This is a genomic window from Amycolatopsis sp. NPDC051102, from assembly GCF_040682815.1.
Classification (GTDB): Bacteria; Actinomycetota; Actinomycetes; order Mycobacteriales; family Pseudonocardiaceae; genus Amycolatopsis.
The window spans coordinates 81704-138843 of the sequence record NZ_JBFBBT010000024.1 but is presented as its reverse complement, the minus strand read 5'-3'; the positions used below and the strand labels follow the sequence as shown (position 1 = coordinate 138843).

Below are 57140 nucleotides of genomic sequence, written 5' to 3'. Positions count from 1 at the left end.
GTGGGCCCCCCGCGCCACCCCCGCCCACTTGTTGTTGGGGGTGCCCCCCGTGGTGGTGGTTTTGGGTAAGGCGAGTTCTAACTCGCCTTACCACTCACGACCGGGTGTGGTGCCGCTGGTGGTGACGGCCGCTACTGCCGGTTCGCTGGCCGCTCAGGCCGGGCGGCTGGCGGAGGTCGGCGACGTTTCCCTGGCGGACATGGCCGGGACGCTGGTGTCCGGCCGCGCGGTGCTCAGCGAGCGCGCGGTCGTCGTGGCCGGTTCTCAAGAGGAAGCCGTGACCGGGCTGCAGGCGGTGGCCCGCGGTGAGAGTGCGCCTGGCGTGCTCACCGGCCGCGGTTCGGGTGCCCCGGGCAAGGTCGTCTGGGTGTTCCCCGGGCAGGGGACGCAGTGGGCCGGGATGGGCCGGGAACTCCTCGACGCCTCGCCGGTGTTCGCCGCGCGGATCGCCGAGTGCGAGACCGCGCTCGGGCGCTGGGTCGACTGGTCGCTGACCGACGTCCTGCGCGGCGACGCCGACCTCCTGGACCGGGTCGACGTCGTGCAGCCGGCGAGCTTCGCCGTGATGGTCGGGCTCGCCGCGGTGTGGGCCTCGCTCGGCGTCGAACCCGAGGCCGTCGTGGGGCACTCGCAGGGTGAGATCGCGGCCGCGTGCGTGTCCGGGGCGCTGTCGCTGGACGACGCGGCGAAGGTGGTCGCGTTGCGCAGCCAGGCGATCGCCGCCCAGCTGGCCGGGCGCGGCGGGATGGCGTCGGTGGCGTTGAGCGAAGAAGACGCGACCGCGCGGATCGAGCCGTGGGCGGGCCGCGTGGAGGTCGCCGCGGTCAACGGGCTGCGGTCGGTGGTGATCGCCGGCGACGCCGAAGCACTGGACGAGGCCCTCGACGCGCTCGACGACCAGGGCGTCCGGATCCGGCGGGTGGCCGTGGACTACGCGTCCCACACCCGGCACGTCGAAGCCGCCCGCGACGCACTGGCCGAAATGCTGGGCGGGATCCGCGCGCAAGTTCCGGAAGTGCCGTTCTACTCGACCGTCACCGGCGAGTGGGTGGAAGACGCCGGCGTCCTCGACGGCGGCTACTGGTACCGCAACCTCCGCCGTCAGGTGCGCTTCGGCCCGGCGGTGGCCGAGCTGGCCGAGCAGGGCCACCGGGTGTTCGTCGAGGTCAGCGCGCACCCCGTGCTGGTCCAGCCGATCAACGAGCTCGTCGACGGCGCCGAAGCCGTGGTGACGGGTTCGCTGCGGCGCGAGGACGGCGGCCTCCGGCGCCTGCTGGCCTCGGCGGCCGAGCTGTTCGTGCGCGGCGTGACCGTGGACTGGACCGGCGTGCTGCCGCCCTTCCGGCGGGCCGAGCTGCCGACGTACGCCTTCGACCACCAGCACTACTGGCTGCGGATGGGCGATTCGGCGACCGACGCCGTGTCGCTCGGCCTGGCCGGCGCCGACCACCCGCTGCTCGGCGCGGTCGTGCCGCTGCCGCAGTCCGACGGGCTGGTCTTCACCTCCCGGCTGTCGCTGCAGTCGCACCCGTGGCTGGCCGGGCACGCGATCGGCGGGGTCGTGCTCATCCCGGGCACGGTCTACGTCGACCTCGCGCTGCGCGCCGGCGACGAGCTCGGCTTCGGCGTGCTGGAAGAGCTCGTGATCGAGGCACCGCTGGTGCTGGCCGAACGCGGCGGGGTCCGCGTGCAGGTCGCGGTGAGCGGGCCGAACGAAACGGGCTCGCGCGCGGTGGACGTCTTCTCCATGCGCGAAGACGGTGACGAATGGACCCGGCACGCCACCGGTCTCCTGGGCGCGTCGGCGTCCCGGGAACCGGCCCGGGGCTTCGACTTCGCCGCCTGGCCGCCCGCCGGGGCCGAGCCGATCGACGTCGAAAACTTCTACAGCGACCTCACCGAGCGCGGGTACGCCTACAGCGGCGCGTTCCAGGGCATGCGGGCGGTGTGGCGGCGCGGTGACGAGGTTTTCGCCGAGGTCGCCCTGCCCGACGACCACCGCGAGGACGCCGGCAAGTTCGGCCTCCACCCGGCGTTGCTGGACGCGGCCCTGCACACGAACGCCTTCGCCAACCCCGGCGACGAGCGCAGCGTGCTGCCGTTCGCGTGGAACGGCCTGGTCCTGCACGCCGTCGGGGCGTCGGCGCTGCGGGTGCGGGTCGCGCCGGGCGGCCCGGACGCGCTGACGTTCCAGGCCGCCGACGAGACCGGCGGCCTGGTCGTCACCATGGACTCGCTGGTGTCCCGCGAGGTGTCCACCGAGCAGCTGGAGACGGCCGCGGGCGAAGAGCGCGACTCGCTGTTCCAGGTCGACTGGGTTGAGCTGCCCGCACCCGAAAGCGTGGCCGCGGACCACGTCGAGGTCCTCGAAGCCTTCGGCGAGGACGCGCCCCTGGAGCTGACCAGCCGGGTGCTGGCAGGCGTGCAGACCTGGCTCGACGGCGCGGCCGACGAAGCCCGGCTGGTCGTGGTGACCCGCGGCGCCGTCCGCGAGGTGACCGACCCGGCCGGTGCCGCGGTGTGGGGCCTGGTGCGGGCCGCGCAGGCGGAGAACCCGGGCCGGATCATCCTGGTCGACACCGACGGCGACGTGCCCCTGGGTGCCGTGCTGGCCACCGGTGAACCGCAGATCGCCGTGCGTGACAATACTTTCTCGGTCCCGCGGCTGGCCCGCGCGGCCGGCCAGGTGCCGGACGCGCCCGCGGTGTTCAGTCCGGACGGGACGGTGCTGCTCACCGGCGGCACCGGCTCGCTCGGTGGCCTGGTGGCCCAGCACTTGGTCGCCCGGCACGGCGTCCGGCGGCTGGTGCTCGCCAGCCGTCGCGGGGTGGCCGCCGAACACCTCCTCACCGAGTTGACCGGACAGGGCGCGGACGTGTCCGTCGTGGCCTGCGACGTCTCCGACCGCGACCAGGTGGCCGCGCTGCTGGCCGAGCACCGCCCGACCGGCGTCGTGCACCTCGCGGGCCTGCTCGACGACGGCGTCATCGGGGCACTGACCCGGGAGCGGCTGGCCGGGGTGTTCGCACCCAAGGTCGACGCCGTCCAGCACCTCGACGAGCTCACGCGGGACAGCGACCTCGACGCCTTCGTCGTGTTCTCGTCCGCGGCCGCGCTGATGGGCTCGGCCGGCCAGGGCAACTACGCGGCGGCCAACGCCTTCCTCGACGGCCTGATGGCCCGCCGCCGGGCGGCGGGCCTGCCGGGCGTCTCGCTGGCCTGGGGCCTGTGGGAGCAGGCCGACGGCCTGACCGCCCACCTCAGCGCCACCGACCAGGCGCGGATGAGCCGCGGCGGCGTGCTGGCCATGACCCCCGCCGAGGCACTGGACATCTTCGACATCGGGCTGGCCGCCGAGCAGCCGCTGCTCGTCCCGATCAAGCTCGACCTGAAGACCCTGCGCAGCGGTGGGGAGGTCCCGCACCTGCTGCGCGGCATGGTCCGCGCGAGCCGCCGTGTCGCGCGGTCCGCCGCCGCGAGTGGCGGCGGCCTGGTCCACAAGCTCGCCGGCAAGCCCGTCGAGGAGCAGGAAGCCGTCCTGCTCGGCATCATCCAGAGCGAGGCGGCCGCGGTGCTCGGCTTCGCCGCGCCCGAGCTGGCCCAGGGCACCAAGGGGTTCAGCGACCTCGGCTTCGACTCGCTGACGGCGGTCGAGCTGCGGAACCGGCTGAGCGCGGCCACCGGCGTCAAGCTGCCCGCGACGCTCGTCTTCGACTACCCGACGCCGGTCGCGCTCGCCCGGCACCTCCGCGAGGAACTGGGCGAGACGGTCGCGGGTGCGCCTGCCGCGCCGGTCGCGGCCGCCGTGGACGCGGGTGAGCCGATCGCCATCGTCGGCATGGCCTGCCGCCTGCCGGGCGGGGTCATGAACCCCGACGACCTGTGGCGGATGGTCGCCGAAGGCCGCGACGGGATGTCGGCCTTCCCCGAAGACCGCGGCTGGGACCTCGAGGGCCTGTTCGACGCCGACCCGGAACGCCCGGGCACGGCGTACATCCGCCAGGGTGGCTTCCTGCACGAAGCCGCGCTGTTCGACCCGGGCTTCTTCGGCATCTCGCCGCGCGAAGCCCTGGCCATGGATCCGCAGCAGCGCCTGCTGCTCGAAGCCTCCTGGGAAGCCCTGGAGCGCGCGGGCATCGACCCGACGAAGGCCCGCGGCGACGCCGTCGGCGTCTTCTCCGGCGTCTCCATCCACGACTACCTCGAGTCACTGAGCAACATGCCCGCGGAACTCGAAGGGTTCGTCACCACGGCCACCGCGGGCAGCGTCGCGTCGGGCCGTGTGTCCTACACCTTCGGCTTCGAGGGCCCGGCGGTCACCGTCGACACGGCGTGCTCGTCGTCCCTGGTCGCGATTCACCTGGCCGCGCAGGCACTTCGGCAGGGCGAGTGCACGATGGCCCTGGCCGGCGGCGTCGCCGTGATGGGCTCGCCGATCGGCGTCATCGGCATGTCGCGGCAGCGCGGCATGGCCGAGGACGGCCGGGTCAAGGCGTTCGCGGACGGTGCTGACGGCACTGTGCTGTCCGAGGGCGTCGGCATCGTCGTCCTCGAACGGCTGTCGGTGGCCCGCGAACGCGGGCACAAGGTGCTCGCCGTGCTGCGCGGCAGCGCGGTCAACCAGGACGGCGCGTCCAACGGCCTCACTGCGCCCAACGGGCCGTCGCAGCAGCGGGTGATCCGCAGCGCGCTGGCCGGCGCCGGGCTGCAACCGTCCGATGTGGACGTCGTGGAGGCGCACGGCACCGGGACCGCGCTGGGCGACCCCATCGAGGCCCAGGCCCTCCTGGCCACCTACGGCAAGAATCGCGAGACGCCGTTGTGGCTGGGGTCGCTGAAGTCGAACATCGGCCACACGCAGGCGGCCGCGGGGGTCGCCGCCGTCATCAAGATGGTCCAGGCGCTGCGGCACGACGCCCTGCCGCCGACCCTCCACGTGCAGGAGCCCACCAAACAGGTGGACTGGTCCGCGGGCGCGGTCGAGCTGCTGACCGAGGGCCGCGAGTGGGCGCGCAACGGCCACCCGCGCCGGGCCGGCGTCTCGTCGTTCGGCATCAGCGGCACCAACGCGCACCTGATCCTCGAAGAGGCGCCCACCGACGACGCTCCCGAGGCGGACGTGCCCGACGGCGTGGTGCCGGTCGTGGTCTCCGCGCGCAGCGCCGGATCCCTGGCGGGGCAGGCCGCACGGCTGGCGGAATTCCTCGACGAGGACGTCTCGCTGACCCGCGTGGCGGGTGCCCTGCTGTCGACCCGCGCGACGCTGACCGACCGGGCCGTCGTCGTGGCGGGCTCGGCCGAGGAGGCCCGGGCGGGACTGTCCGCGCTGGCCCGCGGCGAGACCGCGAGCGGGCTGGTGACCGGTATCGCCGGGATGCCGGGCAAGACCGTCTGGGTGTTCCCCGGCCAGGGGACGCAGTGGGCCGGCATGGGCCGGGAGCTCCTGGAAGCGTCGCCGGTGTTCGCCGAGCGGATCGAGGAATGCGCGGCCGCGTTGGAGCCGTGGATCGACTGGTCGCTGCTGGACGTCCTTCGCGGCGAAGGCGATCTGGATCGGGTCGACGTGCTGCAGCCGGCGTGTTTCGCGGTGATGGTGGGGCTGGCCGCCGTCTGGGCCTCGGTCGGCGTCGTGCCGGACGCGGTCCTGGGCCACTCCCAGGGCGAGATCGCCGCCGCCTGTGTGTCGGGCGCACTGTCCCTTGAGGACGCCGCCAAGGTGGTGGCGCTGCGGAGCCAGGCGATCGCGGCGGAGCTGTCCGGCCGCGGCGGCATGGCGTCGGTTCAGCTGAGCCACGACGAAGTGGCCGCCCGGCTCGCGCCGTGGGCGGGCCGCGTCGAGATCGCCGCCGTCAACGGCCCGGCCTCGGTCGTGATCGCCGGTGACGCCGAAGCGCTCACCGAGGCCGTCGAAGCCTTCGGCGGACGGCGGGTGGCGGTGGACTACGCGTCCCACACCCGGCACGTCGAAGACATCCGCGACACCCTCGCCGAGACCCTGGCCGGGATCACCGCGCTGGCGCCGGTGGTGCCGTTCTACTCGACCGTCACCGGTGAGTGGATCACCGAAGCCGGGGTCGTCGACGGCGGGTACTGGTACCGGAACCTGCGCAACCAGGTCGGCTTCGGCCCGGCCGTGGAAGCACTGATCGAGCAGGGCCACGGCGTGTTCGTCGAGGTCAGCGCCCATCCGGTGCTGGTGCAGCCGATCAGCGAGCTCACCGACGCCGTCGTCACCGGAACGCTGCGGCGGCAGGACGGCGGCCCGCGGCGGCTGCTGACGTCGATGGCCGAGCTGTTCGTCCGGGGCGTCCCGGTCGACTGGGCCACGATGGCGCCGCCCGCACGCGTCGAACTGCCGACGTACGCCTTCGACCACCAGCACTTCTGGCTCAGCCCGCCCGCCGCGGCCGACGCGCCTGCCCTGGGGCTGGCCGGCGCCGGCCACCCGCTGCTGGGCGCGGTCCTGCCGCTGCCGCAGTCCGGCGGCCTGGTCCTGACCTCGCGGCTGTCCGTGCGGACGCACCCGTGGCTCGCCGACGGCGTCCCGAGCGCCACCCTGGTCGAGCTGGCCGTGCGGGCCGGTGACGAGGCCGGGTGCCCGGTCCTCGCCGACTTGACCGTCGAAAAGCTGCTGGTGCTGCCGGAGAGCGGTGGCCTGCGCGTCCAGGTGATCGTGAGCGACGAGCGCACCGTCCAGGTGTATTCGCAGCGCGAAGGCGACGAGGACTGGATCCGGAACGCCACCGGGCACCTGTCCGCCACGGCTCCGGCGCACGAGTCCTTCGACTTCACCGCCTGGCCGCCCGCCGGAGCTCAGCAGGTCGACGGCCTCTGGCGGCGCGGCGGCGAGATCTTCGCCGAGGTCACCGTGCCGGAGGACACCGGCGCGTTCGGCATCCACCCCTTGCTGCTGGACGCGGCCGTGCGTCCGGTCCTCACGGACGAGGAGCAGCCGGCGGAGTGGCACGGCCTGGTCCTGCACGCTGCGGGCGCCTCAGCGCTGCGGGTGCGGCTGGTGCCCGGCGGTGCCATCCAGGCGGCGGACGAAACCGGCGGCCTGGTCCTCACGGCCGATTCGATGGTGGCTCGCGAGCTTTCGGCCGGGCAGACCCGCTCCGGATCGCTGTACCGGGTCGACTGGACCGAAGTGTCCATTGCGGACAGTGCGGTCCCGGAGCAGGTCGAGGTGGTCGAAGCCGTCGGCGGGGCGCCCCTGGACCTGACTGCCCGGGTGCTGGAAGTCGTGCAGACGTTCCTCGCCGACGCGGCGGAGGAAGCCCGGCTGGTGGTGGTGACCCGCGGCGCCGTCCGCGACGTGACCGATCCCGCCGGTGGCGCGGTGTGGGGCCTGGTGCGGGCCGCTCAGGCGGAGAACCCCGACCGGATCGTGCTGCTCGACACCGACGGCGAGGTGCCGCTCGGCGCGGTCCTCGCTTCCGGCGAGCCCCAGGTCGCGGTGCGCGGCGGGAAGGTCTTCGTGCCCCGCCTCACTCGCGCGGAGCGCAGCGGCGGCGCCGTGTTCCGCCCGGACGGGACGGTCCTGATCTCGGGCGCCGGTGCGCTCGGCGCCCTGGTGGCCCGGCGCCTGGTGGAGCGGCACGGCGTGCGGAAGCTGGTGCTGGCTTCGCGGCGCGGCCGGGACGCCGAAGGCGTGGCGGACCTGATCGCCGAGCTGGCCGCCGAGGTGTCCGTGGTGGCTTGTGACGTCTCCGACCGCGCCCAGGTGGCGGCCCTGCTCGACGAGCACCGGCCCACCGCCGTCGTGCACACCGCCGGCGTCATCGACGCGGGCGTCATCGGGACGCTCGACCGCGAGCGGCTGGCCAGGGTGTTCGCGCCGAAGGTCGATGCGGCCCGGCACCTGGACGAACTCACCCGGGACCGGGAGCTCGACGCTTTCGTCGTCTATTCCTCGGTGTCCGCGGTGTTCATGGGCGCGGGCAGCGGCAGTTACGCCGCGGCGAACGCCTTCCTGGACGGCTTGATGGCGAATCGCCGGGCGGCGGGCCTGCCGGGCCTGTCGCTGGCGTGGGGCCTGTGGGAGCAGAGCACCGGCATGGCGGCCGGCACCGACGAGGCCACCCGGGCCCGGATGAGCCGCCGCGGCGGCCTGCAGATCATGACGCAGGCCGAGGGCATGGACCTGTTCGACGCCGCCCTCGGCTCGAGCGAGCCGCTGCTGGTGCCCGCGAAGCTGGACCTCCGCGCGGGCGGAGCCGTCCCGCCCATGCTGCGCGGCCTGGTCCGGGCCGGCCGGGCGCAGGCCCGCACCGCGTCCACTGTGGACGGCGGGCTGGCCGGGCGGCTGGCCGGGCTGGCCCCGGCGGACCAGCTCACCCTGCTCCTGGACCTCGTCCGGGCGCAGGTGGCGGCCGTGCTCGGGCACGCCGACGCGAGCGCGGTCCGCGTCGACACGGCGTTCAAGGACGCCGGCTTCGACTCGCTGACCGCGGTCGAGCTGCGCAACCGGATGCGGACCGCCACCGGGCTGAAGCTGCCCGCGACGCTGGTCTTCGACTACCCGAGCCCCCAGGCCCTCGCCCGGCACCTGCGTGAGGAACTCGGTGGCGCGGCCGAGACGCCGGTGACCACGGCGGCCGCGAAGGCCGATCTCGACGAGCCGATCGCCATCGTCGGCATGGCGTGCCGCCTGCCCGGCGGGGTCGCCGGCCCCGAGGACCTGTGGCGGCTGGTCGCCGAGGGCCGGGACGCCGTCTCGGGCTTCCCCGAGGACCGCGGCTGGGACCTGGAGAAGATCTACGACCCCGACCCGGCACGCCCGGGCAAGACCTACACGCGCCACGGCGGCTTCCTGCACGAGGCGGCCCTCTTCGACGCGGGCTTCTTCGGGATCTCGCCGCGCGAGGCCGTCGCCATGGACCCGCAGCAGCGGCTGCTGCTGGAGACGTCCTGGGAAGCCATGGAAGACGCCGGCGTCGACCCCCTTTCGCTGAAGGGCAACGACGTCGGGGTGTTCACCGGCATGTTCGGCCAGGGCTACGTGGCCCCCGGCGACAGCGTCGTCACGCCGGAATTGGAGGGCTTCGCGGGCACCGGCGGGTCGTCGAGCGTGGCGTCCGGCCGCGTCTCGTACGTGTTCGGGTTCGAGGGCCCGGCGGTGACGATCGACTCGGCGTGCTCGTCTTCGCTGGTCGCGATGCACCTCGCCGCCCAGTCGCTGCGGCAGGGCGAGTGCTCGATGGCGCTGGCCGGCGGCGCGACCGTGATGGCGAACCCCGGCGCGTTCGTGGAGTTCTCCCGCCAGCGCGGCCTCGCCGTCGACGGCCGCTGCAAGGCGTTCGCCGCCGCGGCGGACGGCACCGGCTGGGCAGAAGGTGTCGGCGTGGTCGTCCTGGAGCGGCTGTCGGTGGCGCGCGAACGCGGCCACCGCATCCTGGCCGTCCTGCGCGGCAGTGCGGTCAACCAGGACGGTGCGTCCAACGGCCTCACCGCGCCGAACGGGCCCTCGCAGCAGCGGGTGATCCGCCGGGCGCTGGTGAGCGCCGGGCTGGCACCGTCCGATGTGGACGTCGTCGAAGCGCACGGCACCGGGACCACCCTGGGCGACCCGATCGAGGCGCAGGCCCTGATCGCCACCTACGGCAAGGACCGCGAGACGCCGCTGTGGCTCGGCTCGCTGAAGTCGAACATCGGCCACGCCCAGGCGGCCGCGGGCGTCGCGGGCGTGATCAAGATGGTCCAGGCGCTGCGGCACGAAGTCCTGCCGCCGACCCTGCACGTCGACCAGCCGACGCCCGAGGTGGACTGGTCCGCCGGTGCGGTCGAACTGCTGACCGAAGCCCGCGAGTGGCCGCGCAACGGCCGCCCGCGCCGGGCCGGGGTGTCCGCGTTCGGCGTCTCCGGCACGAACGCGCACCTGATCCTGGAGGAAGCCCCCGAAGACCTCGTGAGTGGAAAGGCGAGTTCTAACTCGCCTTTCCACTCACGACAGTCCGTGGTGCCGGTCGTGGTGTCCGCGCGGAGCACGGCCTCGCTGGCCGGGCAGGCTGGGCGGCTGGCTGATGTTGTCGCGGCGGACGCCCCGCTGGCGGGTGTGGCCCGGGCGCTGGTGACGAACCGGGCCGCGCTGACCGAACGCGCGGTGGTCGTCGCGGGTTCCCGCGAAGAAGCCGTGACGCACCTGGAAGCGCTGGCCCGCGGCGAAGACTCGGCCGCGGTGGTCACCGGCCGGGCCGGGGCGCCGGGCAAGGTCGTGTGGGTGTTCCCCGGCCAGGGCTCGCAGTGGGCCGGGATGGGCCGGGAGCTCCTGGACGCCTCGCCGGTGTTCGCCGAGCGGGTCGCCGAGTGCGCGGCCGCGCTGGACCCGTGGGTCGATTGGTCGCTGCTCGACGTGCTGCGCGGGGAAGCCGATCTGCTGGACCGGGTCGACGTGCTGCAGCCCGCGTGTTTCGCGGTGATGGTCGGGCTGGCCGCGGTGTGGCAGTCCGCGGGGGTGCGCCCGGACGCGGTGGTCGGGCATTCGCAGGGCGAGATCGCCGCGGCGTGTGTGTCGGGTGCGTTGTCGCTGCCGGACGCGGCCAAGGTCGTCGCGTTGCGCAGCCAGGCGATCGCCACCCGGCTGGCCGGCCGCGGCGGCATGGCCTCGGTCGCGTTGAGCGAAGCGGACGCGGCCGAGCGGCTGGCGCAGTGGGCGGACCGCGTCCAGGTGGCCGCGGTCAACAGCCCGACGTCCGTGGTGATCGCCGGGGAAGCCCGGGCGCTCGACGAGGTCGTCGACGCCTGGACGGCCGAAGGTGTCCGCGTCCGGCGGGTGGCCGTGGACTACGGCTCCCACACCAACCAGGTCGAAGCCATCGAGGAGCTCTTGGCCGAAACCCTGGCCGGCATCGAGGCGCACGCGCCGGCGGTCCCGTTCTTCTCCACGCTCACCGGTGACTGGATCACCGACGCCGGGGTCGTCGACGGCGGCTACTGGTACCGGAACCTGCGCAACCAGGTCGGGTTCGGCCCGGCGGTGGCGGAGCTCGTCCGCCAGGGCCACGGCGTGTTCGTCGAGGTCAGCGCGCACCCGGTGCTGGTCCAGCCGCTCAGCGAAATCAGCGACGACGCGGTGGTGACCGGGTCGCTGCGGCGCGACGACGGTGGCCTGCGCCGCCTGCTGACGTCGATGGCCGAGCTGTTCGTGCGCGGTGTCCCGCTCGACTGGACGGCGGTCCTGCCGCAGGCGAGCCGGGTCGACCTGCCGAAGTACGCCTTCGACCACCGGCACTACTGGCTCCGGCCCGCCGAGACCGCGACCGACGCGGCCTCGCTGGGCCAGGCGGCGGCCGACCACCCGCTGCTGGGCGCGGTCGTCGAGCTGCCGCAGTCCGACGGCCTGGTCTTCACCTCGCGGCTGTCGGTGCGGACGCACCCGTGGCTCGCCGGCCACGCGGTCGGCGGCGTGGTCATCCTCCCCGGTTCCGGGCTGGCCGAGCTGGCCGTGCGGGCCGGCGACGAGGCCGGCTGCACCACGCTCGACGAGCTGGTCATCGAGGCCCCGCTGGTCGTGCCCGCCCAGGGTGGCGTCCGCGTCCAGGTCGCGTTGAGCGGCCCGGACGAGACCGGCGCGCGCACGGTGAACGTCTACTCCCGGCGCGACGGCGGCACCGGACCGTGGACGCGGCACGCCACCGGCCTGCTGTCGACGGCGCTCGCCCCGGACACCGGCTTCGACTTCCACGCCTGGCCGCCCGCGGGCGCCGAGCGCGTCGACGTCGAGACGTTCTACACCGACCTGGCCGAACGCGGTTACGGCTACGGGCCGGCGTTCCAGGGTCTTCGCGCGGTGTGGCGGCGGGACGACGAGATCTTCGCCGAAGCCGCCCTTCCCGAGGACCTGGGCAAGGACGCGGGCCGCTTCGGCGTCCACCCGGCCCTGCTCGACGCGGCCCTGCAGGCCGCGACCGTCGGCGGCGGGGACGAGCCCGGCGAGCCGGTGCTCGCCTTCGCGTGGAACGGCCTGGTCCTGCACGCCGCGGGGGCCTCGGCCCTGCGGGTCCGGCTCGCGCCGAGCGGCCCGGACGCGCTGTCCGTGGCCGCCGCCGACGAGACCGGCGGGCTGGTCCTGACCATGGAATCGCTGGTGTCCCGGCCGGTTTCGGCCGGACAGCTGGGCGCCGCGGCCGACGCGGGCCACGACGCGATGTTCCGCGTCGACTGGACCGAACTGCCTTCGGTATCCCTGGCGGAGAAGCCGGCCTGGGCGCAGGTGGACACCGCCGACGACGTCGTAGCCCTGGCGGAGAAGGCCGACGCACCACCGGTGGTGGTCTGGGAAGCCACGGGCGACACGGCGCTGGCCGTCAGCTCCCGGGCCCTCGAGATCGTGCAGGTCTGGCTGGCCGCGGCCGCGCTCGAGGAGTCACGGCTGGTCGTGACGACCCGCGGGGCGGTGCCCGCCGGGGGCGACCAGGCGGTGACCGACCCGGCCGCGGCCGCGGTGTGGGGCCTGGTGCGCTCCGCCCAGGCCGAGCACCCGGACCGGATCGTCCTGCTGGACACCGACGGCGAGGTTCCGCTGGGTGCGGTGCTGGCCTCCGGTGAACCGCAGCTCGCAGTGCGCGGCACGGCGTTGTTCGTGCCTCGCCTGGCCCGCGCCACCCGGCTGTCGGACGCGCCCGCGGTGTTCGGCCCCGACGGGACGGTCCTCGTCTCGGGTGCCGGCTCGCTGGGCACGCTGGTGGCCCGGCACCTGGTGACGCGGCACGGCGTGCGCCGGCTGGTGCTCGCCAGCCGGCGCGGTCCGGACGCCGAGGGCGTCGCCGACCTGGTCGCGGAACTGGCCGAGGCGGACGTGTCCGTGGTCGCCTGTGACGTCTCCGACCGCGACCAGGTGGCCGCGCTGATCGAGTCCGTACCCGACCTGACCGGCGTGGTGCACACCGCCGGTGTCTTCGAGGACGGCGTGATCGACGCGCTGAGCCCGGAGCAGCTGGCGAACGTGTACGCGGCGAAGGTCGACGCGGTCCGCCACCTCGACGAACTCACCCGCGACCGCGAACTCGGCGCGTTCGTGGTGTTCTCGTCCGTCGCCGGGGTCATGGGCGGCGGTGGCCAGGGCCCGTACGCGGCGGCGAACGCCTTCCTGGACGCGGCGATGGCGAACCGCCGGGCCGCCGGCCTGCCGGGCCTCTCGCTGGCTTGGGGCCTCTGGGAACGCAGCGCCGGCATGGCCGCCCACCTCAGCGAGATCGACCACGCGCGGGCGAGCCGCAACGGCGTGCTCGAACTGACCCGGGCCGAGGGCCTGGACCTGTTCGACCTCGCGCTGCGGACCGACGAATCCCTGCTCGTGCCGATCAAGCTCGACCTGGCGGCGATGCGCTCGGGCCCGGTCGGCGTCCTGTTCCGCGGTCTGGTCCGGCCGAGCCGGACCCAGGCGCGCAAGGCGTCCACTGTGGACACCGGGCTGGCCGCGCGGCTGGCCGGGCTCGCCCCGGCCGACCGGGAGGAACTGCTCGTCGACCTGGTCCGCGGGCAGGTCGCGGTCGTGCTCGGCTACGACGGGCCCGAGGCGGTGCGTCCGGACACGGCGTTCAAGGACACCGGCTTCGACTCGCTGACGTCGGTGGAACTGCGCAACCGGCTGCGCGAAGCGACCGGGCTGAAACTGCCCGCCACGCTCGTCTTCGACTACCCGAACCCGCTCGCGGTGGCCCGTTACCTGGGCGCGCGGCTGGTCCCGGAAAGCAACGGGAACGGGCACAACGGGAACAGGCACGACCGGCTGCGGCTGGTGCCGGTCGTGGCCGAGGACGCGGGCGAGGAGCGGTCGATCGCCGACCTGGGCGTCGACGACCTCGTGCAACTGGCTTTCGGCGACGAGTGATTGGGGCAAGTGGTGAGTGCGTCGTATGAAAAGGTCGTCGAGGCGCTGCGGAAGTCGCTCGAAGAGGTCGGCACGCTGAAGAAGCGGAACCGCCGCCTGGAAGGCGCGTCCCGCGAGCCGATCGCCATCGTCGGCATGGCCTGCCGGCTGCCGGGCGGCATCGACGGCCCCGCGGACCTGTGGCGGCTGGTGTCCGAAGGCGGCGACGCGGTCTCGGGCTTCCCCACCGACCGCGGCTGGGACCTGGACAACCTGTTCGACCCGGACCCGGACCACCCGGGCACCTCGTACGTCAGCCAGGGCGGCTTCGTGCACGACGCGGGGCTGTTCGACGCGGGGTTCTTCGGGATCTCGCCGCGGGAAGCCCTCGCGATGGACCCGCAGCAGCGGCTGCTGCTGGAGACTTCGTGGGAAGCGTTCGAGAACGCCGCCGTCGACCCGACGTCGCTGAAGGGCGCCGACGTCGGCGTGTTCGTCGGCGCGGCCCCGCAGGGGTACGGGTCCGGGCCGATCGGGCCGGAGATGCAGAGCTTCGCCGGGACCGGGGTGGCGTCGAGCGTCGCTTCTGGCCGGCTGTCCTACGTCTTCGGGTTCGAGGGACCCGCGGTCACGATCGACACGGCGTGCTCGTCGTCGCTGGTGACGATGCACCTGGCCGCGCAGGCCCTGCGGCAGGGCGACTGCTCGATGGCCCTCGCCGGCGGGGCGATGGTCATGTCGAGCACCAACTCCTTCGTCGTGTTCTCGCGGCAGCGGGGCCTGGCGGCGGACGGCCGCTGCAAGGCGTTCGCGGACGCCGCGGACGGGATGGGCATGGCCGAGGGCGTCGGCCTGGTGGTCCTCGAACGGCTTTCGGTGGCGCGCGAGCGCGGCCACCGGATCCTGGCCGTGTTGCGCGGCAGTGCCGTGAACCAGGACGGTGCGTCGAACGGCCTGACCGCGCCGAACGGGCCCTCGCAGCAGCGCGTGATCCACAGCGCGCTCGCGAACGCCGGCCTGGAACCGTCCGATGTGGACGTCGTGGAGGGCCACGGCACCGGCACCGCGCTGGGCGACCCGATCGAGGCGCAGGCCCTGCTGGCCACCTACGGCCAGGAGCGGGAGACGCCGTTGTGGCTGGGGTCGCTGAAGTCGAACATCGGCCACGCGCAGGCGGCCGCCGGTGTCGCCAGCGTGATCAAGGTCGTGCAGGCGTTGCGGCACGGCGTCCTGCCGGCCACCCTGCACGTCGACGCGCCCAGCTCGGCGGTGGACTGGACCGAGGGCGCGGTCGAACTGCTGACGAGCGCGCGGGACTGGCCGCGGACGGACCGGCCGCGCCGGGCCGGCGTGTCGTCGTTCGGCGTCAGCGGGACGAACGCCCACCTGATCATCGAAGAGGCGCCCGAGGAACCGGCCCGCGAAGCCGTGTCCGACGGCCTGGTGCCGCTCGTGGTGTCGGCCCGCAGCACCGGTTCCCTGGCCGGGCAGGCGGCTCGGCTGGCCGGGTTCCTGCGGGAGTCCGGGACCCCGCTCGCGGCGGTGGCCGGCGCGTCGGTCACGGGCCGGGCGGTCCTGGACGAGCGGGCCGTCGTGGTAGCGGACTCCCGGGAAGAAGCCGTGACGGCCTTGGAGGCGCTGGCCCGCGGGGAGGACACGGCCGCGGTGGTCACCGGCCGCGCGGCCGCGCCGCGCAAGGTCGTGTGGGTGTTCCCGGGCCAGGGGACGCAGTGGGCCGGCATGGGCCGCGAGCTCCTCGCGGCGTCGCCGGTGTTCGCCGAGCGGATCGAGGAGTGCGCGGCCGCGCTGGACCCGTGGATCGATTGGTCGCTGCTGGCGGTGCTGAACGGCGAAACGGACCTGCTCGACCGCGTCGACGTGCTGCAGCCCGCGTGTTTCGCGGTGATGGTCGGGCTGGCCGCCGTGTGGGAAGCCGCCGGTGTCCGCCCGAGCGCCGTCGTCGGGCACTCCCAGGGCGAGATCGCCGCGGCCTGCGTGTCGGGCGCACTGTCCCTTGAGGACGCCGCGAAGGTGGTCGCGTTGCGCAGCCAGGCCATCGCGGCGCGGCTGTCCGGCCGGGGCGGGATGGCGTCGGTCGCGTTGAGCGAAGAAGAGGCAGCCGCCCGGCTGACGCTCTGGGACGGCCGGGTCGAGGTGGCCGCGGTCAACGGGCCCGCCTCCGTCGTGATCGCCGGGGACGCCCAGGCGCTGAACGAATGCCTGGAGGTGCTGGCCGGTGACGGCGTCCGGGTCCGCCAGGTCGCGGTGGACTACGCCTCGCACACCCGGCACGTCGAGGACATCGAGGACACCCTCGCCGAGACACTGGCCGGGATCGCCGCGCAGGCGCCTTCGGTGCCGTTCCACTCGACCGTCACCGGTGAGCTGGTTTCCGAAGCCGGCGTGCTCGACGGCGGGTACTGGTACCGCAACCTGCGCAACCAGGTCCGGTTCGGCCCGGCCGTCGCCGCCCTGATCGAGCAGGGCCACGGCGTGTTCGTCGAGGTCAGCGCGCACCCGGTGCTGGTGCAGCCGATCAGCGAGGTCACCGACGCGGTCGTCACCGGCACCCTGCGGCGCGACGACGGCGGTCCGCGGCGGCTGCTGCGGTCGATGGCCGAGCTGTTCGTCCGCGGGGTGGCCGTGGACTGGACCCCGCTGCTGCCGGCCGGCGCCGCGGCCGCGCGGGTCGACCTGCCGACCTACGCCTTCGACCACCAGCACTACTGGCTGCCCTCCACCGAGTCGGTGTCCGACGCGACGGCGCTGGGCCAGGCGAAGGCGGACCACCCGCTGCTGAGCGCGGCGGTGCGGCTGCCGCAGTCGGACGGCCTGGTGTTCACGTCGCTGCTGTCGCTGCGGTCGCACCCGTGGCTGGCCGACCACGCGATCGGCGGGGTGGTGCTCTTCCCGGGCACCGGCCTGGTGGAGCTGGCCGTGCGGGCCGGCGACGAGGTCGGCTGCCCGGTGCTGGAGGAGCTCGCGACGCAGACCCCGGTCGTCGTGCCCGGCCACGGCGGGGTGCGGATCCAGGTCGCGGTCGGCGGTCCGGGCGAGAACGGTTCCCGCACGGTCGAGATCTACTCCCAGCCGGAGGACGGCGGGGAGGTGTGGACCCGGCACGCCACCGGCGTCCTGTCCGCGACACCGGTGAAGGCCGCCGGGTTCGACTTCACCGCGTGGCCGCCGTCGGACGCACAGCCGGTCGAGATCGGGGACTTCTACGACGGCCTGATCGAACGCGGGTACGCGTACGGGCCGGCGTTCCAAGGTGTGCGGGCGGTGTGGCAGCGCGGGGAAGAGGTCTTCGCCGAAGTCGGTCTGCCCGAAGAACTGCGGGCGGACGCCGCCGCGTACGGCCTCCACCCCGCGTTGCTGGACGCCGCCCTGCAGACCGGAACCATCGCGGCCGCCGCGTCCGGGGAACCCGGCCGGTCGGTGATGCCGTTCGCGTGGACCGGGCTCGCGCTGCACGCCGTGGGCGCGCCGGCGCTGCGGGTCCGGCTCGTCGCGGGCCCGGAGTCGATGACCGTCGAGGCCGCCGACGAAACCGGCGGCCCGGTACTGTCGATGGATTCGCTGGTGCTGCGGGAGGTGTCCACCGGACAGCCGGCGGCGCACGCCGGTTCGCTGTACGAGGTCGTCTGGACGGAACTGCCGCCGGTCGCCGCCGGGCCGTCGCCGTCGTGGGTGGCGGTGGCCACCGCCGGCGACGTGACGGCCCTGACCGACGTCCCCGCGGCCGCGGTGCTGGCGGCCTCCGGCGAGGGCGACGCGCTGACGCTGACTTCGCGGGTCCTGGCGGTCGTGCAGGCGTGGCTGGCGGCCGAGCTGGACGAGTCCCGGCTGGTCGTCGTCACGCGGGGCGCGATGCCCGCCGGCGACGGCGTGGTGACCGACCCGGCCGCGTCCGCGGTGTGGGGCCTGGTCCGGGCCGCGCAGACCGAGAACCCGGACCGGATCGTGCTGCTGGACCTCGATCCCGCGGCCGGCGACGGCCCGGAAACCGTGCTGGGCGCGGTGCTGGCGACCGGCGAGCCGCAGATCGCCGTCCGCGGGACGACGTACTCCGTGCCCCGCCTCGCGCGGGTCGCCGTCCCGGCGGCGGACCTGCCGGCCGGGTTCGGTCCCGACACGACGGTGCTCGTTTCGGGCGGCGGGACGCTGGGCGCGCTCGCGGCCCGCCACCTGGCCGCCCGGCACGGCGTGCGCCGGCTGGTGCTGGCCAGCCGCCGGGGCCGGGAGGCCGGCGGGGTGGCGGAGCTGGTCGCCGAGCTCGCCGGGCTGGGCGCCGAGGTGTCGGTGGTCGCCTGCGACGTGTCCGACCGGGAACAGACGGCGAGCCTGCTCAAGGAGTTCCGCCCGACGGCCGTCGTCCACACGGCGGGTGTGTTCGACGCCGGCGTCGTCGGGGCGCTGACCCCGGAGAAGCTGGCCAAGGTGTTCGCGCCGAAGGTCGACGCCGCCACGAACCTGGACGAGCTGACCCGGGACCTCGACCTCGACGCGTTCGTCGTCTACTCGTCCGCCTCGTCGGTCTTCATGGGCGCGGGCAGCGGCGGTTACGCGGCGGCGAACGCGTTCCTGGACGGCCTGATGGCCCAGCGGCGGGCGGCGGGGCTGCCGGGCCAGTCGCTGGCCTGGGGACCGTGGCAGCAGCTCACCGGCATGGCGGACACCATCGACGACCTCACGCTGAGCCGGATGAGCCGGCGCGAGGGCCGCGGCGGCGTCGGCGGGCTCGGCGCCGAGGACGGCATGGAGCTGTTCGACGCCGCCCTCGTGTCGGGCCGGGCCTTGCTCGTGCCGGTCGAGCTGGACCTGCGGGAAGTGCGGGCCGACGCGGCTTCGGGGACCTCGGTGCCGCCGCTGCTGCGCGGGCTGGTCCGGGTGGGCCGGCAGCAGGCCAAGGCGGCGGCCGGCGGCGACGACGGACTCGCCGGCCGGCTGGCCAAGCTTGCCCCGGCCCAGCAGGAGGCGCTGCTCCTGGACGTCGTGCGCACCCAGGTCGCGGTCGTGCTCGGGCACGCCGGCGCGAGCGCCGTCCGGGCCGACACGGCGTTCAAGGACTCCGGGTTCGACTCGCTGACGTCGGTGGAACTGCGCAACCGGCTGCGTGACGCGACCGGCCTGAAGCTGCCCGCGACGCTGGTGTTCGACCACCCGACCCCGCAGGCCCTCGCCCGGTTCCTGCGCGACGAGCTCGCCGTCGGCGAGGTGTCCGCCACCGACTCGGTGCTGGCCGGGCTCGCCGGGCTGGACGCGGTCATCGGAACGGCCGACGCGGCGGCGCGGGACCGGATCACCGTGCGCCTGCGGGAGCTGCTGACCGCGGCGGAGACGGCGGGCAGCGACCCGGGCACACCCGACGAGGACCTCGACACCGCCAGCGACGAGGAGCTGTTCGCGCTCGTCGACGGGCTCAACTGACCGACAGCTTCCAGGGAGGAAGAGTTCAGTGGCTGATGAGACGCAACTCCGCGATTACCTCAAACGCGCGATCGCGGACGCCCGCGACGCCCGCAAGCGGCTGCGCGAGGTCGAGGACGACGCCCGGGAGCCGATCGCCATCGTCTCCATGGCGTGCCGGTACCCCGGCGGCGTGTCCTCGCCCGAACAGCTGTGGCAGCTCGTGGCCGACGGCGTCGACGCCGTTGCCGACTTCCCGGCCGACCGGGGCTGGGACCTGGACAGCCTGTTCGACTCGGACCCCGACCGCGCGGGGACGTCGTACACCAGCCAGGGCGGGTTCCTCCAGGGCGCGGGGCTGTTCGACGCGGGGTTGTTCGGCATCTCGCCGCGCGAGGCCCTCACCATGGATCCGCAGCAACGGCTGCTGCTGGAGACGTCCTGGGAGGCCCTGGAGCGAGCGGGCGCGGATCCGTTTTCCCTGAAGGGCTCGTCGGTCGGGGTGTTCTCCGGCCTGTCCACCCAGGGCTACGGCGCCGGCGGCGGCGTGGTTCCGCCCGAGGCGGAGGGCTTCGCGGGCACGGGCGCGGCGACCTGCATCGCGTCCGGCCGGGTGTCGTACACCTTCGGGTTCGAGGGCCCGGCCGTCACGATCGACACCGGGTGCTCGTCGTCGCTGGTGGCGATGCACCTCGCCGTGCAGGCACTGCGGCAGGGCGACTGCTCGATGGCGCTGGCCGGCGGCGCGATGGTGATGGCGACGCCCGGCTCGTTCCGGTCGTTCTCGCGGCAGCGGGCGCTGGCCGCGGACGGCCGCTGTAAGGCGTACGCCGAGGGCGCGGACGGCACCGGCCTGGCCGAAGGCGTCGGCGTGGTCGTGCTGGAGCGGCTGTCGGTGGCCCGCGAACGCGGGCACCGGGTGCTGGCGGTGATCCGCGGCAGCGCGGTGAACCAGGACGGCGCGTCGAACGGCCTGACCGCCCCGAGCGGCCCGGCGCAGCAGCGGGTGATCCGCAGCGCGCTGGCGAACGCCGGGCTGGCACCGTCCGAAGTGGACGTTGTGGAAGGCCACGGCACGGGGACCGCGCTGGGCGACCCGATCGAGGCGAACGCGTTGCTGGCCACCTACGGGAAGGACCGCGACCCGGCGAAGCCGTTGTGGCTCGGGTCGCTGAAGTCGAACATCGGCCACACGCAGGCGGCGGCCGGCGTCGGCGGCGTGATCAAGATGGTGCAGGCCCTGCGGCACGGCGTGCTGCCCCCGACGCTGCACGCGGACGACCCCACCAAGGAGGTGGACTGGTCGGCGGGCGCGGTCGAGCTGCTGACCGAGGCCCGGCCGTGGCCGGTGGACGGCCGCCCGCGCCGGGCCGCGATCTCGTCGTTCGGAATCAGCGGGACGAACGCCCACCTCATCCTGGAAGAGGTGGCCGAGGAGCCCGCCGCGGCCGAGCCCGCGACCGAGGGGCTCGTGCCGCTGGTGGTTTCGGCGCGCACCACGACGTCCCTGTCCGAACAGGCCGGACGGCTCGCCACGTTCCTCGAGCAGGCCGAGGTGCCGCTCGCGGAGGTGGCCGGTGCGCTGGCGGCGGGCCGGGCGGTGCTGGACAAGCGAGGCGTGGTGGTCGCGGGCGACCGCGAAGAGGCGATCGCGGGCCTGCGGGAAATCGCGGCGGGTCAAGGTGTTTCGGGTGACGGCGCCCGCGACGGCGGGGTCGTCTTCGTGTTCCCCGGGCAGGGCACCCAGTGGGTCGGGATGGGCCGGGAGCTGCTCGCGGAGTCGCCCGTGTTCGCGGCCCGGATGGCCGAGTGCGACAAGGAGATCGCGGCGCTGACCGGCTGGTCCGTGCTCGACGTCCTGCGGGCCGACCAGGGCCTCGAGCGCATCGAGGTCCTGCAGCCGGTGCTGTTCGCGGTGATGGTGTCGCTGGCCGCGGTGTGGGAAGCGGCCGGCGTCCGGCCGGACGCGGTGGTCGGCCACTCGCAGGGCGAGGTCGCGGCCGCGCACATCGCGGGCGTGCTGAGCCTGGCCGACGCCGTGCGCGTGGTCGTGCTGCGCAGCGACCTGTTCGCGCGGCGGCTGGTCGGCCACGGCGCGATCGCGTCCGTGGCGCTGTCCGCCGACGACGTCCGGGACCGGCTCGCCGGGCACCCCGGGTTGAGCGTCGCCGGGCGCAACGGCCCGGGCGCATGCACCGTCGCGGGCGACGACGAGTCGCTGCAACGGTTCCTGGCCGAGTGCGCGGCCGCCGACGTGCGGGCGCGGATCGTGCCCAGCACGGTCGGCTCGCACACCGCGCAGGTGGAGCCGCTGCGGGACGAGCTGCTGGACCTGCTGAAGGACGTCCGGCCCGAGCCGGGCACGGTGCCGTTCTACTCGACCGTCAAACCCGGTGTGCTCGACGGCGAACGCCTGGAAGCGACGTACTGGTACGAAAACTGCCGGCAGATGGTGGACCTGCACGGGGCGGTCGACGCGCTCCTGGACGACGGGCACCGGTTCTTCGTCGAGGTCAGCCCGCACCCGGTGATGGTGCAGCCGATCACCGGCATCGTCGACGACGCCGGCGTGGACGCCGTGGTCGGCGGGTCGGTCCGGCGGCAGGACGGCGGCCTGCGGCGGCTGCTGACGTCGACGGCGGAGCTGTTCGTCCGCGGCGTCGCGGTGGACTGGCGCGGGATGCTGCCGGCCGTCCCGCCGGGCCGGGTGGCCCTGCCGACGTACGCGTTCGACCAGGAGCACTACTGGCTGCAGCCCGCCGACGCGGACACCGACGCCGCGTCGCTGGGCCAGGCGGCGGCCGAGCACCCGATGCTGGGCGCGGTCGTGTCGCTGCCGCGGTCCGAGGAAATCGTGTTCACCTCACGGCTTTCGGTGCGGACGCACCCGTGGCTGGCCGGCCACGCGATCGGCGGCGCCGCGAGTGTCCCCGGCAGTGGCCTGGTCGAGCTGGCCGTCCGCGCCGGGGACGAGGCCGGCTGCTCGGTCCTCGAAGAACTGACGATCGAGACGCCGCTGGGCGTGCCCGAGACGGGCGGTGTCCGGGTCCAGGTCGTGCTGGGCGCGCCGGACGAGCGCGGCGCCCGGACCGTCGAGGTGTACTCCCTCGGCGACGACGACGCGGACGGGTGGACCCGGCACGCCACCGGCACCCTGTCCGCGACGCCGGTGGCGGCCGCGGACTTCGACTTCACCGCGTGGCCGCCGCAGGGTGCGCAGCCGGTCGAGCTGGACCCCGGCCTGTTCTACGACGACCTGGCCGAGCGCGGATTCGGCTACGGGCCGGCGTTCCAGGGCCTGCGTGCGGTGTGGCGGCGCGGGGACGAAGTCTTCGCCGAGCTCGCGCTGCCCGAGGACCTGCGAGACGACGCAGCCGCTTTCGGTGTTCACCCGGCACTGCTGGACGCGGCCCTGCACCCGGCGATGCTGACCGACGACGGCGACCTGGACGACGACGGACTGCGGCAGCCGCTCGGCTGGCGCGGCCTGGTGCTGCACGCCGCGGGTGCTTCGGCGTTGCGCGTGCGGCTGGCGCCGGGCCCGGACGGCGTCTCGCTGGAGGCGGCGGACGGGACTGGTGCCCCGGTGCTGTCGGTGGACGAGCTGGAGCTGCGGCCGGTGTCCGGTGAGCGTCTCCCGGCGGCTCCGGCCCGCGCGGGCTCGCTGTTCGAGGTGGCCTGGACCCCGCTGTCCGCGCCCGCCGGATTGCCCGCCCCGCTGTGGGTGGAGGTGGCCGGCGCGGATCAGGTGACGGCGTTCGCCGAAGACGTGCCGCCGGGTGCGGTGGCGGTCCTCGAAGCCGTCGGCGGCGAGGGCGCGACCGCCGTGCTGGAGCTGACCAGCCGGGTGCTGGCCGTCGTGCAGGCGTGGCTGGCCGCCCCGGACGCGGACTCGCGGCTGGTCGTGGTGACCCGCGGCGCGGTGGCCGCCGGCGGCGAGGCCGTGACGGACCCGGTGGCGTCGGCGGTCTGGGGTCTGGTGCGGGCGGCCCAGTCCGAGAACCCGGACCGGATCGTGCTGCTGGACCTCGATTCCGCGGTGGCCGAAGGACTGGAGGCGGTACTGGGTGGCGTGCTGATGACCGGGGAGCCGCAGATCGCGGTGCGCGAGGGAACCCTGTCCGTGCCGCGGCTGGCCCGGGCCGGCGAGCCGTCGGCGGCCCCCGCGGTGTTCGGCCCGGACGGGACCGTGCTCGTGTCCGGCGCCGGGACGCTGGGCGGCCTGGTGGCCCGGCACCTCGTCGAACGGCACGGCGTGCGGCACCTCGTGCTGGCCAGTCGTCGAGGGCTGGACGCCGAAGGCGCGAAGGACCTCGTCGCCGACCTCACCGCCCTGGGCGCCGACGTCTCGATGGCGGCCTGCGACGTGTCCCACCGGGACCAGGTGGCGGCGCTGCTGGCCGCCGTGCCGGCCGAGCACCCCCTGACCGGCGTGGTGCACACCGCCGGTGTGCTGGACGACGGCGTGATCGGGACGCTGACCGAGGACAAGCTGGCCCGCGTGTTCGCCCCGAAGGTCGACGCCGTGCGGCACCTGGACGAGCTGACCCGGGGGATGGACCTCGGCGCGTTCGTCGTGTACTCGTCCGCCTCGGGCGTGCTGGGCGCCGCCGGCCAGGGCAACTACGCGGCGGCGAACGCGTTCCTGGACGGCCTGATGGCGAGCCGTCAGGCGGCCGGCCTCCCGGGTGTCTCGCTGGCCTGGGGGCTGTGGGAGCTGGCGACCGAGATGATCGCCCACCTCGGCGGGGTCGACAAGGCGCGGATGAGCCGCGGCGGTGTCCTGCCGATCACCGCGGCCGAAGGCATGGACCTGTTCGACGCCGCTTTGGCCTCGGGGCAGCCGCAGCTGGTCCCGGTCAAGCTGGACCTGCGCGAGGTCCGGGCCGGCGCGAAGCACGGCGGCTCGATCCCGCCGCTGCTGCGCGGGCTGGTCCGGGTGGGCAGGCAGCAGGCGCGGACGGCGTCGTCCGGTGACGGCGAGCTGGTCCAGCGGCTGACCGGGCTGGCCGCGGCGGAGCAGGAGGCGCTGCTGGTGGACCTGGTCCGCGAACGGGCCGCGGCCGTGCTCGGGCACGGCGGGGCCGAGGGCGTGCCGGCCGAGATGGCGTTCAAGGACGCCGGCTTCGACTCGCTGACGTCGGTGGAGCTGCGCAACCGGCTGCGCGAAGGGACCGGCCTGAAGCTGCCCGCCACCCTGGTCTTCGACTACCCGACCCCGCTGGTCCTCGCCCGGCACCTGCGGGCCGAGCTCGGTGTCAGCGAAGACGCGCTTTCCCTGGTGCAGGCGAAGATCGAGGACGTCGAGTCCCTGCTCAGCGGCCTGCGCCTGGACGACTCCACGAAATCGAGCATCACGCTCCGCCTGCAGGGCCTGGTCGCGATGTGCAACGGCGTGCTCGACCAGGACGGCACCGCCACGGCGGCGGACCACCTGGAAGCCGCCTCCGCCGACGAGGTCCTCGAATTCATCCACGACGAGCTCGGCCTCGTCTGACGCACCGGTTCGAGACGTGGTGTCCCGGCAACCCCTCCGTGAGGAATCGAAGAATGGCTACGGACGAGAAACTCCTCAAATACCTCAAGCGCGTCACGGCCGAACTGCACGACCTGCGCAAGCAGGGCTCGCGGCACGCTGACGAGCCGCTCGCCATCGTCGGGATGGCGTGCCGGCTGCCGGGTGGGGTGTCCTCGCCCGAGGAATTCTGGCAACTGGTGGTCAACGGCGTCGACGCGCTTTCCGAATTCCCCGGCGACCGGGGCTGGGACCTGGAGGGCTTCTTCGACCCGGATCCCGACCACCCGGGCACGTCCTACGCCAGCCAGGGCGGTTTCCTCGACGGGGCCGGGCAGTTCGACGCCGGTTTCTTCGGCATTTCGCCGCGTGAGGCGCTGATGATGGACCCGCAGCAGCGGATGCTGCTGGAAGCGTCGTGGGAGGCGTTCGAGGACGCCGGAGTCGACCCGGCCACCTTGAAGGGCACCGACGTCGGGGTGTTCTCCGGCCTGTTCACCCAGGGCTACGGGACCGGCGCCGGGACGATCCCGCCGGAGCTGGAGGGCTACGCGGGCACCGGCAGCGCGTCGAGCGTGGCGTCCGGGCGCGTCTCCTACACCTTCGGCTTCGAGGGGCCCGCGGTCACGATCGACACGGCGTGTTCGTCGTCCCTGGTCGCGATCCACCTGGCGGCGCAGGCGTTGCGGCTCGGCGAATGCTCGATGGCGCTGGCCGGCGGGGCCACGGTGATGCCCACGCCGGGCACCTTCGTCGCGTACTCGCGGCAGCGGGTGATGGCCGTCGACGGGCGCAGCAAGGCGTTTTCCTCGACGGCGGACGGCACCGGCTGGGCCGAGGGCGTCGGCGTGGTGCTGCTGGAGCGGCTTTCGGTGGCACGGGAGCGCGGGCACCGCGTCCTGGCGGTGCTGCGCGGCAGCGCGGTCAACCAGGACGGCGCGTCCAACGGCCTGACCGCGCCGAACGGCCCGTCGCAGCAGCGGGTGATCCGCAAGGCGCTGTCCGGGGCCGGGCTGGTTCCGTCCGATGTGGACATCGTGGAGGCGCACGGCACCGGCACCGCGCTGGGCGACCCGATCGAGGCGCAGGCGCTGCTGGCCACCTACGGGAAGAACCGGGATCCGGAACAGCCGTTGTGGCTGGGCTCGGTGAAGTCGAACGTCGGGCACACGCAGGCGGCCGCCGGCGTGGTCGGGCTGATCAAGATGGTCAAGGCCCTGGAGCACGGCGTCATGCCGCCCACCCTGCACGTCGAGGAGCCGACCCCGGAGGTGGACTGGTCGGCCGGCGCGGTCGAGCTGCTGACCGCGGCGCGGGACTGGCCGTCGCCCGGCCGGCCGCGCCGGGCCGGGGTGTCCGCGTTCGGGATCAGCGGGACGAACGCGCACGTGATCATCGAGGAAGCGCCGCCGCAGGAGGCGGCACCGGACGTCGTCGAGCCGGCCGGCGCCGTGCCGCTGGTGGTGTCGGCGAAGAGCCCTGCTTCGCTGGCGGCGCAAGCGGGTCGCCTGGCGGCTCGGCTTTCCGGCAGCGAAGTGCCGTTGGCGCGGGTGGCCCGGGCGCTGGTTTCGAGCCGGGCGACGTTCGGCGAGCGCGCGGTCGTGGTGGCCGGCTCGGCCGAGCAGGCCGTCGCCGGGCTGACCGCGCTGGCCGCGGGTGCGGGCGCACCCGGCGTGGTGACCGGCAGTGCGGGCACGCCGGGCAAGGTCGTCTGGGTGTTCCCCGGCCAGGGGTCGCAGCGGTCCGGGATGGGCCGGCAGCTGTACGAGCGATACCCGGTGTTCGCGGCGGCCTTCGACGAGGCCTGCGCACGGCTGGACGAGCACCTGGCCGGCTGGGTCGACCACCCGGTGCGGGAGGTCGTGCTGGGCACGGCGGCGGGCAGCGCGGAGCTGCTCGACCTGACGGTGTTCACGCAGGCGGGGTTGTTCGCGATCGAGACGGCCCTGTTCCGGCTGGTGGAGTCGTGGGGTGTGCGGCCGGACGTGGTGGCCGGCCATTCGATCGGCGAGATCGCCGCCGCCCACGCGGCGGGCGTGCTGTCGCTGCCGGACGCGGCGCGGCTGGTCGCGGCCCGTGGCCGGCTGATGCAGGCCCTGCCGCCCGGCGGAGTCATGGTCGCGGTGGCGGCCGGTGAGGCGGAGGTCGCCGAGCTGCTGGGCGACGGCGTGGAACTCGCCGCGGTCAACGGCCCGGCCGCCGTGGTCCTCTCGGGCGAGCACGACGCGGTCCTCGCCGCGGCCGACCGGATGCGGGAGCGCGGGCACAAGACCAAGCAGCTGACGGTGTCCCACGCCTTCCACTCGTCGCGGATGGAACCGATGCTGGCCGCCTTCACCGCCGAGATCGCCGGTGTCACCTGGCACGAACCGGAAATCCCGGTGATCTCCAACGTGACGGGCCGGCTCGCCGGCCACGGCGAACTGACGAACCCGCGGTACTGGGCCGAGCACGTGCGGCGGCCGGTCCGGTTCGCCGAGGGGATCGCGGCCGCGGCCGGGCACGGCGGCGCGGTGTTCGTGGAACTCGGCCCCGGCGCGGCCCTGTCCGCCCTCGTCGAGGAAATCGCCGGCACCCCCTGCGTCGCGGCCCTGCGCGACGACCGGCCGGAGGAGCAGACGCTGCTGGCCGCGGTCGCCGGGCTGTTCGTGCGCGGGGTGGCCGTCGGCTGGGACGCCCTGCTGCCCGCGGCGGCGGGCCGGGTGGACCTGCCGACCTACGCTTTCGACCGCCGGAACTACTGGCTGTCCGGCACCGGCAAGGCGACGGACGCGACGTCGCTCGGGCAGGCCACGGCCGGCCACCCGATGCTGGGCGCGGTGGTGCGGCTGCCCCGCTTCGACGGCTTGGTGTTCACTTCGCGGCTGTCGCTGCGGACGCACCCCTGGCTCGCCGACCACGCCATCGGCGGGTCCGTGCTGGTCGCGGGCACCGGGCTGGTGGAGCTGGCCGTGCGGGCCGGCGACGAGGCCGGCTGCCCGGTGCTCGAGGAACTCGTGATCGAGGCGCCGCTGGTGGTGCCCGAGCAGGGCGGCGTGCAGGTGCAGGTCGCCGTGGGCGCGCCGGGGGAGACCGGCGTGCGCACGGTGGACGTCTACTCGCTGCGCGAGGACCAAGCCGGTGACGACACGTGGACGCGGCACGCCACCGGAACCCTGACCCCCACCGCGCCGGCCCCGCGCGCCGGATACGACTTCACCGCGTGGCCGCCGCCCGGCGGGCAGCGGATCGAGGTCGGGGACTTCTACGCCGACCTGGCCGACCGCGGCTACGCGTACGGGCCGACGTTCCAGGGCCTGCACACGGTATGGCAGCGCGGTGACGAGGTCTTCGCCGAAGTCGCCCTGCCCGAGGACCGGCACGAGGAAGCCGGCGGGTTCGGGATCCACCCCGGCCTGCTGGACTCCGGGCTGCACGCCGGGATGCTGAAGGTCGCGGCCACGCCCGAGGACGAACTCGGGCCGCCCGCGCTGCCGTTCGCGTGGAACGGCCTGGTGCTGCACGCGGCCGGTGCGGCGGCGCTGCGGGTGCGGCTCGTCTTCGGCGGCCCGAACACCGTCTCGCTGGAGGCGGCCGACGAGACCGGCGGCCTCGTCGTGACGGCGGACTCGCTGGTGTCCCGCCCGGTGGCGGCCGAGCAGCCGGACGCGACGCCGTCGGTGACGCGTGACGCGTTGTTCCGGGTCGCGTGGACGGAAGTCCCGCCGGCCGCGGCCGAGGTGGCGGACGTCCAGGTCTTCGAGGTACCGAGTGGTGACGACGTCCTCGACGTGACGTCGCGGGTGCTGGAAGCCGTGCAGGAGTGGCTCGCGGCCACGCCCGGCGGCGACCCGCGGCTCGTGGTCGTGACGCGGGGTGCGGTGCCCGCCGGTGACGGCGCGGTGCTCGACCCGGCCGCGGCCGCCGTGTGGGGCCTGGTCCGCTCCGCGCAGGCGGAGAATCCGGACCGGTTCGTGTTGCTGGACCTCGATCCCGAAGGCGACGTGACGGCGGTGCTCGGCCCGGTGCTGGCCAGCGGCGAGCCGCAGGTCGCCGTGCGGGGCACCACGTTCACGGCCCCGCGCCTGGCCCGGGCCGAGGCCGCCGCGGCCCCGGCGGGGTTCGGCCGGGATTCGACGGTCCTGGTCTCCGGCGCGGGCTCCCTCGGTGCCCTGGTGGCCCGGCACCTGGTGGCCCGGCACGACGTCCGGCGGCTGGTGCTCGCCAGCCGCCGCGGACAGGACGCCGAGGGCGTGGCCGACCTGGTCGCCGAGCTCACCGGCGCGGGCGCGGCGGTCTCCGTCGTGGCGTGCGACCTCGCCGACCGGGACCAGGTCGCGGCGCTGCTCGATACCCACCGGCCCACCGCGGTCGTGCACACGGCAGGCGTGCTGGACGACGGCGTGATCGAAGCGCTGACCCCGGAACGGCTGGCGAAGGTGTTCGCGCCCAAGGTGGCCGCGGTCCGGCACCTGGACGAGCTGACCCGCGACGGGCAGGTCGGCACCTTCGCCGTCTTCTCGTCCGCCTCGGGCGTCTTCGGGTCCGCCGGCCAGGGCAACTACGCCGCCGCGAACGCCTACCTGGACGCCGTGGTGGCGAACCGGCAGGCCGCCGGACTGCCGGGGACGTCGCTCGCCTGGGGCATGTGGCAGCAGGACGACGGCATGACCGCGCACCTCGGCCAGTCCGACCAGGCACGCGCGAGCCGCAGCGGCGTCCTGGCGATCACGGCGACCGAAGGCATGGACCTGTTCGACGCCGCCGTCGGCTCCGGGCAGGCGTTGCTGGTGCCGGTCAAGCTGGACCTCAAGAGCACCCGAGCCGCCCGCGAGGGGGTGCCGCACCTGTTGCGCGGCCTGGTCCGCGCGGGACGGCAGCAGGCACGCGCCGCCGTCGCGAGCGCCGGCGGGCTGGTGCAGGACCTCGCCGGGCGCACCCCGGCCGAGCAGGAAACACTGCTGCTCGACCTGGTCCGCGGGCAGGTCGCGCTCGTGCTCGGGCACACCGGGCCGGAGAGCGTCCTCGAGCACACCGTGTTCTCGGACGCCGGGTTCGACTCCCTGACGGCGGTGGAACTGCGTAACCGGCTGCGGGAGACGACCGGGCTGAAGCTGCCCGCCACGCTGGTGTTCGACTACCCGACCCCGGTGGCGCTCGCCCGCCACCTGCGTGACGAACTGGGCGACATCCAGGCCGGCGCCGGCAGCGAGGCGAACCGGGCCGCGCCGGTGGTGGCCGCGGCGGCGAACGAGCCGATCGCGATCGTCGGCATGGCGTGCCGGCTGCCCGGCGGGGTCACGGACCCCGAAGACCTGTGGCGGCTGCTGGTCGACGGCCGTGAGGGGCTGTCCCCCTTCCCCGAAGACCGCGGCTGGGACCTGGAGAACCTGTTCGACGCGGACCCGGACAGCTCCGGCACGACGTACACGAGCCAGGGCGGTTTCCTCGAAGGTGCCGGGCTGTTCGACGCGGCCTTCTTCGGGATCTCGCCGCGGGAGGCCGTCGCGATGGACCCGCAGCAGCGGCTGCTGCTGGAGTCGTCGTGGGAGGCACTGGAAAGCGCGGGGCTCGACCCGCACGCCTTGAAGGGCACCGACGTCGGCGTGTTCGCCGGGGTGTCCAACCAGGGCTACGGCATGGGCGCGGACGCGTCCGAATTGGAGGGTTACGCGAGCACGGCGGGCGCCTCCAGCGTGGTGTCCGGCCGGGTGTCCTACGTGTTCGGCTTCGAAGGCCCGGCGGTCACGATCGACACGGCGTGTTCGTCGTCCCTGGTGGCGATGCACCTGGCGGGGCAGTCGCTGCGGCAGGGCGAGTGCTCGATGGCGCTGGCCGGCGGCGTGACGGTGATGGGCACCCCCGGCACCTTCGTCGAGTTCTCGCGGCAGCGCGGTCTCGCCGGGGACGGGCGGTGCAAGGCGTACGCCGACGGCGCGGACGGCACCGGCTGGGCCGAGGGCGTCGGCGTCGTGGTGCTGGAGCGGCTTTCGGTGGCGCGCGAGCGCGGCCACCGGGTCCTGGCCGTGCTGCGGGGATCCGCGGTGAACCAGGACGGCGCGTCGAACGGCCTGACGGCACCGAACGGGCCGTCGCAGCAGCGGGTGATCCGCCGCGCTCTCTCCGGTGCCGGGTTGGAACCGTCCGATGTGGACGTTGTCGAGGGCCACGGCACGGGGACGGCCCTGGGTGACCCGATCGAGGCGCAGGCCCTGATCGCCACCTACGGCAAGGACCGCGAGACGCCGTTGTGGCTGGGGTCGTTGAAGTCGAACTTCGGGCACACGCAGTCGGCCGCGGGTGTGGCGAGCGTGATCAAGATGGTGCAAGCCCTGCGGCACGGGCTGATGCCGCGCACGCTGCACGTCGACCGGCCGACCACGCAGGTCGACTGGTCCGCCGGTGCGGTCGAGCTGCTCACCGAGGCGCGGGAATGGCCGTCGAACGGCCGTCCGCGCCGGGCCGGAGTCTCGTCGTTCGGCATCAGCGGGACCAACGCGCACTTGATCATCGAAGAGGCGCCGCTGGAGCTACGGCCGCCTGCCGAGGCGCCGTCCGCCGGAATCGTGCCGCTGGTGGTGTCCGCGCGCAACGCCGCCTCCTTGGCGGCGCAGGCCGGCCGGCTGGCGGAGTTCGTCGACGAGCCGCTGGCCACTGTGGCCGGTGCGCTGGCCAACGGGCGCGCTTTGTTCGGCGAGCGCGCGGTCGTCGTGGCGGAGTCCGCCGGGGAAGCACGGGACAGCCTGGCGGCGTTGGCCCGTGGCGAGGACGCGCCTGGCCTGGTGACCGGCCGGGTGCCCGCGTCCGGGCGGCCGGGCAAGGTCGTGTGGGTGTTCCCCGGGCAGGGGACGCAGTGGGCCGGCATGGGCCGCGAACTCCTGGAGTCTTCGCCGGTGTTCGCCGAGCGGATCACCGAGTGCGCGGCCGCGCTCGAGCCGTGGCTCGACTGGTCCCTGGTGGACGTTCTGCGCGGGGACTGCGACCCCGCACTGATGGACCGGGTCGACGTCCTCCAGCCCGCGAGTTTCGCGATGATGGTCGGACTGGCCGCGGTGTGGTCCTCGGCCGGCGTGACGCCGGACGCGGTGCTCGGGCACTCCCAGGGCGAGATCGCCGCGGCCTGCGTCTCGGGTGCACTGTCCCTTGTGGACGCCGCAAAGGTGGTGGCCCTGCGCAGCCAGGCGATCGCCGCGAAGCTGTCCGGGCGCGGCGGCATGGCGTCGGTCGCCCTGAGCGAGGACGAGGCCGTCATGCGGCTGGTGCCTTGGGCCGGCTGGGTCGAGGTGGCGGCGGTCAACGGCCCCTCTTCGGTGGTGATCGCCGGCGACGCTGAAGCGCTCGACGAAGCTCTGGAATCCCTGGCACGCCATGGGGTCCGTGTCCGGCGGGTGGCCGTGGACTACGCCTCGCACACCTGGCACGTGGAGGACATCCGCGACGCACTGGCCGAGGCACTGGCCGGGATCGAAGCGCAGGCGCCGCTGGTGCCGTTCCGCTCGACGGTGACCGGCGAGTGGATCACCGAAGCCGGCGTCCTGGACGGCGGCTACTGGTACCGGAACCTGCGGCACCAGGTCGGCTTCGGGCCGGCCGTGACCGAGCTGCTCGGGCAGGGCCACGGCGTGTTCGTCGAGGTCAGCGCCCACCCGGTGCTGGTCCAGCCGATCACCGAGCTCGTCGACGACACCGCCGCGGTCGTGGCCGGGTCGGTGCGCCGGGCCGACGGCGGGCCGCGGCGGCTGCTCACGTCGATGGCCGAGCTGTTCGTCCGCGGGGTCGCGGTGGACTGGAGCGGGATCGTGCCCGCCCCGGCCGGGCCGGTCGACCTCCCGGCCTACGCCTTCGACCACCAGCACTACTGGCTCAGCCCGGCCGAGCCCGCGGCCGACGCCGTCTCGCTGGGCCTCGCCGGGGCGGACCACCCGCTGCTCGGCGCGGTCGTGCCGCTCCCGCAGTCCGACGGGCTCGTGTGCACCTCGCGGCTGTCGCTGCGGACGCACCCGTGGCTGGCCGACCACGTGGTCCGGGACGTCGTGATCGTCCCCGGCACCGGGCTGGTCGAGCTGGCCGTGCGGGCCGGCGACGAAGCCGGCTGCCCGGTGCTCGACGAGCTGGTCATCGAGGCGCCGCTCGTGGTGCCCCGCCGGGGCGGCGTGCGCGTGCAGGTCGCGCTGAGCGGGCCGGGCGAGGACGGCTCGCGCACGGTCGACGTCTACTCCCTGCGCGAAGACGCGGACACGTGGACGCGGCACGCGACCGGGGTCCTGGTCCCGGCCGGCCGCCGGACCGCGGCGTTCGACTTCACGGCGTGGCCGCCACCCGGCGCGCAGCCGGTGGACATCGGCGGGGCCTACGACGTGCTCGCGGACGTCGGCTACGGGTACGGCCCGGTGTTCCAAGCCGTGCGGGCGGTGTGGCGACGTGGTGACGAAACCTTCGCCGAGATCGCCCTGCCCGCCGAGCACCGCGAGGAAGCCGGGCGGTTCGGCATCCACCCCGCGCTGCTCGACGCCGCCCTGCACTCGACGATGGTGGCCGCCGCCTCCGGCGACGCCGGGTCCTACGGCGACGAGGTGCGGCTGCCGTTCGCGTGGAACGGGCTGCGGCTGCACGCGGCCGGCGCGTCGGCGCTGCGGGTGCGGGTCGCCAAGGCCGAAGGGGACGACCTGTCCCTCGAGGCCGTGGACGAGACCGGCGGCCTGGTCGTCACGCTGGACGCCCTGATCGGCCGCCCGGTGTCCGACGACCAGCTGGCCACGGCGGAGGGCAGCGGCTCGCTGTTCCGCGTCGGCTGGACACCGCTGTCCCGTGTGGACAGTGCGCGGCCGGTGCCGTCGTGGGTGCCGGTGGCCACCGCGGAAGACGTGGCGACGCTGGCCGACGACGTGCTGTCCGGCGTGACCGGCGTCCCGGAGGTGGCCGTTATGGAGGCCGGCGGGGACACACCGCTGGACCTCACCGTCCGGGTGCTCGACGTGGTGCAGTGCTGGCTGGCCGGGGGCGGCCTGGAGGGCGCGAAGCTCGCGATCGTGACCCGCGGCGCGGTGCCCGCCGGCGACGGCGTCGTCACCGACCCGGCCGCGTCCGCGGTCTGGGGCCTGGTCCGGGCCGCCCAGGCGGAGAACCCGGACCGGATCATCCTGGTCGACACCGACTCCGACGTGGCCCCGGCCCTGGGTGCGGTCCTGGACAGCGGCGAACCGCAGATCGCGGTGCGCGGAACGACGCTGTCGATCCCGCGCCTCGCCCGCGTCGCCCCGCCGGGTTCGCCCGCGGTGTTCCCGGCCGACGGGACCGTGCTGGTCACCGGCGGCACCGGGTCGCTCGGCGGCCTGGCCGCCCGGCACCTCGTCGAGCGGCACGGCGTGCGGCAGCTGCTGCTGGTGAGCCGTCGCGGGCTGGACGCCGAGGGGGCGAAGGACCTGGTCACCGACCTCACCGCGCTGGGTGCGGACGTCTCGGTGGTGGCCTGCGACGTCGCCGACCGCGACCAGGTCGCGGCGCTGCTGGCCGAGCACCGGCCCACGGCCGTGGTGCACACGGCCGGCGTGCCGTCCGCCGGGGTGATCGGGACGGTGACTCCGGACCAGCTGGCCGAGGTGTTCGCGGCCAAGGTCACCGCCGCCGGACACCTGGACGAGCTCACCCGCGGCACGGACCTGAGCGCGTTCGTCGTCTACTCCTCGGTCTCGGCGGTGTTCATGGGCGCCGGCAGCGGGGCTTACGCGGCGGCGAACGCGTACCTGGACGGCCTGATGGCCGCGCGGCGGGCGGCCGGCCTGCCGGGCCAGTCGCTGGCGTGGGGCCTGTGGGACCAGACCTCCGGCGGCATGGCGGCCGGTTCCGACGAGGCCGCCCGGGCCCGGATGAACCGCCGGGGCGGCCTGGTCGCCATGCAACCCGGAGAGGGCATGGAGCTCTTCGACGCCGCCCTCGCGTCCGGCGAGGCGCAGCTCGTGCCCGCCCGGCTCGACCTGCGCGGGCTGCGGTCCGCCGGTGCGCCGGCGCCGCACCTGCTGCGCGACCTGGTCCCGGCCGTCCGGCAGCAGGCCCGCGCGGCGTCCACAGTGGACAAGGGGCTGGCGGACCGGCTGGCCGGGCTGACCCCGGAGCGGCGGATCGCGGTGCTGCTGGACGCGGTGCGCGCCCAGGTGGCCGGGGTGCTGGGCTTCGGCTCGACGCACCAGATCGACGAGGACCAAGGGCTGTTCGAGATCGGCTTCGACTCCCTGACCGCCATCGAGCTCCGCAACCGCCTGCGGGCCATGACCGAACGGAAGCTCGCGCCCAGCGTCGTCTTCGACCACCCGACGCCGAAACTGCTCGCCGCGCACCTGCACGAACTCGTCTGAAGGGAAGGTGGTGAACCGTGTTCGACGTAAGTACCTACCTGCGGCGGATCGGCTGCGCCGGAGCCACCGGCGCCGACCTGGAAACGCTGCGGCAGCTGCAGAAGAGCCACCTGATGGCGATCCCGTACAGCAGCGTCGCCTACGGCCTTCGTGACGCGACCGACGTCGTCGACCTCGACGAGGACGCCGTCTTCGAGACCAGCATCGCCGGCGGCAAGGGCGGCGCCTGCTACCACCTGAACCGGCTGTTCCACCGGCTCCTGACCGAGCTGGGCTACGACGTCTCGCCGCTCGCGGGCAGCACCACCGAAGGCCGCGAGACCTTCGGGACCGACGTCGAGCACATGTTCAACCTGGTCACCCTGGACGGCGGCGAATGGCTCGTCGACGTCGGCTACCCCGGCCCGACCTACCTCGAGCCGCTGCCGGTCGGGCCCGGCGTGCGGACCCAGTACGGGAGCCAGTTCCGGCTGCAGGAAACGGAATCCGGGTACGCGCTGCAACGCCGGGGCGCGGTCACCCGCTGGAGCGGCGTCTACACCTTCACGACGCAGCCCCGCCAGTGGAGCGACTGGAAGGAACTGGAGGACAACTTCCGGGCCCTCGTGGGCGACACCACTCGCACCGACCTGCAGGAGGTCCTGTGCGGCCGGGCGTTCGGGAACGGCCAGGTGTTCCTGCGGCAGCGCCGGTACCTGACGGTCCGCGACGGCCGCGAGCAGGTGCGCACGATCACCGACGACGACGAGCACCGGGCGCTGATCGACCGCGTGCTGTCCGGCGAGCTCGGCTGAACCGGGAAGGGGAGACGATGACGGAAACGGACGGCCTGCTGGCGAAGTTCGCCGGCCTCTGCAGAGCCGCGTACGCGCACCACTACATCCCGTACCTCAATTTCTTCTACGGCGGCGAATACCTCCACCACGGCAGCGAGCCGGTGGCCCGGATCGCCGACCTGCCGTACCGGACGCTGCCGGAGCCGCGGGAGAAGGCACCGTGAGCACCACGATCCCGGTCCGGCTGGGCGAGCGGTCCTACGACGTGCTCGTCGGGCCCGGGGTGCGGAACTCGCTGCCCGAGGTCGTCCGGCGGCTCGGTGCCCGGCGGGCCGCGGTCGTCTCGGCCCGCCCGGCCGGCTGGGTGCCCGGCACCGGCGTCGAGACGCTGCTGCTGCCCGCCCGCGACGGCGAGCAGGACAAGCGGCTGTCCACAGTGGAGGAACTGTGCGGTGAGTTCGCGCGGTTCGGGCTGACCCGCTCCGACGTCGTCGTCTCCTGCGGTGGCGGCACGACCACGGACGTCGTCGGGCTCGCGGCCGCGCTGTACCACCGCGGCGTCGCCGTGGTCCACCTGCCCACGACGCTGCTGGCCCAGGTGGACGCCAGCGTCGGCGGGAAGACCGCGGTGAACCTGCCGGCGGGCAAGAACCTCGTCGGCGCGTACTGGCAGCCCAGCGCGGTCTTGTGCGACACGGACTACCTGACGACCCTGCCGCGCCGGGAGGTGCTGAACGGCCTCGGCGAGATCGCCCGCTGCCACTTCATCGGCGCGCCGGACCTGCGCGGGCGGACGGTGGCGGAACAGATCGCCGCCAGCGTCACCCTCAAGGCGGGCATCGTGGCGCGGGACGAGCGGGACACCGGGCTGCGGCACCTGCTCAACTACGGGCACACACTGGGGCACGCGCTGGAGATCGCGACGGACTTCGCCCTGCGGCACGGCGAGGCCGTGGCCATCGGCACGGTCTTCGCGGGCCGCCTGGCCGGCGCGCTGGGCCGCATCGATCAGTCCCGGGTGGAGGAACACCGGGCCGTCGTCCGCCACTACGGCCTGCCCACGGCGTTGCCCGAGGGCGTCGACCCGGCGGTCCTGATCCGGCAGATGCGCCGGGACAAGAAGGCGATCACCGGGCTCGCGTTCGTCCTGGACGGGCCCCGGGGCGCGGAGCTGGTGAACGACGTGCCGACGGACGTCGTCTCGCGCGTCCTCGGCGAAATGCCCCGCGAACGCCTGACGGACCTGGTCGCGGCGACCGATGCGGCACCGGCATGAGACGGCTGCTGCACGGACCCGCCGAGCCGGGCGGCCCGATCCACCGCCGTGCGGTGGACCGGGCCCTGGGCCGCCGGCTGGACGAGGCACTGGCCCGGCCCGCCGCGCAACAGCCGGAGTGGCCGGACCCCGCGCGGGCGGCCCGGGTGGCCGGGCTGCTGCACGACGCCGAGCCGGTCGTCGCGCCGGCCGAGACGGCCCGGCTGGCGGCCCGGCTCGCGTCGGTCGCCCGCGGCGAGGCGTTCCTGCTGCAGGGCGGGGACTGCGCGGAGACGTTCGACGGCAACACCGAGACCCACCTGCGCGCCAACCTGCGGCTGCTGGCGGAAATGGCGGACGTGCTGGCGGCGGCCGCGGGCCTGCCGGTGGTCAAGCTCGCCCGGATGGCCGGGCAGTACGCGAAGCCGCGGTCCAACACCGTCGACGCACTGGGGCTGCCGGTGTACCGCGGCGACATCATCAACGCCCCGGAACCCACGCTCGCCGCCCGCACCCCCGACCCCCGCCGGATGCTGCGCGCGCACGCCGGCGCGCTCGAGGCGATGGACCTGGTCCGCAAGTTCTGCGCGGACGACGTCCACGTCAGCCACGAAATGCTCCTGCTCGACTACGAACGAGCGGTGCTGTGGGCGGACGCGGCCGGTCCGGAACCCCGGTTGTCCAGCGGGCTGGCGCACTTCCTGTGGATCGGCGAGCGCACCCGCCAGCTCGACGGGGCCCACATCGCCTTCGCCGAGCTGCTGGCCAACCCGATCGGCCTCAAGCTCGGGCCGAGCGTGACACCCGAGGAGGCCGTCGAGTACGTGGAGCGCCTCGACCCGCACGGCACGCCGGGCCGGCTGACGCTGGTCAGCCGGATGGGCCACGACCTGGTCCGCGACGTCCTCCCGCCGATCGTGGAGAAGGTCGCCGCCTCCGGGCACGAGGTGATCTGGCAGTGCGATCCCATGCACGGCAACACCCACCGGTCGGGCAACGGGTTCAAGACCCGGCACTTCGACCACGTGCTCGACGAGCTCGCCGGCTTCTTCGAGGTGCACCGCGGCCTCGGCACCCACCCCGGCGGCATCCACGTCGAGGTGACCGGCGAAGACGTGACGGAGTGCCTCGGCGGTTCCCGGGGCGTCACCGAGGCCGACCTGCCCGCCCGCTACCGGACCGCGTGCGACCCCCGGCTCAACGCGGAGCAGTCGGTGCAGCTCGCCCACCTGGTCGCGGAACTGTTGTGCGGCAAGCGGGTGGAGGTCCGGTGATCAGCGGGACCACCCGGCTGTACGTCGTCCTGGGCGATCCCGTCACCCAGGTCCGGTCGCCCGGGCTGCTCAACCCGCTGTTCGCGCGGCTGGGCGTCGACGCGGTGCTCGTTCCGGTGCACGCGAAACCCGGCGACCTCGCCCGGGTCGTCGGCGGCCTGCAAAGCATCGGCAACCTCGACGGCATCTTCGTCACGGTGCCGCACAAGACGGCCGCCGCCGGGCTCGCCGGCCGCCGCAGCCCGACGGTGCAGATCACCGGCAGCGCCAACGCGCTGCGGCGGGAAGCGGACGGCAGCTGGTACGCGGAGAACTTCGACGGCCTCGGCTTCGTGGCCGGCCTCACGGGGGCGGGCCACGACCCCAAGGGCGAACGGGTCGCGCTCGTCGGCGCGGGCGGCGCGGGCAGCGCGATCGCGGCCGCCCTCCTGGACGCGGGGGTGGATCGGCTGGCGGTGTGCGACCCGGACACCGCGAAGCTGCACGCCCTCCGCGACCGCTTGGACGCCCACTGGCCGGGCCGGACCGCCACCTCGGCCGAACCGGACACCGACGGGGCCGCCCTCGTCGTGAACGCCACCCCGCTCGGGCTGCACCCGGGCGATCCGCTGCCGGTCCGGCCGCGGCTGCTGCCACCGGCCTGCGTGGTGGCCGACATCATCATGCAGCCCCGGGAAACGCGGCTGCTGCGCGAAGCGGCGGAACTCGGCCATCCCGTCCATTGCGGAATGCACATGCTCGACGGGCAACTGGACTCCTACCGGGCCTTTTTCGGGTGGCCGTGACCGCTGGCGACTACTACCAGGCCGGGGGATGTGGCCCGGCCGGGAGCCGCCATATTTTGGGAACCGGGCGATGATTCGGAGAAATATGGATGCGCGACAGCCTGCAGAACTCCCGCAGCCGGTCGAGTACGACGAAGCCGCGTGGAATGCACTGGTGAAACACCTGGAAAACGAGTTCGGCGACAGCGCTGCCGCCGAGCGCAAGCCCGCGGCCGGTACGAATGCGGCGGACCTCGTTCTGCAATGCCTGATGGACTCGTACCGCGCTTTGTTCGGCCTTTGGTGAAGAGGTTCGACCCATGGAGAATCGGAGAGACATGAACGCGCGACAGGCACCGGTGTTCCCCCAGTGGCCGCACTACGACGAGGCCGAGCGCGAAGGCCTGATCCGCGCCCTGGAGCAGGGTCTGTGGTGGCGGATGGGCGGCGACGAGGTCAACTCCTTCGAGCGCGAGTTCGCCGAGCACCACGGTGCCGAGCACGCGCTCGCGGTCACGAACGGCACGCACGCGCTCGAGCTCGCCCTCCAGTGCATGGACGTCGGGCCGGGCACCGAGGTCATCGTGCCGGCCTTCACCTTCATCTCCTCGTCCCAGGCGGCGCAACGGCTCGGCGCGGTCGCGGTCCCGGTCGACGTCGACCCGGACACCTACTGCATCGACGTCGCGGCCGCCGCCGACGCGATCACCCCGCGCACCAAGGTGATCATGCCGGTGCACATGGCCGGGCTGATGGCGGACATGGACGCGCTCGCGAAGCTGTCCGCCGACACCGGCGTGCAGATCCTGCAGGACGCCGCGCACGCGCACGGCGCGCGCTGGCAGGGCAAGCGCGTCGGCGAGCTGGGCACGGTCGCGACGTTCAGCTTCCAGAACGGCAAGCTGATGACCGCGGGCGAAGGCGGCGCCGTGCTCTTCCCGGAAAAGGAGATGCACGAGCGGGCGTTCCTGCGCCACAGCTGCGGCCGGCCGAAGAACGACACGCGCTACCTGCACCTGATCGCCGGCTCCAACATGCGGCTCAACGAGTTTTCGGCGTCCGTGCTGCGCGCGCAGCTGAGCCGCCTCGACGACCAGATCGCGCTGCGCGACGAGCGCTGGACCCTGCTGTCCCGACTGCTCTCCGGCATCGACGGCGTCGTCCCCCAGGGCGACGACCCGCGTGCCGACCGGAACTCGCACTACATGGCCATGTTCCGCATCCCGGGGATCACCGAGGAGCGGCGCAACGCGCTGGTCGGCCGGCTCGTCGAGGCGGGACTGCCCGCGTTCGCCGGCTTCCGCGCGATCTACCGCACCGACGCGTTCTGGGAGATCGGCGCGCCGGACGAGTCCCTCGACGCGGTCGCGAAGCGCTGCCCCAACACCGAAGCCATCAGCCAGGACTGCGTGTGGCTGCACCACCGCACCCTGCTGGCCGGGGAGGCCGAGATGCACGCGGCCGCCGAGATCATCGCCGACGCCGTGGCGTCTGCATGAGTGTCAAGGTCGCCCTGGTGGGGCTCGGCTGGGCCGGCCGGGAACTGTGGCTGCCGCTGTTGCGCGAGCACGCGGACTTCGAGGTGGTCGCCGCCGTCGACGCCGACCCGGCGTCGCGCGCGGCCTTCGCCAAGACGGCGGGCATCGCGGTGCACGCGGGCGTGGAAGCGCTCTCCGCACGGGAGATCGACCTGGCGGTCGTCGCGGTCCCGAACCACCTGCACGCCGAGGTCGCCGGCTCGCTGATGGCCACCGGGATCCCGGTCTTCCTGGAGAAACCGGTGTGCCTGACCTCGGCCGAGGTCGACGTCCTGGCGGCGGCCGAACGCAGCGGCGGGATGCTGCTGGCCGGCAGCGCCGCCCGGTACCGCGCCGACGTCGCGGCGCTGGCGCGGGTCGTGCCGGACCTCGGTGACATCCGGCACGTCGACCTCGCGTGGGTCCGGTCGCGCGGTGTCCCGCGGGCCACCTGGTTCACCCAGCGCGACAAGGCCGGCGGCGGGGTGCTGTTCGACCTCGGCTGGCACCTGCTCGACACGCTCGCCTACCTGCTCGGCCCCGGCCGGTTCACGCAGGTGACGGGCGCGACTTCGGACGACTTCGTCAACGTCGGCGCTTGGCGCGCGGCGTGGCGCAAGGACCTGCCGGGCGCCGATGCGGCCGACGTCGAGGACACCGCCCGCGGGTTCCTCGTCCGCGACGACGGCGTCTCGGTGTCCCTGCGGGCCAGCTGGGCCTCGCACGAGGCACGGGACGTCACCCTGATCCGCGTCGAAGGCAGCGCCGGCGTCGCGGAACTGCGGTGCACGTTCGGCTTCAGCCCCAACCGGCAGCCCGAACCTGAGCTGACGCTGACCAGCGAAGGCAGCACCACCCCCGTCCCCCTGCCCGCCGAGCCGATCGGCGCCGAGTACCGGCGGCAGCTCGACGGGCTCGCCGCGAAGCTGGCCGACCCCGGCAACCGCGGCGTCGCCGTCGCCGAGGCCCGGCCGATCGTCCGGATGATCGAAAACTTCTACGCCTCGGCCCGTTCGGCGCGCGACCCGCGCCCGGTGCCCGCGTACCAGTAGAGAGGGTGCTCCATGGCTTTCCCGATCGTCGACCGGCCCGGCACCGAGGCCGATCCCTCGGTGTCCGCCCGGCACGCGGTCATCTTCGACCTCGACGGGGTCGTCGTCGACAGCTTCGCGGTGATGAGTGAAGCCTTCGCCATCGCCTATGCCGAAGTCGTCGGCGACGGACCGGCGCCGTTCGAGGAGTACCGGCGCCACCTCGGCCGGTACTTCCCCGACATCATGCGGATCATGGACCTGCCGCTGGCGATGGAGGAACCGTTCGTCCGCGAGAGCTACCGCCTCGCCGACCAGGTGACGGTTTTCGACGGTGTCGTCGAACTGCTGCTGACGCTGCGCACCCGCGGGCTGCGGCTCGCCATCGCGACCGGCAAGAGCGGTCCGCGGGCGCGTTCGCTGCTCGACAGGCTCGGCCTGCTCCCGTTCTTCGCGCACGTGATCGGCTCGGACGAGGTCGCCCGGCCGAAGCCGGCCCCCGACATGGTGCTCAAGGCCCTGGACCTGCTGGACGTCCCGGCCGAGCGGGCCATCATGGTCGGCGACGCGCCGACCGACCTGGCCAGCGCACGAGACGCCGGCGTCGCTTCGGCCGCCGCGCTGTGGGCGCCCCCGGACGACGGCGGCGAGCTGCTCGCGGCCGGTCCGGACGTGGTGCTGGAGCGGCCGGCCGACCTGCTCGCCCTCTGCCCGGCGCTGTCGCTCCGCTGAGGCCGGTGGACCACTACCTCGGGATCGACGTCGGCGGCACGAAGGTCGCCTTCCGCGTCGAGACCGACGCCGGGCCGGTCGGCGAGACCGCGTTCGCGTGGGGGCCGCGGCACAGCGCCGCGGCGGACCTCGCCCAGCTCGCGGGGCACGTGGCCGAGCTGCGGACGCGGCTCGGCTCGCCGCTGCGGGCCGTGGGCGTGGCCATGCCCGGCACGGTCACGCCGGACGGCCGGGTCACCGCGTGGCCCAACCGTCCTGAATGGACCGGACTGGCCCTGGACGTTTCGCTGCAGGAGTTGTTCCCCGAGGCGGCGGTCGCCTGGGCGGACGACGGGGACCTCGGCGCGCTCGCCGAGGCACAGGCCGCGGGCTGCGACCACCTGCTCTACGTCGGGGTGGGCACCGGCATCGGCGGCGGCCTGGTGCTGCACGGCGAACCCTGCCCCGGGACGGCCCGCGGCTCGTTCGAGCTCGGCCACGTCGTCGTCGAACTGGACGGGCCGCCCTGTGTGTGCGGCCGTCGCGGCTGCCTGCAGGCCATCGCCTCCGGACCGGCCACTTTGGACCGTGCCACCCACCTGCGTGGAGCGCCGGTGACGTCCGACGACCTCCGCCAAGCCCTCGGTGACGAACAGCCGTGGGCCGTGAACGCGGTCCGCCGGACGGCCCGCGCCTTGGCCGCCGCGATCACCGGCGTGCAGGAGCTGGTGCACCCCGACCGCGTGGTGCTCGGCGGCGGTTTCGCGGCAGGCGTCCCCGAGCTCGTCGGCTGGGTTTCCGAACACCTCACCGAGTTCGCCCGGCCCGGTCAGCTGCCGCTGCCGGCGGAACCGGCCGCGCTGGGAGGCTTGTCGTCCCTGCGCGGCGCGGTGTCCCTGGCGCGCTTGATCTTGTCCTGAAACGCCGCGAAGAGGGCACTTTCACGTGAAAGTGCCCCCTTCACGGCGTTGCGCTACCAGGTGACCGGAAGCTTGATCATCCCCTGAACCGCCGCACCCGGCCGGAACGGGATTTCCGTCGCCGCGGTCGCCAGTTGCAGGTCGGGCAGGCGCTCGAACAGGGCCTCCAGGGCGATCTCCTGGATGATGCGGGCCAGGTTCTGGCCGAGGCACTGGTGGGCGCCGAACCCGAACGCGATGTGGTTGCGGGTGGGGCGGTGCCAGTCCAGGACGTCCGGGTCTTCGCGGACGTCCTCCTGGCGGTTGAGCACCGACGTCAGGAAGATGATGCCGTCGTCCTTGCGGATGGTGACGCCGCCGATCTCGATGTCCTCCGTGGCCACGCGGGTGATGCCGTCGGTGATGGAGGTGTAGCGCAGCAGCTCTTCGCCCGCCGCGCCCCACAGGGACGGGTCCGCGCGGAGCTCGGCGAGCCGCTCCGGGTTGTCCAGCAGCGTGAAGATGCCGAGCGAGAGCATGCTGGCCGTGGTTTCGAAGCCGGCGCCGAGGATGACCACCGTCAGGTCGACCAGGTCGGCGCGGGACACCTCGCCCTCGGGGGCCTCGACGAGGTCGCCGAACAGGCCCTCGTTCAGCTTGTGCCGGTTCTCGCCGGCCAGGGCGAGCAGGTACTCGCGGAGTTCCCCCATGGCGATCGCCGGGTTCTCGCCGGACAGCATCCGGGTCGTCCGCTGCTCGAAGTGGTCGTGGTCCTCGTACGGCACGCCCAGCAGGTGGCACATCACCATCGACGGCAGCGGCTGCGCGAAGTCGGTGACGAGGTCCGCGGGCGGGCCCTTCTCGACCAGCGTGTCGAGCACCCGCCCGGCGATCTCCCGGATGCGGGGGCGCAGGGCGTTGATCCGCCGGTGCGTGAAGCTGGGGATCAGCCGCCCGCGCTGCACCTTGTGCACCGGGTCGTCCACGCCGACCAGCGGCGGGGTGAGGCGGTTGCGGATCCGGCCGACCACCTCGGTCGTCGCGGGGAACGCCGGGTTCCGGCGGTCGGTGGACAGGCGGGCGTCGGCCAGCAGCCGGCGCGCCTCGGTGTGGCCGGTGACGCCCCAGACCACCCGGCCGTCGTACAGCTCCAGCCGGGAGATCGGGCCGCGCGCGGCCGCCGCCCGGTACCCCGCGGGCGGCTGGTACGGGCAGGTCCGGTCCTCGGGGAAGGCGGCGATCTCGGTCACGGGTTCCTCGGTGGCGGTCATGAGCCGTCCCTTCCGGGCGGGAAAGCGCGTGCAGCGTCGTCGTTTCGCGCCCACGTTAGGGAAGGGCTGCCGCGCCGAGCATCCTGCAAGCTGGTAGGCGTGGGCGCTATCAGATCGAGGGATGCCCGGGCGATCACAGGTGCCCTAGCGTCCCGGAGGTGACTGCTGACACTTACCTGAGGCACCCCCACGTCGCCGGTGACGCGCTCACGTTCGTGGCCGAGGACCGGGTGTGGCTGACGTCGGTGGCGGAGGCCCTCGCCGGGACCGCGACGGCGCGGTGCGTGGTCGAGGAGGGTGGTGAGGGCGGCGCGCGCGTCTCGCTGCCGCGGCTGAACCCCTCGGCGACGCGGATCGCGTGGACGTCGGTGACGGGGGGCAACACGGTCGCGTTGCGCGGTGGCTCGCGCGAGGTCTGGTACGCCGATCTCGACGGCGGCCGGCCACAGCAGCTGACGCACTGGGCCGACCGGAACACCGCGACCTGCGGCTGGCTCTCCGACACCGAAGTGCTGGCCCGGTCCGGCTACGGCCGCGCGGCCGACCGCCGCGCCTGGATGTTCGCCGTCCCCGTCGCGGGGCCGCCGCGCGAGGTGCCCTGCGGGCCCGCCGCGGAACTCGCGGTGCGCGGCGACGGCGCCCAGCTGGTCGGCACGATGACGGTGTTCGAGCCTGTCTACTGGAAGCGTTACCGCGGCGGCTGCGCCGGCAAGCTCTGGTATTCCCCGGACGGCAAGACCTTCGAGCCGGTGCTGCGGTCACTCGGCGGGAACCTGACCAACCCGGTGTGGGCCGGTTCGCGGATGGCGTTCCTTTCCGACCACGAGGGCGTCGGCGCGCTGTACTCCGCCGAGGTCGACGGTTCGGGCCTGCGCCGGCACGGCGACCTGGGCGAGTTCTACGCCCGCAACGCGACTTCCGACGGCGACACCGTCGTCTACGAGCAGTCCGGCCGCCTCTTCCTGCTGGCCCCGGGCGCCGGACAGCCGGTGGAGCTGCGGATCCGGCTGGCGGACGCGGGCCGGGGCCGGCTCGCGCGCACCTGGTCCGGGGCGACGGCGACGGGCGGGTTCGCGCTCGACCCGGCGGGCCGGCACCTGGTCGCCGAGGTGCGCGGCACGCTGCACCTGCTGCCGGCCGAGGGCGGCGAGCCCCGGCCGGTGTTCGACGTCCCGGGCGCGCGGGCGCGGCTGCCGGTCGTCACCGCGGACGCCGCGACCGTCGTCTGCGTCAGCGACCAGGGTGGCGAAGAGGGCATCGACGTCCTCGCCCAGGACGGTTCCCCGGCGCGCCGGCTGGCGCACGGGCAGCTGGGCCGGGTCCGGGAACTGCTCGTCTCGCCCGACGGCCGGACCGCCGCGGTCGCCACGGACGTCCGGCTGCTGACCGTGGACCTGGCCTCCGGCGCGCTGACCGAACTGGTCCGGACCGACGACGACCACGGCCCCTGCGCCGGTGCCGTCTTCTCTCCCGGCTCCGACCTGCTCGCCTGGGCGCAGCCGACGTCGTCCCGCAGTGGCGGCCGCAGCCGGATCCGGGTCGCCCGGCTGGCCGACGGCCACATCGCCGACGTCACGCGCGGCCGGTTCCAGGACGGCTCCCCGGCTTTCACCACGGACGGCCGCTATCTCGCCTTCCTCTCGGGCAGCACGCTCGACCCGACGGGCCCCAACCTCAACGGGCAGCTGCAGCAGTCCGGGTTCGTCCCGGGCGTGCGGCCGCACCTGGTGCCGCTCGACGCGCGGGCGGCGTCGCCGTTCGACGCGAGCTACGGCGGCCGCCTGGCGGAAGACGCGCCGGCGGGCGAGCTCGTCGAGGTGGACCTCGAGGGCCTGCCCGAGCGGGTCGTGCCCTTCCCGGTCGAGGCGGGCACCTACGAGTCGCTGGTGGCGATCGACGGCGGCGTGGCCTGGCTGGACCGGCCCACCCACGGCGTGCTCGGGGAAGCCACCCGGCACACGCCCGGACCGGCCCCGATGCCGCGGCTGGTGGGCTACCGGCTCGCGGACGCGAGCCGCCCGACGCTGCTGGAGAAGGCCCTCGGCCCCTGCTCGGTCGCCGCGGACGGCGGCCGGCTGGCGTACCGCGCCGGCGGGGCCGTCCACGTCAAACCGCTCGGCGACGACGGGGCCGAACACGTCGTCGACCTCGACGCGATCAAGATCGAGACGGACCCGGCCGCCGAGTGGGGCCAGATGTTCGACGAGTCCTGGCGGCTGATGCGGGACCGCTACTGGCGCGCCGACGTCGACGGCGTCGACTGGCCGTCGATCGGCGCCCGCTACCGGAAGGTGCTGGACCGGATCGGCTGCAGCCACGACCTGTTCGACGTGATCATGGAGATGCACGGCGAGCTGAGCGTCTCGCACGTCGGCGTCTTCTTCATCGGCGGCCAAGGCCGGCCCGCGCCGCCGCCCGGCTACCTCGGCGCGGACCTGGCCCCGACGGCCGAGGGCGGCTGGCGCATCGAACGGCTGCTGTCCGGCGACATCTCCTCGAGCATGCACCGCACCCCCCTGACCGGGCCCGGCATGACGGCCCGGCCCGGGGACGTCATCACCGCCGTGGACGGCGAGCCCGTCGACCCGGCGTACGGGCCGATGCCGCAGCTCGCCGGGAAAGCCGGCCGGGAGGTCAAGCTGACCCTGCGCCGGGACGACGCCGAGTTCCGCCTCGTCGTCGTGCCGACGCCGCACGAGCCGCGGCTGCGCCACCACGACCTGACCGTGCGCCGCCGCGCCCGGGTGGCCGCGCGGACCGGCGAGCGCGTCGGCTACCTGCGGATCATCGACATGGTGGCGGCCGGCTGGGCCGACCTCAACCGCGATCTGGGCGTGGAGCTCGACCGGACCGGGCTGATCCTGGACCTGCGGGGCAACCACGGCGGCGACCTGCACCCGCTGCTCGACCTGCTCACCCGGCGGGTCACCGGCTGGCACCAGCCGCGGTTCGCCCAGCCCTACACCTGGCCGTACGACACCGTTCGCGGCCCGGTCGTGGTGCTCGTCGACGAGTTCACCACCTGCGGCCCGGAAAACCTGGTCGTCTCGCTGCAGCTGCTGGGCGCCGCGACGCTCGTGGGCACCCGCACCCACGGCTCGATGACCGGCTCGATCCCGCCCGACCAGGCCCTCCTGGACGGTTCGCGGGTCTCCCAGCCGACGGTGTCGAAGTGGTGGGACGGGCCCGGCTGGCTCGACGGCCACGGCGTGCCGCCCGACGTCGAAGTGGAGATCACCCCCCAGGACTGGGTCGCGGACCGGGATCCGCAGCTGGAGACGGCGATCGACCTCGTCCTCGAAAGCCTGGACCGCGACGGCTACCCGGTGCCGCCGGAGGCCGGGCCGCCCACCCGCGGCCGGACGAAGGAGCGCTGATGGAGGTCATCGGCAGCGGCTTCCTCGCCGGCAACTTCGCGGCCCTCGCCGGCTCCCACCCGGGAGTCGTGCTCGCCGCGTTCGGCGTGTCGGTCGCTTCCGGGATCCCCGAAGCGGACTTCGCCCGGGAAGCCACGCGCCTGTACGAGCTGATCGACCGCTGCGAGCGGCGGCGAGAGAAACTCGTGTTCTTCTCCACCGCCTCCGCGGCCATGTACGCGGTGCCCGGGGAACCGGGCCGGGAGGACGGGCCGGTCTTCCCGTCGACCGCCTACGGGCGGCACAACCTGGCGCTGGAAGCGGTCCTCGCCGCCTCCCGCGCCGACTACCTCGCCCTCCGGCTGGCCCACGTCGTCGGCCCGGCGCAGCACGCCCGGATGCTGGTGCCCGCCCTGGTGCGGCAGATCGAGTCGGGCGCCGTCCGGCTCTACCGCGGCGCGCGGCGGGACCTCATCGACGTCGACGACCTGGTCGACGTCGTGGACCGGCTGCTCGCCACCGGCGCGAGCCGGACCGTCGTCAACGTCGCCACCGGAACGGCCACGCCCATCGAGCGGATCGTGGACCACCTCGAAGCCGGGCTCGGGATCCGGGCGGAGCGCGAGTACGTCAGCGAGGTGGCGAGCCAGCCGGTGTCGGCCGACCGGCTGCGCCGGCTCGTACCCGAGGCCGCCCGTCTCGGCGACGACGGCTACTGCCGCCGTGTGCTGGGCAAGTACTTCCGGGAGTACGCCGGCCGCGCGCCGGCCGCGACCGGCTGAGCACCCACCGTCGACACACAGGGACGTCCGTCATGACATTCGCCGTCGAAGCCAAGCGACCGCCCGGTGAGGCCCTCCTCGACGGGCTCGGCCTGCCGAGCGAACCCGGCCGGTTCTACACGCAGCTGGGCCGGACCGGCCTGCGGGTCAGCCGGCTCGCACTGGGCACCGTGAACTTCGGCGGCCGGGTCGAGGAGCTGGAGTCCCACCGGCTGATGGACCACGCGCTGGCGCGGGGCATCAACTTCGTGGACACCGCGAACATGTACGGCTGGCGTGTCCACAAGGGATACACCGAAGAGGTCATCGGGCGGTGGCTCGCGGCGAGCCCGTCGCGGCGCGACGACGTCGTCCTGGCCACCAAGGTCGGCAACGAAATGGGCCCCGGCCCCAACGAACGCGGCCTGTCCGCGCGGCACATCGTCGCCGCGTGCGAGGCGTCGCTGCGGCGGCTGGGCACCGACTGGATCGACCTCTACCAGATGCACCTCGCCGACCACACGAGCAGCTGGGACGAGGTGTGGCAGGCGATGGAACAGCTCGTCGGCCAGGGCAAGGTCCGGTACGTCGGCTCGTCCAACTTCGCCGGCTGGAACCTCGCGGCCGCGCAGGAAACGGCCCGGCAGCGGCACTTCCTCGGCGTGGTGTCCGAACAGTGCGGGTACAACCTGGTGACCCGGTTCCCGGAGCTGGAGGTGCTGCCCGCGGCGCAGGCGTACGGCATCGCGGTGTACGTCTGGTCGCCGCTGCACGGCGGCCTGCTCAGCGGTGTCCTGCGGAAACTGGCCGAAGGGACCGCGGTGAAGTCCGCGCAGGGCCGCGCGGTGCCCGCGCTGGAGGAGTGGCGCGACACCATCGCCGAATACGAACGGTTCTGCCGCGAAATCGGCCGCGAGCCGGCCGAGGCAGGCCTTTCCTGGGTGCTGTCCCGCCCCGGGGTCACCGGGGTGGTCATCGGCCCCCGCACCGAAGAACACGTCGACGGCGCGATCGACGCACTGGGCGCGCCCCTGTCCGAGGCGGAAACCGCCCGGCTGGACGCCCTGTTCCCGCCGGCCGGGCGGGGCGGACCCGCGCCGCAAGCCTGGATGTCGTCCTGACGCTGAGAGGAAAGCTGATGTCCGAACACAAGAACCCGCGGATCCTGCCGCACGAGTCGCCGGTGGAGAAGGAGGTCCGGGAGCGGCTCACCAAGCTGCTGACCGAGACGCCGATGCCGCCGGTCTACCTGATCGACAACCTCCCGGTGTACCTGCGCCGCCACCAGCTCGCGGACCTGCTGACGATGGACGCGCTCTACCGCGAGCTGGTCGACCTCCCCGGTGTGATCATGGAGTTCGGCGTCCTCCACGGCCGCCACCTGGCGACGCTCGCGGCCCTGCGCGGCATCCACGAGCCGTACAACTCCTTCCGCCGGATCATCGGGTTCGACACGTTCACCGGGTTCCCGGATCTGTCCGAAGTGGACGAGGTGAGCCCGAGCGCGGCGGTCGGCCGGTTCGCGGTCCCCGAGGACGAGGTCGACCACCTGCGCGAAGTCCTCGCGGCGCACGAGGCGGGCGACCCGGTGTCGCACGTCCAGCGCACGTTCGTCGTCCAGGGCGACGTCCGCGAAACGGTGCCCCAGTACCTGGCGGAGAACCCCGAGACGGTGATCGGGATGGCCTTCTTCGACCTCGACCTGTACGAGCCGACCCGCGACGTGTTCGAGGCGATCCGCCCGCACCTGACCAAGGGCAGCATCCTGGCGTTCGACGAGCTCGGCCACCCGCGCTGGCCCGGCGTCACCAAGGCGCTGCGCGAGACGCTCGGGCTGGAGAACCTGAAGCTGCGGCAGCTGCCGCACCGCGAGCAGCCGGTGATCTACGCCAAGTGGGGCGAATAGAAAGCGCTGGAGGGGCACTTTCACGTGAAAGTGCCCCTCCAGCGCTTCTTTCTCAGCGGGTCAACGCGACCCCGTGTACGTCCGGTTGACGTCCACCGCCGACACGCTCACATACCCGTCCAGCAACGCCTTCGTGTCACTCCCGGGCTCGAGCACCGGCGGCGGCGTCACCGCGTTGTACCCGATCTGGTAGGTCCCGTCGCCGTTCGGCGTGTACGCGATCCGGCCCTGCACCACGCGGCCCACCGTCGTCCAGCGCACCGGCGACGGTCCCGCGCCCGGCTGGACGTCCGGCTGGTTGACGTTCACCAGCGCCATGTCCTGCACGAACGTCCACGTCCGGGGCGAAGCGAGCAGCCGGACGGTGACGTCGGCGGCAGCCGCGTACGTGTCGTTCGACGGCGGGGGCGAGACCTGCGTCCCCGCGCTGACCGCCACCGCCGGGACGCCACGCTCGACCGCGACCGTGGCCGCGCCGATCGTGCCGGAGCCGTTGACCGCGATGTCCGTGTTGGGCCCCGAGTTGATGCCCGACACGACCAGGTCCGGGCCGCTCGTCCAGCCGAGGCGCTGCGGCAGCACGCCGGTCAGCGCGATGTCGACCGAATCCGCCGGCGTGACCGACGGGCTGTCCGCCACGCACGGGGCGGTGCCCTGGCAGACGCCCAGCACCAGTCCGTGCCCCGGCGCGTTCGCGCAGTCCGCGGCGAACTCGGCCGGCACGGCCAGGGGCGGAGCCACGGCAACGAAGGGCGCGCCCGACACGGCCCGGCTCTTGCCGCTCTGCTGCCCCCACGGCCCGACGATGGCGACGTCGGCCCCGGCCCGGCACAGCGCCTGGCGGAGCACGTAGATCCCGCGCCCGTCGGATCCGTTGGCCTTCGCGGCCTGCACGCCGTCGTCGTTGACCAGCACGACCTTCTTGCCGGTCAGCGAAACCCCGTCTTCGCGTGCGCTGGCCTGTGCGGGCACCGCGACCGCCGTGACCACCGCCGCGGCGACCGCGGCTCGCAGAACTTTGGACAGCATCGTCCTCCTCTTCCGATCAGTTGTGTTCGTGAACGAGCCATTCGATGCGCCGGACCACTTCGGACGGCAGCGGCAACGCGGCGATCTCCCGGGCCAGCCCGGCCGCGGCCGCGGCGTAGCGGGGATCGGAGATGATCTCCTGGCACTTCTCGGCGATCGCCTCGGTCGTGGCCTGCTCGTGCGTGAGCATCAGCGCGGCGCCCGCCTCGACGAGCCGGCGGGCCATGTCCATCTGGCGGAACTGGCCGGCGTCCGGGAGCAGCACCTGCGGCACGCCGAAGCTCAACGCCGTCATCATCGTGCTGCCGCCGCTCTGGTGCACCAGGACGTCGCAGGTGGGGGCGAGGATGTCGAGCGGGATCCAGCCCACCTCGACGTTCTTGTCGTCCAGCCGCTCCCGCAGGGTGGCCACGGCCTCCTCGGGCACCGCCACCGCCGCCTCGACGTCGAGCGTGGTGACGTTCTTGACGATGCCCTGGACGAAGTCGTACTGGTGGTAGTCCGCTACCCCGGTCCCGACGGTGATGCCGACCCGGGTGTCCGAGCCCTTGGTGTACATCCACGGTTCCAGGCGGCACTGCGAGTTGCCGGCGATCCACCGCATCATCTGGCCGTGCTTGGACCCCGGCTCCCGCAGGCTCGGCGGCACGACCTCGATCAGCAGGTCGGGCTCGGGCAGCGCGTCCAGCCCCAGGTCCGCCAGCTCTTTCTGCAGCTGGGCGGTCGCCCCGGCGTCGAACAGCTTCGGGTCGTGGATGTCCCACGCCTGCCGCACGTACGGGACGCCGAGCCGGGCGGCCAGCAGCGGCGCGCCGTAGGCCAGCATGCCGCCGATGACGACGTCCGGGCGCCAGCTTTCGCCGAACGCCACGAGGCTGTCCATCGGCAGGGTTTCGATCACCGCGAACAGCCGGCCCGCCCAGTGCTCCCGCTCGACGGCGTCGGCAGGCACCTCCGCCAGCCCGTGCTCGGCGCGGATCTGTTCCCGGGTCAGGTTCGGCTGCATGACCGGCACGGCGGGGAGCCCGGCCGCGGCGATGGCCGGGACGACGTCGTCGGCGGCCGCGGTCACCATCACCTGGTGCCCCGCGTCCCGCAGGGCCGTGGCGAGGGAAACGTGGGCGAAGAACGTCGACGGAGTGATCCCGGCGAGCACGATGACCTTCAAGTGTCCTCCTGGCTACGATCCGTCCTCAGTGGACGGTGGTGGTGTTCACCACAGCGTGTGCAGGCCCGTCAGCAGGCTGCGCGCCTCGACGTTGAAGTAGTTGCTGTACCGCACCAGGTTCGTGGCCTGCCGCGCGGTCATCCAGATGAAGTCCGGCGGCACCTCGACCGGGAAGTCCTCGCCCACCTCGACGACCACGTACCGGTTCTCCGCGTGGTGGAAGCGGCCGCCCTCCTCCGAGTGCACGACGTCGTGCTTGATCGCCTCGGGCGGGGCGTCCAGCACGTGCCGCAGGTACCGCGGCGGCTCGGCGCCCGCGTAGTTCTCCGGCGTGCAGTGTACGGTCGGGGCCATCTCGATGACGTCGAACGTGCCGGCCTGGGTGCGGGCCTGGACGAGCACGTGCAGCACGCCGCCGATCCGCTTGGCCAGGAAGGCGAGCAGCCCGCGGCCGACCGGCGCCAGCATCGGCTGCGTCCAGTGCGCCACCTCGCGGTTGCTCGCCTGGACGTCGACGCCGATCACCGAGAAGTACTTGCCTTCGTCGTGGCTGATGTACTTCTCCGCGGAGTGCCAGCCGCTGACCTGGTTGAGCGGGATCCGCTGCTGCTCCAGGCTGTGCTTGGTCTTGGCTTCGGTGAACCAGCTGAGCACCGACGGCAGCTCGTGCAGCGCGCCCTTGCGCTCGGCCAGCGAACGCAGGAGCGCGCCGCGGAACGAGTCCTCGTCGAGGATCGACGGCCGGTCGACCGGCGCGGCGAACGGGATGCCCGAGAGCACCGTCCGCGAGTCCATGTTGACCAGGTTGTCCACGTGCAGCAGCTCGTGCAGCTGCGCCAGCGTCAGCCAGCAGAAGTCCTCGAGCACCGGGATGTCGTCGGTGACCTCGATGACCATGTTGCGGTTGCGCTTGTGCAGGAACCACGCGCCCTGCTCGGACTGCAGCACGTCGACCAGCACCCGGCCGCGCCACGGGGCCGTGAAGTACTCCAGGTACGGGATGGGCTTGCCCTTGTGCACCCGGGTGTAGTTGCTGCGGGTCGCCTGCAGGGTGGGGGAGAGCTGGGTCAGGTTGACGTTGCCCGGCTCCATCTTGGCCTGCATCAGGCAGTGCAGGACGCCGTTGAACTCCTTGACGAGGATGCCGAGGATGCCGGTCTCCGGCTGCCGGATGATCGGCTGCGTCCAGTGCGGGCGTTCGCTGTGGTCGGTGTGCACCGCGAGGCCTTCGACGGCGAAGAACCGGCCGCTGTCGTGGACGAGGTTGCCGGTGTCGGACTGGAACCGCCAGCCGGCCAGCTCGCCGAACGGAACCTGCGTCACCTGGTAGCTGTTGGCCGCCTGGCGTTCGGCGAACCATTCGTGGAACGCCGGGGTCGGGACCACCACGCGGTCGTGCGTGTTGGCCGACTCGGTGAAGCGGCGCAGCAGGTCGTCGTCGGTCGTGGTCAGCAGCCCGGCAGTGGACATCGGCGCGCGCCCTCTTTCCTTCGACCGTGGGATCAAGCCGCTGTCGGCCCGCATGAGTCGTCCGTAGGCTAGGGCGGCCGTCTCCGGCCGGACATCCCCCGTTCTGATAGCAGCGCACGGTTGCGGAGAGCGAACGACCAGCCTGAGGGATTTCCCGCGCACCCGCCGCCGGAGTAGTAACTGTCTGGCCGAACAACGACCGCGCGAACCTAGGGAGACCGGTGTTCGAGACACACGAGCAGCACGTCTGGATGCGCGGGGAAGTGCCGCCCGCGAAGGTCCGGTACGACGAGGAAACGCGGATCCACCACGTGTACGGGTACGACGACGCGCTGGCGGTCATGATGGATCCGGCGACGTTCTCCAGCAATTCCCAGCGGCTGATGCCGACCAAGTTCAAGTTCGCGACGGAACTGACCGACGGGAACATGGTGCGGCTCGACCCGCCCGAACACACCCAGCTGCGCAGCATCGTCAACCGCGGGTTCACGCCGCGGATGATCGACAACCTCGATTCGCGGATCGAGTCGCTGACCCACGAACTGCTGGACGAAGCCGAAGACGGCGACCGGATGGACCTGGTGGAGGCGCTCGCCTACCCGCTGCCGGTGATCGTGATCGCCGAGATGCTCGGCGTGCCGGGGTCGGACCGGGTCTGGTTCAAGCAGCTCATGACCAAGCACCTCAACAGCGACAAGGACGCGCTGGAGGACGTGGCGGCCGCGATGGAACAGCGCGTCGCCGACATCAAGCAGCTGCGGGCGTACCTGGCCGAGCACACCGCCGAACGCCGGCGCACCCCGCGGGAGGACCTGCTCACCGCGCTGGTCCAGGCCGAGGTGGACGGTGACCGGCTCACCGACGCCCAGGTGGTCAACTTCGCCAACCTGCTGCTGATCGCCGGGCACGTCACCACCGCGTCGATGCTCGCCAACACCGTGCTGGCACTGGACATCAACCCGGTGCAGGCCAAACGGATCCGCGAGGACCGGGAGCTGGTGCCGGGCGCGATCGAAGAGTCGCTGCGGATGTACCCGCCGTTCCAGCGCATCATCCGGGCGACCATGGTGGACACCGAACTCAGCGGGCACAAGATCCCCAAGGACCGCTTGGTTTCGGTGTGGATCGGCGCGGCCAACCGCGAGGAACGCATCTTCGCCGACCCGCACACCTTCGACCCGACCCGCGACTACAAGCTGCACCTGTCCTGGGGCCACGGCGTGCACTTCTGCCTGGGCACACCGCTGAGCCGGCTCGAGGGCCGGATCGCGCAGAACATCCTGTTCGACCGCTACCCGGAACTGCGCACCGACCCCGAACGGCCCCCGGTTTCCCAGCCGTCGCCCGATTTCACCGGCCTGCAGTCCCTGCCGGTCATCCTTCGCTAGCCCGCCCGGGCCTATCAGGTTGGGGGATGTTCGCCGGGTGCCGTCTCCCTATGTTCGAAAACGGGCCTCGGCGCGTTCCGGCCCCGGGCCGGCGAATCGCCCGCATTCCGACTCGAGGAGAGGTTCATGACCAGCACCGCCGAGACTTCGGCCGAAAAGGTGGATCTGTTCGCCCCCGACGTGATCGCCGACCCGTGGGGCGCGCACGCCAAGGTGCGGGAGGCGCCGACCCTGCAGATCGGCGGGTTCATGGGCGGGCCGCCGATGTTCCTGGCCGCCCGCTACGAGCACGTGAAGAGCGTCCTCACCGACCCGCGGTTCCTCACCAACCCGCCCGAGGACGCGGACATCGAAGACATCCGCAACGGCGTGTTCCAGCACCTGGAGATGCCCGAGGAACTGATCCCCTGGCTGAAGAACCTCATCAACGCCTCCGACGGCGACGACCACGCCCGGCTGCGCAAGCTGGTGTCCTACGCGCTCACCAACCACCGGGTGAGCAAGTTCCGGCCCCGCGTCGAGGAAATCGCCGCGAAGCTGCTCGACGACCTGGCCGAGGCCACCAAGGACGGTTCGCCGATCGACCTCGTCCAGGCGTACTGCTACCCGCTGCCGATCCAGGTGATCTGCGAGCTGGTCGGCGTCGACGAAGAGGACCGCCCGATCTGGAAGACCTGGAGCGACGCGATGGCGACGCTCGACGGCAAGCGGCTGCCGGACGCGGTCCGCGCGGCACTGGCCGGGGCCCGGTCGCTCATCGCGCGCCGCCGTGCCGAGCCGAAGGACGACCTGGTCACCGCGCTCGTCCAGGCGCAGACGAAGAACCCGGAGATCGTCACCGACGACGAGCTGGTCGGGATCCTGTTCAGCCTGGTCACCGCCGGGCACCAGACGACGACGTACCTGATCGGCAACTCGGTGCTCGCCCTGCTGGAGCACTCCGACCAGCTCGCGCGGCTCAAGGCGGACCCGTCGATGTGGGCGCAGGCCGTCCGCGAGCTGCAGCGCCTCGGCCCGATCCAGTTCGGGCAGCCGCGCTTCGGCACCGAGGACATCGAGCTGGGCGGCGTGCTGATCCCGCGCGGGATGCCCGTCGTGCCGATGATCATGGGCGCGAACAGCGACCCGCGGAAGTTCCCCGAGCCGGAGAAGCTGATCGTCGACCGGCTGGGCGTCGGCAGCGAGAGCCACCTCGGTTTCGGCAAGGGCATCCACCGCTGCCTGGGCCAGCACGTCGCCTACCTGGAGGCGGAGGTCGCGCTGCGCGGCCTGTTCACCCGGTTCCCGGACCTGTCGCTGGCGGTGCCGCGCGAGGAGGTCCCGTGGATCCTGCGGCCCGGGTTCACCCGGACCAAGGACCTCCCGGTGCTGCTGGGCAAGCCGTCGTCCTGAAGCCGCTGCGGGTCGGGGGGGGGTTGTGGGGGGGGTGATCACCGCGAAAGGACAGACCCACCGCCCCCGCCCAGGTGTGGGGGCCCGGGGGGGGGGTGGCGGTCAAT

At 73.6% G+C, this 57140-nt stretch carries 23 protein-coding genes and 1 pseudogene; 20 read left to right on the top strand and 4 right to left on the bottom strand.

What is annotated here, in order from left to right:
• Positions 1–103 precede the first annotated feature (103 nt).
• From AB0M93_RS41070 to AB0M93_RS41005, 14 genes and pseudogenes are all read left to right on the top strand, one after another.
• Positions 104–13831 (top strand): annotated as a pseudogene (locus tag AB0M93_RS41070) (SDR family NAD(P)-dependent oxidoreductase); the annotation flags it as partial.
• A 9-nt stretch (positions 13832–13840) separates the two neighbouring features.
• Complete coding sequence (locus AB0M93_RS41065) at positions 13841–19240, top strand: type I polyketide synthase (RefSeq protein ID WP_364284887.1); 5400 nt, start codon at positions 13841–13843, stop codon at positions 19238–19240.
• A gap of 28 nt (positions 19241–19268) precedes the next feature.
• A complete protein-coding gene (locus AB0M93_RS41060) occupies positions 19269–24716 on the top strand; it encodes an SDR family NAD(P)-dependent oxidoreductase (RefSeq protein ID WP_364284885.1) in 5448 nt (1815 codons plus the stop codon).
• A gap of 53 nt (positions 24717–24769) precedes the next feature.
• Positions 24770–35065: a type I polyketide synthase gene (locus AB0M93_RS41055; RefSeq protein WP_364284883.1), complete on the top strand. Its 10296-nt coding sequence runs from the start codon at positions 24770–24772 to the stop codon at positions 35063–35065.
• Between the two features lie 17 nt (positions 35066–35082).
• Positions 35083–35859 carry an arylamine N-acetyltransferase gene (locus AB0M93_RS41050; RefSeq protein ID WP_364284881.1) on the top strand — a complete coding sequence of 259 codons (777 nt, stop codon included), beginning with the start codon at positions 35083–35085 and terminating at the stop codon, positions 35857–35859.
• Positions 35860–35876: 17 nt separating this feature from the next.
• A complete protein-coding gene (locus tag AB0M93_RS41045; protein ID WP_364284879.1) occupies positions 35877–36065 on the top strand; it encodes a hypothetical protein in 189 nt (62 codons plus the stop codon).
• A complete protein-coding gene (locus tag AB0M93_RS41040; protein WP_364284877.1) occupies positions 36062–37117 on the top strand; it encodes a 3-dehydroquinate synthase family protein in 1056 nt (351 codons plus the stop codon). The genes AB0M93_RS41045 and AB0M93_RS41040 overlap by 4 nt, the downstream gene beginning before the upstream one ends.
• The gene (locus AB0M93_RS41035) at positions 37114–38370 is read left to right on the top strand and encodes a 3-deoxy-7-phosphoheptulonate synthase class II (protein ID WP_364284875.1); all 1257 of its coding nucleotides are present in this window, start codon (positions 37114–37116) and stop codon (positions 38368–38370) included. Before AB0M93_RS41040 ends, AB0M93_RS41035 begins: the two co-directional genes overlap by 4 nt.
• Positions 38367–39155: a shikimate dehydrogenase gene (locus AB0M93_RS41030; RefSeq protein ID WP_364284873.1), complete on the top strand. Its 789-nt coding sequence runs from the start codon at positions 38367–38369 to the stop codon at positions 39153–39155. Before AB0M93_RS41035 ends, AB0M93_RS41030 begins: the two co-directional genes overlap by 4 nt.
• A gap of 85 nt (positions 39156–39240) precedes the next feature.
• Entirely contained in the window at positions 39241–39441 is a 201-nt protein-coding gene (locus tag AB0M93_RS41025; protein WP_364284871.1) for a hypothetical protein, read from the top strand.
• A gap of 31 nt (positions 39442–39472) precedes the next feature.
• Positions 39473–40633, top strand: a complete 1161-nt coding sequence (rifK, locus tag AB0M93_RS41020) for a 3-amino-5-hydroxybenzoate synthase (protein ID WP_364284869.1) — start codon at positions 39473–39475, stop codon at positions 40631–40633.
• Positions 40630–41703 carry a Gfo/Idh/MocA family oxidoreductase gene (locus AB0M93_RS41015; protein ID WP_364284867.1) on the top strand — a complete coding sequence of 358 codons (1074 nt, stop codon included), beginning with the start codon at positions 40630–40632 and terminating at the stop codon, positions 41701–41703. The genes rifK and AB0M93_RS41015 overlap by 4 nt, the downstream gene beginning before the upstream one ends.
• Positions 41704–41715: 12 nt before the next feature.
• The gene (locus AB0M93_RS41010; protein ID WP_364284865.1) at positions 41716–42414 is read left to right on the top strand and encodes an HAD-IA family hydrolase; all 699 of its coding nucleotides are present in this window, start codon (positions 41716–41718) and stop codon (positions 42412–42414) included.
• A gap of 5 nt (positions 42415–42419) precedes the next feature.
• On the top strand, positions 42420–43313 hold the full coding sequence (locus AB0M93_RS41005; RefSeq protein WP_364284863.1) for an ROK family protein: 894 nt from the start codon (positions 42420–42422) through the stop codon (positions 43311–43313).
• Between the two features lie 53 nt (positions 43314–43366).
• Here the strand turns inward: AB0M93_RS41005 and AB0M93_RS41000 are convergent, their stop codons facing one another.
• Positions 43367–44563, bottom strand: a complete 1197-nt coding sequence (locus tag AB0M93_RS41000; protein WP_364284861.1) for a cytochrome P450 — start codon at positions 44561–44563, stop codon at positions 43367–43369.
• A 158-nt stretch (positions 44564–44721) separates the two neighbouring features.
• Between AB0M93_RS41000 and AB0M93_RS40995 the strand changes: the two genes are divergently transcribed.
• Genes AB0M93_RS40995 through AB0M93_RS40980 form a run of 4 tightly spaced genes read left to right on the top strand, consistent with a single transcriptional unit; the run spans position 44722 to position 50586 of the window.
• Complete coding sequence (locus tag AB0M93_RS40995; protein ID WP_364284859.1) at positions 44722–47940, top strand: PDZ domain-containing protein; 3219 nt, start codon at positions 44722–44724, stop codon at positions 47938–47940.
• Positions 47940–48701: an NAD-dependent epimerase/dehydratase family protein gene (locus AB0M93_RS40990; protein ID WP_364284857.1), complete on the top strand. Its 762-nt coding sequence runs from the start codon at positions 47940–47942 to the stop codon at positions 48699–48701. Before AB0M93_RS40995 ends, AB0M93_RS40990 begins: the two co-directional genes overlap by 1 nt.
• 32 nt (positions 48702–48733) lie before the next feature.
• Positions 48734–49801: an aldo/keto reductase gene (locus AB0M93_RS40985; protein ID WP_364284855.1), complete on the top strand. Its 1068-nt coding sequence runs from the start codon at positions 48734–48736 to the stop codon at positions 49799–49801.
• Positions 49802–49818: 17 nt separating this feature from the next.
• Positions 49819–50586, top strand: a complete 768-nt coding sequence (locus AB0M93_RS40980; RefSeq protein WP_364284853.1) for a class I SAM-dependent methyltransferase — start codon at positions 49819–49821, stop codon at positions 50584–50586.
• Between the two features lie 60 nt (positions 50587–50646).
• On the opposite strand, the gene AB0M93_RS40975 is transcribed toward AB0M93_RS40980, so the two are convergent.
• The 3 genes from AB0M93_RS40975 to AB0M93_RS40965 are packed head-to-tail and all read right to left on the bottom strand — an operon-like array spanning position 50647 to position 54253.
• Complete coding sequence (locus AB0M93_RS40975) at positions 50647–51615, bottom strand: 5'/3'-nucleotidase SurE (protein WP_364284851.1); 969 nt, start codon at positions 51613–51615, stop codon at positions 50647–50649.
• Between the two features lie 16 nt (positions 51616–51631).
• On the bottom strand, positions 51632–52783 hold the full coding sequence (locus AB0M93_RS40970) for a glycosyltransferase (RefSeq protein WP_364284849.1): 1152 nt from the start codon (positions 52781–52783) through the stop codon (positions 51632–51634).
• A gap of 45 nt (positions 52784–52828) precedes the next feature.
• Positions 52829–54253, bottom strand: a complete 1425-nt coding sequence (locus AB0M93_RS40965; RefSeq protein WP_364284847.1) for an NDP-hexose 2,3-dehydratase family protein — start codon at positions 54251–54253, stop codon at positions 52829–52831.
• Positions 54254–54474: 221 nt separating this feature from the next.
• On the opposite strand from AB0M93_RS40965, the gene AB0M93_RS40960 reads away from it, so the two are divergent.
• Both AB0M93_RS40960 and AB0M93_RS40955 read left to right on the top strand, forming a co-directional pair.
• Positions 54475–55641 carry a cytochrome P450 gene (locus AB0M93_RS40960; RefSeq protein WP_364284845.1) on the top strand — a complete coding sequence of 389 codons (1167 nt, stop codon included), beginning with the start codon at positions 54475–54477 and terminating at the stop codon, positions 55639–55641.
• Between the two features lie 126 nt (positions 55642–55767).
• The gene (locus AB0M93_RS40955; RefSeq protein ID WP_364284843.1) at positions 55768–57033 is read left to right on the top strand and encodes a cytochrome P450; all 1266 of its coding nucleotides are present in this window, start codon (positions 55768–55770) and stop codon (positions 57031–57033) included.
• The last annotated feature ends 107 nt before the right edge of the window (positions 57034–57140 follow it).

Excerpts from the sequence above, each read along its gene's own strand:
- AB0M93_RS41055 (WP_364284883.1), top strand. The coding sequence starts at position 24,770 with ATGGCTACGGACGAGAAACTCCTCAAATACCTCAAGCGCGTCACGGCC.
- AB0M93_RS41045 (WP_364284879.1), top strand. The coding sequence starts at position 35,877 with ATGACGGAAACGGACGGCCTGCTGGCGAAGTTCGCCGGCCTCTGCAGA.
- AB0M93_RS41035 (WP_364284875.1), top strand. The coding sequence starts at position 37,114 with ATGAGACGGCTGCTGCACGGACCCGCCGAGCCGGGCGGCCCGATCCAC.
- AB0M93_RS41025 (WP_364284871.1), top strand. The coding sequence starts at position 39,241 with ATGGATGCGCGACAGCCTGCAGAACTCCCGCAGCCGGTCGAGTACGAC.
- rifK (WP_364284869.1), top strand. The coding sequence starts at position 39,473 with ATGAACGCGCGACAGGCACCGGTGTTCCCCCAGTGGCCGCACTACGAC.
- AB0M93_RS41015 (WP_364284867.1), top strand. The coding sequence starts at position 40,630 with ATGAGTGTCAAGGTCGCCCTGGTGGGGCTCGGCTGGGCCGGCCGGGAA.
- AB0M93_RS41010 (WP_364284865.1), top strand. The coding sequence starts at position 41,716 with ATGGCTTTCCCGATCGTCGACCGGCCCGGCACCGAGGCCGATCCCTCG.
- AB0M93_RS41000 (WP_364284861.1), bottom strand. The coding sequence starts at position 44,563 with ATGACCGCCACCGAGGAACCCGTGACCGAGATCGCCGCCTTCCCCGAG.
- AB0M93_RS40990 (WP_364284857.1), top strand. The coding sequence starts at position 47,940 with ATGGAGGTCATCGGCAGCGGCTTCCTCGCCGGCAACTTCGCGGCCCTC.
- AB0M93_RS40985 (WP_364284855.1), top strand. The coding sequence starts at position 48,734 with ATGACATTCGCCGTCGAAGCCAAGCGACCGCCCGGTGAGGCCCTCCTC.
- AB0M93_RS40980 (WP_364284853.1), top strand. The coding sequence starts at position 49,819 with ATGTCCGAACACAAGAACCCGCGGATCCTGCCGCACGAGTCGCCGGTG.
- AB0M93_RS40975 (WP_364284851.1), bottom strand. The coding sequence starts at position 51,615 with ATGCTGTCCAAAGTTCTGCGAGCCGCGGTCGCCGCGGCGGTGGTCACG.
- AB0M93_RS40965 (WP_364284847.1), bottom strand. The coding sequence starts at position 54,253 with ATGTCCACTGCCGGGCTGCTGACCACGACCGACGACGACCTGCTGCGC.
- AB0M93_RS40955 (WP_364284843.1), top strand. The coding sequence starts at position 55,768 with ATGACCAGCACCGCCGAGACTTCGGCCGAAAAGGTGGATCTGTTCGCC.